A 57,671-nucleotide genomic window follows, 5' to 3' on the forward strand; every position below is an offset into this window, starting at 1 on the left:
CCAACCCCACCCCCTCCCGCCCCCCTCCGCGGCCCGCCGCCGGTCCGCGGGGCCGCCGCGTACGCGACGAAGGAGCAAGCGGCGGTCGCGCAAACGCGAGCCATTAGGGGCCGCGAACACGCCGCGACGAAGTCGCGGTTAAATACACTGCCAGCATGCGTCGCTATGTGGCCGCCATCGACCAGGGCACGACCTCGAGTCGGTGCATCGTCTTCGACCGGCAGGGGCGCGTCGTCGGCGTCGCCCAGCGGGAGCACGAGCAGATCTTCCCGCAGCCGGGTTGGGTCGAGCATGATCCCGAAACCATCTGGCGCAATACCGAATTCGTCCTCGGTGACGTTCTGGAGCGCAACGGCCTCGGCGCGGACGACATCGCCGCGGTCGGCGTCACCAATCAGCGTGAGACGACCGTGGTGTGGGACCGCGCGACCGGTCGTCCGGTGTACAACGCGATCGTCTGGCAGGACACCCGTACCGACCGGCTGTACGCCGAATTGGGCGGCGACGCGGGACCGGGCCGCTACCAGGAGCGCACCGGCCTGCCGCTGTCCACCTATTTCGCCGGGCCGAAGCTGCGCTGGATCCTGGACAACGTGCCTGGCGTGCGGGAGCGCGCGGAGGCGGGCGAGCTGTGCTTCGGCACCGTCGACAGCTGGGTGTTGTGGAAACTCACCGGCGAACACATCACCGACGTGACCAATGCCTCCCGTACCATGCTGCTGGATCTGCGCTCGTTGCAATGGGATTCGGCGATCTGCCGGGAGTTCGGCGTGCCGGAGTCGATGCTGCCGCAGGTGCGCAGTTCCTCGGAGGTCTACGCGCCGATCGGTTCCGGGCCACTGGCCGGGGTGCCGGTCGCGGGCATCCTCGGCGACCAGCAGGCCGCCACCTTCGGCCAGGCGTGCCTGTCACCCGGCGAGGCCAAGAACACCTACGGCACCGGCAATTTCATGTTGCTGAACACCGGAACCACGCCGGTGTTCAGCAAACACGGCCTGCTCACCACGGTGTGTTATCGACTGGGTGACGCGGACGCGGTGTACGCCCTGGAGGGCTCCATCGCGGTCACCGGTTCGCTGGTGCAGTGGTTCCGCGACAATCTCGGCATCATCTCCTCCGCCGACGAGATCGAGCCGCTGGCCCGTAGCGTCGACGACAACGGCGGCGCCTACATCGTGCCCGCCTTTTCCGGGCTGTTCGCCCCCCGCTGGCGTCCGGACGCGCGCGGCGTGATCGCCGGGCTCACGCGTTTCGTCACCAAAGCGCACTTGGCGCGGGCGGTGCTGGAATCCACCGCGTTCCAGACCCGCGAGGTGGTCGACGCGATGCGCGCGGACGCCGAGTCCCAGCGGCTCGGCCTGGAGCTGACCACGCTGAAGGTCGACGGCGGCATGGTCGCCAACGATCTGCTCATGCAGTTCCAGTCCGACGTCCTCGACGTGCCCGTTGTGCGCCCGGTGGTCAACGAGACCACCGCGCTGGGTGCGGCGTACGCGGCCGGGCTCGCCGTCGGCTACTGGTCGGGAACCGACGACATCCGCGACAACTGGACCGCCGACAAAACTTGGCACCCGACCATGCCGGAGGCGGAACGGGACGAGCGCTTCGCCGCGTGGAACAAGGCGGTCGAGCGCACGTACGGCTGGGTGGACTGACGGGCGGACCGGGCACGCTCCTCGACCTCGCGACGCGTCGCGCGGCACGGTCGTCACAGTAGACCTGCCACCGACGAACACCTACCCGGCAGGGGCGAGGCAAGCGACGCCCCGCGCGAGCGAGACGACGACTACGCTCGCACGTCCGCGACATAATCGCGCGAACCATCCGGCGGCAATCGAAAGTGGTTGTCCCCGGATCTATTCACCTATCGCGCGCGCCAAGCGCTCGATCGCCTCACGCAGCGTCGCCACGTCGGAGGTGGTGAAGCACAGACGCATCGAATTCCGATGGCCGCCGGACACCGCGAATGCCTCGCCGGGTACGTAGGCGACGCCGAGATCGATGGCGCGGGGCAACAAGTCCACGGCGTCGGTCCCATCGGTGAAGTCGACCCACACGAACATGCCGCCCGCCGCATCGGTGCTCACCAGACGGTCACCGAAGCGGGTGCGCAGCTCGTCGACCAGGACACGCGCCCGCGCACCGTAGACCCGCCGGATCTCCTCGACCTGCCCGGTCAGCCAGTCCGCATCGGCGAGCAGATCGGCGGCGATCTGTTGGGTCAGGGCCGACCCGCACAGGTCCGCGCCCTGCTTCAGCAGTTCCACACCCCTGCACACCGCGTTCGGCGCGGTCATCCAGCCCACCCGCAAGGTCGGCGCCAGAATCTTCGACACGCTCGACAGCCGGATCACGTTGGGTGAATACGTCGCGATCGGCTCCGGCGACGGCCGGTCGAACCACAGCTCGCCGTAGGGATCGTCCTCGATCACCCAGAATCCGAACCGGTCGGCGAGCTCGGCGAGTTCCTGCCGGCGTCGCGGGCTCATGGTGACACCGCGCGGATTGTGGAAATTGCTCACCGTGTGCACCACCGCGGGCCGCTCGCCACGGCCGAGCAGTTCGGCCAGCGCGTCGACCCGCATCCCTTCGGCGTCGAGCGGGACCGTCACGATGCGCGATCCGGCGGCCCGGAACACCTGCAACGCGCCGACGTATGCCGGATCCTCGACCACGACGAGCGCGCCCGGATCCAGCAAAACCTCGGCGAGCAGCGACAACGCCTGCTGCGAACCGTGCGTGACGAACACCTCCTCGAGCGGCACCGGCCGCCCCAGCCGCCGCGTCTCCCGTGCGGCGAGCACGTCACGCAGCGGCCCCCACCCGGCCGATTCGGTGTACTGCAGTCGCGCGCGGTCCGCCAGCGCCGACTCCGCCGCCTGCGCGATCCGGTCTCGCGGCATCAATTGCTCGTCGGGCAGGCCACCGGCCAGGCTGATGACGTCGTCGCGCGCGGCTACCTTCAGCAGATCACGAATCGCCGAACTCGTCAGGCCCTCGAGACGCCGGGCCAGGGGTGGAGTGATCGCCGTCATGAAACCTCCGGAAAAGGACGCCACGGTACGCGTTGCCCTCACTGTTTCACATCGATTACCAAAATATGAAATTCTATTCTCATTATGTGAGATACGCCGAGGCATGGAACGGGCCGTCGAACGCAACACGACTGGACCGACCGACTCACTTGCCCGACATGCACCCGCCGCAGCCGCCCCGACGCACAGCGACCTCTGGAGTGATCCGCATCACTCGATGGAACGGTATTCGCGCCGCCGCCGTCCAGATCCACGTAAGGATCATCTGACCGAAGGAACGAAAAGCCATGAAACACATCGCATCCGCGCTTGCTATCGGCGCATTGACCACCGGCGTACTGGCCTTTGCAGCGCCGTCGGCGAACGCCGCCCAGCCTGGTCAGAAGTGCACGGTTCCAGGAGCCACGGCGCAGGACTATGTGGACGTGGGCAACGGAGTCCAGCGCAAAGCGGTTCTCGGCTGCGTGCGCTCCGGCGGTGGGTACGTGTGGCAGGTCACGAACTACCTGCAGCCGGGCGTCAACGACGGCTGATCCGTCGTCCGCGGCCGCGGCGTGCGCGGTTTGCGCACACCGGCGGCCGCGGCGCACCCGTTCCACCACGCACCGCGTTCATCGCTGGAGCGAACCCCGGTAGCCCGACCTACTGCGAAGCAGACTCAATCGATCAGATAGATGAGGGTCCGCCCGTCCAGGGTCACCGTCGTGATCACCGGGAAGTACTGGGCCTCGGTGCCATCGGGATGGCGCTCGGTGATCTCGACGTTGAAGCGATCGGGAGTGATCTCCGCGATCCGCAGGCAATAGGCCGTGCCATGCGGAATGTGCTGATCGATGGTTTTCTGCAGGTCCGCGGGTGGCTCGACGTTCGCGCCCGGCGCCACGAACGTGTGCGCGCGGGCGGCGCTGCGCTCGGAATAGTAGGCATGCTCGAAGCCGAGAATCGCCCGGATCCCGCTGCTCGTATCACCCGAACCATTGCCGAAGGTGACTTTGCCCTCGGTGCGGGTCGGGCAGTCCACCGCCGCGGTGCTCGGGCCGCTCGAAGCCGCCGTGCCGTCCTGGTCCTCATCGCTGCCGCTGGTCACCACGATGGTCACGGTCAGCGCGATCAGCGCCACGACCGCCGCGACCGCACCGAGCACGATCCACCGCGTCGAGGAGCCCTTGCGCCGGGCGGGCGCCGGTGTCGTGGGGACGCGCAGCGCCAGCCGCATGGCGATCGGGTCCTCGGCCCAGGACAGACCCGATTCGGACGGCGCGGGAGGCTTCGGCACGCCCCCCTCGGCGGTCGGCTGGTTCCACCAGGATTCCTGCGGCTCGCCGTCCTCGGGCTGCGAGCGCTCGACGCCGGAAGAAGGCTGCTCGGGCGTGGCGGAGGCAGGTCCGGCGTAAACCGTGGAATCCGGCGCGCGGAACTGCGACGGCAGTGCGGGTGTCGTTTCCGGCTCGCCCGCGGGCCGCCAAGTCAGTTCCGGGTGATCGGTCGGCTGCTGCGGCACCTGCCAGCGCGGGCCGGTGTCGGCCCCCATCGGCGGACCGAATTCCGAAACAGGCGGACCGAATTCCGAGACGGGCGGTCCGAACTCGGAAACCGGCGGCCCGAATTCCCCCAACGGCGGACCGAACTCCGAACCGGACTGGTCGGATTCGTTCTCCCTCGCGTCACCCTCGGAGGTCACACCCAATCCTTTCCCGGACACACAAGCGGGGCGGCCGCGAACGACCGCCCCACCCGTCGAAACAGCACGTGTCAGTACTGGAGTGAACCACCCCACTGGGTGGTGACACCACCCACATCGGCGGTCTGCGGAGCGAAATCGCCCGGCTGAAGCGGAAGCTTAACCTGTGCGGCGGCATCCAGGGCGGCCGATCCGCCCGGCTGCTCCCGGATCCAGTCCTCCACCGCGGCCTTGGCCTGGTTCAGCTGGGTGGTGTCGAACACCGTGGTGGTGTTGTTCGCGGCCAGGCCCTCGCCACCGGTGTAGGTGGTCAGCTTGACCGTGTTCTTGTCGACGAACTCCACCGAGACGCCCGCTTCACCCGAGCCGGTCGGCGTGCGGTAGCCGATGGTGCCGACGTAACCGGCCTCGTTGCTGAAGTGGTGGGTGTTGGCCACGTGGCCCGGCAGGACGGTGCCGCCGTCGATGTTGGCGCCGATCTCCGCGTGCGGGCCGGTCATCTCCACGACCGGAGCCGCCGGGGCCGCCTCCATACGCGGGGCCTGCCAGCGCGGCTGCGCCTGCGGCTGCACCAGCGTGGAGCTCTCCGGCTGCCGCGCCTGGGCGTTGTCGTTGTCGCTCTGCGTACCCAGCTGCGGAGTGGCCTGCTGACCGGGCTGCGGCGCGGCCTGCTGCTGGCCCGGCTGCGGCGCGGCCTGATCCGGCACGACCGCGGGCAGCGGCTCGCTCGGCTTCTGCTGACCGGGAACCGGCAGCGGCGCGACGCGCGGCGGGGTCACGCCCGGCTGGGTCGGCTTGGCCAGCTTGGGGTCTTTCTGGTCCGGCGCGGCATGATCCGACTCCGGGGTGGTGACGCCTGGCTGGCTCGGCGTGGGCTTGCTCTCCGGCTTCTGCGGATCCTGCTTGGATTCCGGCTTGCCCGGCTCCGGCGCAGTGGTTTCCGGGGTGCTCGGCGACTCGTTCACGCCCGGCTGCGTCGGAGCAGGCGTCGGCGGAGTGGTCGGATCGTTGGGAGCCGCCCCCGCCGGCGCAGCGAAGAGAGTGGCCACGGCAGCCGCTGTGGCCAGTGGCAACGAGGTGCTCGCCATCGCTCGCTGCGCCCGACTCGGCTTACGATGTTTCACTTTTCGCGTTTCCTTCCCGGGTGCGGCCCGGCAGGCCGCATTCAGTTGTCCCTGGGTGAGACGCCTGACCGTCGAACGACCCGGGCCGTTCGGTCGTGCCGATTTGGAAAGGACCCATCCCCCCACACCGAACTCCGCGACCGTCCTTCGATCGCATCTCTGCCGAGAGTGAACCACATGTGCGCATATTGGGCAACGCAGCGAATAGCCAAGGGTGGCAAGAGCGCCCGCGTCCCGCGCCCGCACCGAGTTCACCGGGCCTGATGTCCGGGATCGGACACGGCACCGGATGCGCCGAACCGAGCTCAGTCCAGGTCGTCGTGTCGCATCAGCAAACGCGCCGCCTCGGTCACCGAACCGGTGAGCGACGGGTACACCGAGAAGGTCTGGGCCAGGTCGTTGACCGTCAGGTTGTTCTGCACCGCAAGGGCGATCGGCAGGATCAGTTCCGAGGCGATCGGCGCGACGACGACACCGCCGATCACCACGCCGGTCGCGGGGCGGCAGAAGATCTTGACGAAACCGCGGCGCAGCCCGGACATCTTGGCGCGCGGATTCGTGTTCAGCGGCAGCATCACCGTGCGCGCGGGCACCTCACCGTTGTCGATCGCGGTCTGGCTGACGCCGACGGTCGCGATCTCCGGCCGAGTGAACACCGCGGAGGCAACGGTCTTCAGACGGACCGGGCTGACGCCTTCCCCGAGCGCGTGGTACATCGCGATGCGTCCCTGCATCGCGGCCACCGAGGCCAGCGGCAGCAGGCCGGTGCAGTCGCCTGCGGCGTAGACGCCCGGCACCGACGTGCGCGACACGCGGTCCACCCGCAGATAGCCGCCGCGGTCGAGTTCGATGCCGACTTTCTCCAGCCCGAGGCCCGTGGTGTTCGGTGTCGAGCCGACGGTCATCAGCGCGTGCGAGCCGGACACGGTGCGCCCGTCGGAAAGCTTGACCACGATGCCGTCGGCGGTGCGCTCGACGGCGTCGGCGCGCGCGTGCTTGACCAGTTCGACGCCGCGCTCGGCGAGCGCGTCCTCCAGCACGAGCGCCGCGTCGGCGTCCTCGCCGGGCAGCACGCGGTCGCGGCTGGAGACCAGCTTCACCCGCACGCCCATCTCGGTGTAGGCCGAGACGAACTCCGCGCCAGTCACACCGGAACCGACGACCACGAGGGTCTCCGGCAGTTCTTCGAGGTCGTAGAGCTGCCGCCAGTTGAGGATCCGCTCGCCGTCCGGTTCCGCGCCCGGCAGCACCCGCGGGCTCGCGCCGGTCGCGATCAGCACGACCTCGGCCTCGATGATCTGCTGCGCGCCGTCGGCCAGCTTGGCCAGCACGCGGTGCGCGGCCAGGCCGCTGCCCGGATCGATCAGCTCGCCGTATCCGGCCAGCACGGTCACCCCGACGGTCTGCAGTTTCGAGCGGATGTCGGAGGACTGCGCCAGCGCCAGCGCCTTGACGCGCGCGTTCACCTCGGACAGCTGCACGTGCGCCTGGGCCGGGTCCAGTGTGATGCCCAGATCGCGAGCGCGGCGCAGGTCGGTGCGCACGCCGGTCGAGGCGATGAAAGTCTTGGAGGGAACGCAGTCCCACAGCACGCACGCTCCGCCGATGCCGTCGGAATCGACCAGCGTCACCGACGCTCCGTGCTGGGCGGCTACCAGGGCCGCCTCATAGCCGGCCGGTCCGCCACCGATGATCGCGATGCGGGTCATTGATACCTCCGCTCGTGCTTCGCGCCGGGATCTCCGGCACGGGGTAAACGTTATCCGGCAACCACCTCGCACTATCGACCGCGTTACCGGTGCGCAACAGTTCCCCGCCGGGCGGCGCGCCGCAGGTGCGGCAATCGAACGCGGTCTGCGAAGGTTATTGGCTACCCTTTGCTGGTGCCGATCTATGCCGCCTATGGGTCCAACATGGACTCGACGCAGATGCTCGAGCGCTGTCCGCACTCCCCCATGTCCGGGACGGGCTGGTTGGAGGGCTGGCGGCTCACCTTTGCCGGTGACGATATCGGCTGGGAAGGGCCTCTCGCGACGGTCGTCGAGGATCCCGGTTCCCGGGTGTTCGTCGTGCTCTACGACGTGTCCCCGGAGGACGAGCAGCGGCTGGACCGCTGGGAGGGCTCGGACTTCGGCATCCACAAGAAGATCCGCCTTCGCGTGACCCGCAACGGCGACGGTGGCGACCCCACGCTGGCCTGGCTGTACGTGCTGGACGCCTACGAGGGCGGCCTGCCCTCCGCCCGCTACCTGGGCGTGATCGCCGATGCCGCCGAAAAGGCCGGTGCGCCAGAGGATTACGTGCACGCTCTACGCACCCGCAACAGCCGCAACGTCGGCCCCGGCAACTTCGGCTGACCGCGCGTCACGCCGCAATGCCCGCGGTGTGGCCGTACCCTCTCGGTCGGGCCGGACCACTGTCACGCTCACGGCCTCGTCTGGTGCGAGGCCATCGAGCACCGTTCGCGGCCCGGCTCGCGTCCGAGGGGGCGAAGCGCATGCGCCGCACGCGCGAGTCTCGCCCGCTCGGACGCGAGCCACAAGGGGCCGCGAGCACCCAGCGCCGAAGGCGCTGGAGGTCAGACAGAGCTCGTGCCGAGCGCGAGGTTGCTCAGCACCCGGACGCCGACCGCGAGCGCCCGCTCGTCGATGTCGAAGGTCGGCTGGTGCAGATCCAGCTGCTCCCCTTCGCCGGACCAGACGCCCAGGCGCGCCATCGCGCCCGGCACCTCCTCCAGATACCAGGAGAAGTCCTCGCCGCCGCCGGACTGCGGAGTGTCGGCCAGCGCGTCGGGGCCGAGTGCGCGAATGGCGTCCTCGAAGATGCGGGTGGAGTGCTCGTCGTTGACCACGGGCGGCACGCCGCGCCGGTAGTTCAGCTGGTAGCGCACGCCGGTCGGGGCGAGCAGGCCGTCGACGATCTCCCGCACCATCGGCTCCAGCAACGACCAGGTCGCGTGGTCTCCGGTGCGGATGGTGCCGGTGAGCATGCCGGTCTGCGGAATGGCGTTCGGCGCCTTCCCCGCGCTCACCGCGCCCCACACCATCACGGTGCTGGTGCGCGGGTCGATACGGCGGCTGAGCAGGCCGGGCAGGCCCGTGATGACCGAGCCGATGGCGTAGACCAGGTCGCTGGTCAGGTGCGGGCGCGAGGTATGGCCGCCGGGCGAGTCGAGCACCAGCTCGATGGTGTCGGCGGCGGAGGTGATCGCGCCGACGCGGATGCCGATCCGGCCGACCTCCAAGCGCGGGTCGCAGTGCAACGCGAAGATGCGCTCCACCCCGGTCATCGCGCCGGCGGCGACCACGTCGATCGCGCCTCCCGGCATGACCTCCTCGGCGGGCTGGAAGACCAGCCGCACGCCGACCGGCAGCTCCGGCACCTCGGCCAGCGCCAGCGCCGTGCCGAGCAGGATGGTGGTGTGCGCGTCGTGGCCGCACGCGTGCGACACGCCGGGGACCGTCGACGCGAAGGGCAGTCCGGTGAACTCCTGCAGCGGCAGCGCGTCCATGTCGGCGCGCAGGCCGACCCGCGGTCCGTCCGGTCCGAGGTCACAGATCAGGCCGGTGCCGCCGGGCAGTACCTGCGGCGTCAATCCCGCCTTGGTCAGCCACGCCGAGACGAACTCGGTGGTGCCGAACTCGGTACGGGACAGTTCCGGGTTGGCGTGGATGTGCCTGCGCCACTGGACGAGGTCGACCGTGTGATCGGCCAGCCACGACTCCACCGCTTCCCGCCCTGATCCCCCGGTTTCCGACACTGCGGAGCTGCCGGGGCCCTCCGTGGCCACACGGATGCCCGCTGCCGGGCCCGTCGCCGGCGCCGCAGAACGGCCGGTTGTGCTCACCGAATGTCCTCCTGTCGTTGAACTAGCCGTTGCAACAACCTGTCTCTATGGATGTCATCGCGGGCGACGGTGATTGCGGTACGCGTGAGCGCGAGCGCACCGTCGAGGACCGCACGATCCGCCGAGGCGTTGACGCTGGCCGCGGCGAAGCCTGGCTGATGTGTCACCGCGCCACCGGCATCAATGCCGATGACCGGGTGAATGCCCGGAATGACATTGGTGACGTTTCCCATATCGGTGCTGCCCAGCGGCCGCTGCGCCTCGAACTCCGGAGCGAGCGGCACGCGTCCCAATCCGGTGAGCTGCTCGCGATAGACGAGCAACAAGTCCGGATCCGGGGTCAGCTCGGTATACGTCGGCGCGAGCGTCCGGATTTCGTGGGTGCAGCCGGTCGCGAGGGCGCCCGCCTCGAAGCAAGCCGACGCTCGTCGCATCAGATCGTCGAGGGATGCGGAGTCGACTGCGCGTAGGTAATACAGCAGTTCCGCACGTCCGGGCACGATGTTGGGAGCTACGCCACCGTCGCCGACTATACCGTGCAGTTGCTGGCCGGGCAGGAGATGTTGCCGCAGCAACCCAAGGGCCACCTGCGCGACGGTAACTGCGTCGCCCGCGTTGCGTCCCTGCTCCGGCGCCGCGCTTGCGTGCGCCTCGCGCCCGTGGAAAACCACCGACACGTCGGCCAGAGCCAGCGAGCGGGCGCCGACGATGTCGAGCGGACCCGGATGCACCATCATCGCCATCGCGACGTCGTCGAACACGCCGCGTTCCAGCATGAGCACCTTGCCGCCGCCGCTCTCCTCGGCCGGTGTGCCGAACACCAGCACGGTGAGATCCAGTTCGTCCGCGACCTCGGCGAGACCGAGCGCCGCGCCCACCGCGGAGGCGGCGATGACGTTGTGCCCGCAGGCGTGGCCGATCTCGGGCAGCGCGTCGTATTCGGCGCAGATGCCGACGGTCAGCGCGCCGCTGCCGTAGCGCGCGCGGAAGGCCGTGGGCAGCTCGGCCACGCCCAGCTCGATCTCGAAACCGCGCTCGGCCAGCGGCGCGATCGTCTTGGCGACGCTGCGGGTCTCCTCGAACGCCAGCTCCGGTTCGTCGTGAATCGCGTGCGAGAGCGCGATCAGCTCGGCGGACGCGGCGCGGATGGCGGCGTCACCGCGAGCGGTGGCGTCGACCTCGCAGACTGCGTTGCCGTCGTGCTGCGCTTCCTGGCGCCCGCTGCGCGATGGTGGCATGCAACACAGTCTCGCACTGTGTTCGATTTGCCGCGCTTTCGCGCGCCGTGTTCGCGGCCCCCTTGTGGCTCGCGTGTGCGCGGACCTGGGCTGTCCGTGCAGGCGGGTCAGTTCGTGGCGAAGGCCAGGTTTTCCGGAGTGGTCGGTACCGCGAGGCCGGCCAGTGCTTTTGCGTGTAGGGCGCGCTTGATCACCGGCAGGTTGGGCCTGCGGTTGCCGGCCAGCGACGCCGCCCGCTGGACGGCGGTCGCGAGCAGCTCGTCGGCTTCGGCCTTGCCGTCCACAATGCCCGCGGCGATCGCCTCGTCGGCCGGGTAGCGGTGGCCGGTGGTCATCGCCTGCACGCAGACCTGGTTGCTCAGTCGCTCGGTGAGCAGGGCGTTCATCCCGATGGTGAACGGCATGCCCAGGTGCACCTCGGGCAGGCAGTAGAAGCCGCGATCGGCGCGCATCACCCGGAAATCGTGTGAGGTGGCCAGCATGGCGCCCGCGCCGAAGGCATGGCCGTTGATCGCGGCGACGGTCGGCAGCGGGAATGCGAGCAGGCGGGTGTAGAGCGAGTGCACACGGTCGAGGTAGCCGTGCATCTTGTCCAGGTTGCCGAACAGCCAATCGGTGTCCAGACCGTTGCTGAAGAACTTCCCGGTCGCCGTCGTCACCAGCGCGGCGGGCCCCACGGAACTCTCGACCTCGTCCAGCAGCCCGTGGAACGCGTCGATCCAATCCGGGTGGAAACGGTTCTCGTTGTCCGTCTCGCCCTCGGACCCGAGGTAGACGACGAACACTTCCCCTTGGCGTTCCAGATACGGCATGCGGTGCAGCGTAACGGGCCCCGCCCGATCCCCTACTCACGGGTAGCAGTCGACCGCCGACCGCGACGATCGACCCCTCGCAGGTATCCACCCGACCGACCTTCGGGAAAGCGAGCAGTCCGTCGGACAACCGTCCCACCCACCGCGTGGCCTCCACTCGCGCAGACCGAGGCAACCCCGAGCAGACGCTCTTCGCGGCCCGGCTCGCGTGTGCGCGGCCGCCGCGTCCGCGACGAAGGGGCAAGCGGCGCAGCCGAGCCGACATCCAGCCCACTACAAACCCGCGCGCACTGAGTAGCGAGCTCCGCCACCGACGCGCCCAGCACACCGCAACCACGTCTTTCGAGCGCAGCGAGACCGAGCATGCGCCGTTCGCGGCCCGGCTCGCGTGTGCGCGGCCGCCGCGTACGCGACGAAGGAGCAAGCGGCGGTCGCGCACACGCGAGCCATAAAGGGCCGCGAACGCCCAGCGCCGCAGGCGCTGGAAATCCACTATCGTGACGATCATGCTTGCCGAACAGGCCGCCGAGGCGATCGCCGAACGTACGGGAGTGTCACGCCACCGGGTCGCGGTGGTACTGGGGTCCGGCTGGCAGGACGCGGCAGCGGAGATCGGGGCGCCGCGGGCGTCGGTGTCGATGCCGGAGCTGCCCGGTTTCGGGAAGCCGACCGCGCAGGGCCATGTCGGCATGATCCATTCCGTCCAGGTGGACGACAACGCGGTGCTGCTGTTGATGGGCCGCCAGCATCTCTACGAGGGGTATCAGCCCGCCGATGTGGTGCACCCGGTGTCGGCGGCCGTGGCCGCCGGCGCGGAGATCATCGTGCTGACCAACGCCGCGGGCGGTATCCGCTCGGGTCTCCGGGTGGGTGAGCCGGTGCTGATCAGCGACCATCTGAACTTGACCGGCCGCACGCCGCTGGCAGGCGCGACCTTCGTCGACCTGGTCGACGCCTGGGATCCGGAGTTGCGGGCGCTGGCCAGGGAGATCGACCCGAGCCTGGCCGAGGGCGTCTACGCGGGGCTCACCGGGCCGCAGTACGAGACGCCCGCCGAGATCAGGATGTTGCGCACCATCGGCGCTGATCTGGTCGGCATGTCCACCGTGCTCGAGGCCATCGCCTGCCGCGCGCTCGGTGCGCGGCTGCTGGGCATCTCGCTGGTCACCAACTTGGCCGCGGGGGTCACGGGCGCGCATCTGTCCCATGCCGAGGTGCTCGCCGAAGGCCACGCCGCCGCGCCCCGCCTCGGCAAACTGCTGCGCGGCGTGCTGGAACGGGTGTAGATGCTGCGCTTCGGCACGGCAGGCCTGCGCGGGCCGCTGCGCGACGGCCCCGACGGCATGAATGTCACCACGGTGAGCCGGGCGACCGCCGGCCTCGTGGCGTGGTTGCGTGATCGCTGCCTCGGGGGCGGCGCGGTGGTCGTCGGCCGCGACGCCAGGCATGGTTCCGCCGAGTTCGCCGCGGCGACCGCGGAGATTTTCGCCGCCGCGGGCTTCCCGGTGACGCTGCTGCCGCGTCCGCTGCCCACGCCGGTGGTCGCGTACGCGGTGCGTGAGTTGGGCGCGGTCGCGGGCGTGCAGATCACCGCCTCGCACAATCCGGCCACCGACAACGGCTACAAGGTCTACCTCGACGGCGGGTCGCAGTTGATCGCCCCGGCCGACGCCGAGATCGAGCGCTGCATCGAGGCGGTCGCCGAGCCGATCGACCGCGTGCCGGTCACTCCCGCCGACGACGACCTCGTGCGGCGTTATCTCCACCGCGTCGCCGGACTGCCCGCCCGGATCGGCGGATCCGGCGCGCGCGCCGGAATCCGGATCGCGCTCACTCCGCTGCACGGCGTCGGCGGCGAACTCGCTGTCGAAGCGCTCCGCGCGGCGGGTTTTCCCGATGTCCATGTGGTCGATGACCAGTTCCGGCCGGACCCCGACTTCCCCACCGTCGCGTTCCCGAACCCGGAGGAACCCGGCGCGACCGATCTGCTGCTCGCGACGGCGGCACGAGTCGGCGCCGACGTGGCGATCGCGCTCGATCCGGATGCCGACCGGTGCGCGGTCGGCGTCCCGCGGCCGGACGGTGGCTGGCGGATGCTGCGCGGCGACGAGACCGGCGTGCTCCTCGGCGACTGCGTGCTGCGCACCGCCCCGGACGATGCGCTGGTGGCGACGACCATCGTGTCCTCGCGGCTGCTGTCGAAGCTGGCGCCCGCGCGCGGCGGCCGCTACGCGGAAACGCTCACGGGATTCAAATGGCTGGCTCGGGCGGGTGACGGCTTGGTGTACGCCTACGAGGAGGCGATCGGCCACTGCGTCGACCCGGCGGCGGTCCGGGACAAGGACGGCATCTCCGCGGCCGTGCTGGCCGCCGACCTGGTGGCCCGGTTGAAGGCCGCGGGCCGCGACCTGAACGACGAACTCGACGACTACGCGGTGGAATTCGGCCTGCACGCGGGCGATCAGGTGTCGTTGCGACTCGCCTCGGCCGCAGCGGCCGCCGCCGCGGTCGAGCGGTTGCGGACGGATCCGCCGCACGAGATCGCGGGCGAGCCGGTGGAGTACACCGATCAGCTCCGCGTACGTGGCCGGATGCGCACCGACGCGCTGATCTTCCAAGGTGTTTCGTCCCGCGTGGTCGTGCGCCCTTCCGGCACCGAGCCGAAGCTCAAGTGTTATCTGGAGGTGGTCGAACCGGTCGGCTCGCGCGCCGATCTTCCGGCCGCGCGAGCCGCCGCACGCGAACGCCTCTCGGCGCTGCGCGACTTCTGCCGGAAATTCTGACCCGCAGAGGTTCAGCGCGGGCCGAATTGCCTGTCGCCCGCGTCGCCGAGACCGGGCACGATATAGGCGTTCTCGTTCAGGCCCGCGTCGACGACGGCGGTGACCAGCCGCACCGGCAGGCCCGAATCCGCCAGGGTCGCAATGCCTTCCGGAGCAGCGACGACGCACACCGCGGTGATGTCGGTGGCGCCGCGTGCCGCGAGCAGCTCCAGGGTGTGCCGCATCGAGCCGCCCGTGGCCAGCATCGGGTCGAGCACGAAGACCGGCAGGCCGGCCAGATCCGCGGGCAGTGATTCCATGTAGGGCACCGGCAGGTGCGTGTCCTCGTCGCGGGCGAGACCGACGAATCCGATTCTGGCGTCCGGGATCAGCTCGGCGGCCGCGTCGACCATGCCGAGTCCGGCGCGCAGCACCGGAACCAGCAGCGGCGGGTGGGCCAGCCGGACGCCTTCGGTGGGAGCGACCGGGGTGACGATCTCGAAGCGCTCCACCTCCGCGTCGCGCAGCGCCTCGTAGATCAGGATTCCGGTCAGATCACGCAGTGCGGCACGGAAAGCCGGATTCGGTGTTCGCTCGTCCCGCATGGTGGTGATCAGGGCGGCGACGAGTGGATGGTCCACGGTGTGGGTGCGCATGAGGGAACGATAAGGTCGGTCGCGGACGCCCCGCCGGACGCCACCGGACTTTTTTTCCGAAGCGGCGGAACCGAAACGGAACAGCGCGCGTCGAACCAAGTGGATGACGTACTCTGCCTGGGAACAACAGATGGGGGAAGCTCTGATGCGAAAGATGTCGGCGGACACCGAAGGCATCGCGGCCTACGGTGCGACCGCGCACGTCATGGCCGGTGAGATGGCGGCGGCGGGGGTGAGCGCGGCGGCGGCCGAGCCCGCGTTGCTCGGCCCGATCATGGGGTTGATCGGCGGTGACTTCATGGCGGCCTACGCCGCGGCGCACGCCGGGCACGTGGCCTCGATCGGGCAGCTGTCGGCGGTGCTGACCAGCATGGGCGGCGCGGCCACCGGGTCCGCGGCCGTCCTCACCGAAACCGACGCCGCCCACGCCGGAGCGCTGCGGAGCGCGGCCACCGAGCTGGAGTGAGCGCGTGATCGATGTCAACGCACTGGCCCAGCCGATCCTGGACCTGCTCGCCAGCTTCGGCAGCGGTGTGCTGCCAGCGGGCGGTCCCACCGACGCGCTGCGCAGCACCTCTACCGTGGTCGACCAGATCCATCAGATGGGCCGCGACAGCATCAACGAGATGAACGCCGCGTGGGACGGCCGCGCCGCCGACGCGGCCACCGCGAAAGCGCTGCGCGTGCAGACCACCGCCGCCACCATCTCCGATCGCGGCAACGACATGGCCACGGTCGTGAACCAGGCCGCGGGCGAGGTCGAGACAGGTCAGAAGGAACTCGCCGACATCGCGCGGTCGTTCGTGAACACCGCGGCGAGCATGGGTCCGGTCCTGGCGACGCCGGAGGGTCTGACGGTGCTCGTCGGTTCGGCGATCGACCACCTCAACCAGGCGCTCAACGTCGTCGGCCGGGTGCAGAACGAATTGCAGACGCACACCGCGTCGATGAACGATCTGACCCCGCCGCCGCCCACCACGTCGCTCGCCGGTGTGCCCGCCGCCGGCGTGCAGCAAGCAGCGTCCGCCGCGTCCGGCGTGCTCAACGGTGCGGGGTCGTTACTGAGCACCGTGATGGCCACACCACTGCAGTCGCTGTCCTCGCGCAGTTCCAGTGGCACGCCCGGCACGTCGTCGGGTACGCCCCGGCCGGACACCGGTTCGTCGGGGGCGCCCGACGACGGCAAGGGCGTGAAGATCACGCTGCCCGACGGCAGCGTCGTGGAGGCCCCCAACGAACAGGCCGCCACAGCGGTCCGGTCGGCGATCGGCGCCGTCGGCACGCCCTACGTCTGGGGCGGCAACAGCCCGGGCGCCGGATTGGACTGCAGCGGGCTCACCAAATACGCCTACGGCGAGGCGGGCGTCGACCTGCCCCGGCTCGCGGCCGACCAGGGCAACGGGGCCACACCGGTGTCGGCCGGTGACCTGATGCCAGGCGACCTCGCGATCTGGGACGGCCACGTGGCCATGGTGATCGGCAACGGGCAGTTCGTCGAGGCGGGTGACCCGGTCCAGATCAGCTCGATTCGAACGGAGAACTCAGGCATGGACTTCCACGGCTTCTACAGGCCGACGGCATGACCCGACCCCAAGTCCCGAATGTCACGGTCGCGGCCAGCAGCAACCGGTCGGGCACCATCTCGGTGCGCGCCACCGACCAGGGCATGCCGGTGGAGATCAAGTTCGAGCGCAGCGAATACCGCTACGGCGCACAGTCGCTCGCGAACGAGATCCTGCGGCTCACCCAGCGTTCCGCCATCGCGGCGCGGGCGCGGCGGCGCGAACTGCTCGCCGAGGCGGGCATGCCCTCGGACATCCTCGACCGGCTCGGCCTGCCCACCCGCCAGCAGGCGGTGGACGAGCTGGACCGGATCGACGACGCGGACACGGGACCGACGAGCTGGATGAGGCCGGTATGAGTGCGGAAATGGACGCCCTGGTCACGTCGGCCACCCAGAAACTGGAGGCGCTGGAAGCCGCGCTGTACGGACTGAAGCAGGTACGAGGGCGGTTCACCTCGGAGGACGGCGCGGTGAGCGTCGAGGTGAACAGCGATGGCGCGCTGGTCGGCCTGACCTTGGCGGAATCGGTCACCTCGCTGCCGCCCGCGGAGGTCGGACAGTTGATCGTCTGGGCGTGCAGACAGGCCGCCGAGGACGCCGGCGCACAGCGGTCCAAGGTCGTTGCGACACTGAACGAGTCGTTCGTCCCCGCGGCGGAGCCGCCCGCGGGGACGAATGGGGGCGGGCCGGATAGTGCCTGACGCGGAAGGTCGATAGGCTTCCGCACATGGCTTCTGGAGACATCGTCCCGATCGAGCTCGGCCTGACCGACGGCGATCTCGTCACCTTGTGGGCACCGCGCTGGCGAGACGGTGACGACGAGTGGGAGGCGTTCCTCGGTCACGAGGACGCCCTCTACGGTTTCGAGTCCGTGGCGGAGCTGGCCGCATTCATCCGCACCAACGCCGACAACGACCTGGTGGACCATCCGGCCTGGAAGGTCATCGCGGGTCTGTCGGCGGTCGAACTGGAGCCGGAGGAGAACTTCTCCTTCGACCTGGTCGCGGTGCCGGAGCTGGCGGCGGGCGAGCCCGACGTCGACACCGTCGCCGAGCTGGAGGACACGCTCGGCATGGTCCGCAACATCGGCGAGGTGTGCGAACTGGAGAGGGTGACCAAGTTCTTCGGCTCGCATCCGGTGCTCGGCGCGCTGCCCGGCGGCGTGAGCGCGTTCGTCGGTCGCGACGGCGAGGAGCTGTGGGACCAGATCGGCGCGGCCATCGCCAAGGGCTGGGACGACGTTCTGGACGCCATCGACTCCGTGGTGCGGACGCCCGAGGTCGACGCCGAGGCGGTCGCGGTCGCCGAGGCCGAACTGCTGGCCGCCGAGGAGAACGTGGTCGACGCCGACGACGCGGCCGACAGCGACGAGGACGAGGAGTTCGAGCCCGTCGACCTCGACGAAGAGGAAGACGACGAGGACGAGGAAGACGACGAGGACGAGTCGTTCTGGCACGAGGTCGGCATCGACCCGGTCAAGATCATCACGTCCGAGGGCAGTGTCTTCACGCTGCGCTGTTACCTCGACGACGAGCCGATCTTCCTCGGCTCCAAGGGCTCGATCACCGTGTTCTCCTCCGAACGGGCGCTGGCCCGCTACCTCGCCGACGACCACGAGCACGATCTGTCCCGCGTGAGCACCTTCGCCGATGTGCAGACCGCGGCGGTGGACGGCTCGCTGGAGGTCGAAGTCACCGACGAGAACGTCTACGTGCTGCCCGGCTTGGCCGAGGACCTGGCCGAAGGCCCGGAGGCGGTCGACATCGAGCAGCTGGACCTGGCGGTCGAACTGTTCACCGACGCCGCCGACTACGCCGACGACGACACGGTGGAACAAGCCCTGGCCCAGTCCACCCCGCTGGGCTGGTATGTCTCCTACCTGCTGAACCCCGACCCCACCCGGCTGGCGCCCAACCCGCCGTTCGCCGCCGAGTCCCAGGCCTGGCGGGAACTGGAACGCAACCTGGAGTCCCGGCTCGACAAGCAGTAATCAGGTCAAGCGGATCCAGACCTGCTCGGCCTGCCCGAGCAGGCGTCCGTCGGAGCTGTAGACCGCGGTCGAGGCGAAGCATTTGCGGCCCTGCTCGCCGTGGAACTCGCCCACCACGACGCAGCGCTCGTCGACGTGCGGGATGCCGTGCACCGTGGCGGTCATCGAGCCGAGCAGCGCGGGACGTTCGAGCATGCCGGGCAGCGACCAGCCGCCAGGGCAGTCCATCGCGGCCCACAGCAGCGGCGGCCCCAGCGGCACGGTGGCGTCGGGCACCCACGGCGCGGCCACTCGGTTCTCATCGAGCCTGCCGGGTTCGATGCGCAGACCGTCCGCCCGGCAGCTGCCACAGACGAAGCAGGAAGCGAACATCTCGATGCTCGTGTAGCTGCGTGTCGCCTCCACCGCGTCGTCGAACGCGACATGGCGCGGTGCGTCGCGTTCGAGTTCGCCGCCCTTCGACTCGGCGATCAGTCTGTCCCCGTCGTAGAGCCGTTCGTCCCGCACGTCGAGCGGCGTCTCCAGGGGCGGCGGACTGCGCAGTACCACGGTGACGGCCTGCTCGGGGCGCCGGTCGGCGAGCAGACCGGCCACGTAGCCACCGTTGCCGGAGTCGGGCGGTCCGTTGAATCGGCGGGGGATGCGCAAAGTCGCCATGATCGCCACGCTAGCGAACCGGTTGCCGACTGTGGAACCTCGCTGCCGCGCGGTGATCCGGCGCCGCCTACCCTCGTGCGCGCCCGCATTCCGTCCTATGAACAGCGCTACCCGATGAGGACCGCGTATCCGGGCTTGATGATGTCGTCGATGATCCGCAACCGCTCGGGGAACGGGATGAACGCCGACTTCATGGCATTGATGGTGAACCGTTCCAGGTCGCTCCAGCCGTAGCCGAACGTCTCGACCAGTTTGAGCATCTCCTGGCTCATGCTGGTGTCGCTCATCAGCCGGTTGTCGGTGTTGACCGTGACGCGGAAACGCAGGCGGGCCAGCAGGTCGAAGGGGTGCTTGTCCAGCGAGGGCACCGCGCCGGTCTGCACGTTCGACGACGGACACAGCTCCAGCGGGATGCGCAGGTCGCGGACATAGTTGGCGACCAGCCCGAGCTGTGCGTCCTCGACCGCGCCGGGCACGGTGATGTCGTCGGTGATCCGCACGCCGTGGCCGAGCCGGTCGCAGCCGCAGAACGCGAGCGCCTCGTGGATGGACGGCAGACCGAAGGCCTCGCCCGCGTGGATGGTGAAGTGCGCGCTGTTGGCGCGCATGTATTCGAACGCGTCCAGGTGCCTGCTCGGCGGGTAACCGGCCTCCGCGCCGGCGATGTCGAAACCGCCCACTCCGCGATCGCGGAAGCGCACCGCCAGCTCCGCGATCTCCCGGGAGCGCGCGGCGTGCCGCATCGCCGTGAGCAGACAGGTCACCACGATCGGGTGTCCGTCCTCGGCGGCGGCCGCCTCGCCTTCGCGGAACCCGGTCAGCGTGTGCTCGACCACCTCGTCCAGCGTGAGACCGCGCTCCAAGTGTTGTTCGGGGGCGAAACGCACCTCCGCGTACACCACGCCGTCGGCGGCGAGGTCCTCGGCGCATTCGCGGGCGACCCGGCGCAGGCCCTCGGGGGTCTGCATCACGGCGACGGTATGCGCGAAGGTCTCCAGGTACCGTTCCAGCGATCCGCTGTCGGCCGCGTCGCGGAACCAGGCCGCCAGCGACGCCTCGTCGTCGGCGGGTAGATCCTCGTAGCCGCACTGGGCGGCGAGGTCGAGCACCGTCGCGGGCCGCAGGCCACCGTCGAGGTGGTCGTGCAGCAGCGCTTTGGGCGCTTGGCGGATCGAGGCGAGGGTCAGAGGCATCGGTCCAGTCATGTATCGACGGTAGCCGCAGCGGGCCGAAACGGCAGCCGACTTCGGCCGTAACAACCATCTCGTTGCCCGCCGGATGCTGCCCGGTCCACAACCGGACACCGATCGGTTCTGCGTCACCCGCGCGTCACGTGTGCGGCCCACGACAGGCCGGAGTACCGCAGCCCCTCGGACTGGCCACCGGCGCAGGGCCCGTAGACCGCAAGCGCGTATGTGCGCTGATTCCGGATCGGGAGCCTGGTGATGCTCACCCGTACAGAGGCCGAACGGTCGAGTACGGCGGAGGCCCGGCCGGGGCGGGACGTGTGGAGCAAGCAAGCAGGTGAGCCGCTGGACCGGTGTGGGCGCCGAGACGAGCATCGACATTTCCGCCGAGTTGTGACCCTAAGCCCACGAGACGGGGAACGACCCCTCGACCGCCCATTGGTCAGGCCCGGGGGGCACCGCGGACAGCTCAGGACATGATGCGATCGAGAACCAGCGGGCCCCGAATGGGCGCGGCATCGGTTCCGATGGTGACGGCGTCGCGCAGAGCTTCCATAGCGCCGGGGAACGCCTCGGGAGTATCGGTGTGCAGAGTGAGCAGCGGCTGTCCCGCTGTCACGGCATCGCCGGGCTTGGCGTGCATTTCGATGCCCGCGCCGAACTGAACAGGATCGCCCTGACGTGCCCGGCCCGCCCCGAGACGCCAGGCGGCGATGCCGACACCCAGCGCATCGAGCCTGGTCAGGACGCCTTCTGCGTCGGCGCGCACCGTCTCGGTGTGTTTCGCGGTGGGCAGCTTCGCGTCCGGGTCGCCGCCCTGGGCGCGAATCATCGCCCGCCAATGATCCATTGCTCTGCCGTCAGCCAGCGCGTCGGCGGGGTCGGCATCGAGCCCGGCCAGCGCGACCATCTCGCGAGCCAAGGCGATGGTCAGCTCGACGACGTCGGCGGGACCGCCGCCCGCGAGCACCTCCACCGATTCGGCGACTTCCATGGCATTGCCCGCGGTGCGGCCGAGCGGGGTGTCCATGGCGGTGAGCAACGCGACCGTCCGCACACCCGCGTCGTCGCCGAGTTCGACCATCGCGGTCGCCAGCTCGCGCGCCCCGTCGAGGGTCTTCAGGAACGCGCCGGAGCCGACCTTGACGTCCAGCAACAGCGCCGCGGTGCCCTCGGCGATCTTCTTGCTCATGATGGAGCTGGCGATCAGCGGGATCGATTCGACCGTGCCGGTGACGTCGCGCAAGGCGTAGAGCCGTCGGTCCGCGGGCGCGAGGTCGGCGCCTGCCGCGCAGATCACCGCGCCGATGGCCGGATCGGTCAGGAGATCTCGCATCCGCGACGCGGGCACGTCCGCCTGCCAGCCGGGGATGGATTCCAGCTTGTCCAGGGTGCCGCCGGTATGACCGAGACCGCGCCCGGACAGCTGCGGCACCGCCGCGCCGCACGCCGCGACCAGCGGCGCCAGCGGCAGCGTGATCTTGTCACCCACGCCGCCGGTCGAGTGCTTGTCCACGGTCGGGCGCGGCAGACCGGTGAGGTCCATGCGCCGCCCGGACGCGATCATCGCGGCGGTCCACCGCGCCGTCTCGCGCCGGGTCATCCCGCGCCAGACGATCGCCATGGCCAGCGCCGACATCTGCTCGTCGGCCACCGCGCCGCGGGTGAAGCCGTCGACCACCCAGTCGATCTGCGCGTCCGACAGCTCACCGCCGTCGCGCTTGGTCGTGATGATCGAAACCGCGTCCAGTGCCGTCACGATCGACAGTGTGGCATGGGCCTGCGCGCAGCCGAGTTCTCGCCGATGGGACGCCACCCGCAGCGCTGCAGGTCTCCGGGCGCGCCGAAGCCGAGATCATCGCGGATCCGCAACGATCTACGAGGGCAGACGCACACGAATCGGTATGACCGGCGGTCGCGAGCCGGGCGACACCGGCAGCGTCGCCGAGGTGCTCGCCTAGACCTGCCCCGCGTCCAAGTCGTCGGGGCCGAACGCGTCCGGCAGCAGCGTGCGCAACGGCACGGGCCCGGCCTTGTGATCAACAAGGAGATCGCCTCCACCGTGCTCGTGGAGCAGTTGGCGGCAGCGCCCGCAGGGCATCAGGATTTCGCCGCGAGAATCGGTGACGGAGATGGCCCGAAGACGCCCCCCACCCCCCGAAATCAAGTTACCGATGAGTACGCATTCGGCACACAGGCCCAAACCGTATGAGACATTTTCCACATTGCAACCGCTCACTGTTCGGCCATCGGCACTGAGAGCCGCGGCGCCGACCGGAAACCGCGAGTACGGTGCATAGGCGTTGTGCATGACTTGAAAAGCGTTGTCGCGCAATAATTTCCAGTCGATTTCCGACACAGAGAACCCCTTCGGGACCGAGCCGATCACGGCCGCGCAAGGACCACGACGGAACCCCGCACCCATCAAGAAAGGTAAGCCTAACCCGATCCGGTGTCGCGCAACGCACGGTACGCCGAATTAGTTCCGGGATTGCTGGAGGATTAGAGTCCAGAACAGATCGGTTCAGGTTCCCTGCGACGGGCCGGAGTACAGCCACCTGGGCATTCGCCCGCCACGCCGTCGGGCGTCGGATCTGAAACCGGGTCCATCAACGACGTTGGAGGCACCGCACTCTATGACCACGATTGAAGCTCCGGCCCAGCCGAAGCGGAAGACGCTGTACCGAGGCGACCCCGGAATGTGGTCGTGGGCGCTGCACCGGATCACCGGCGTCACCATCTTCTTCTTCCTCTTCGTCCACGTGCTGGACACCGCCCTGGTGCGCGTGAGCCCGGACACCTACAACGAAGCGATCGAGACCTACAAGACGCCCATCGTGGCGTTGATGGAGATGGGCCTGGTCGTCGTCGTCCTGTTCCACGCGCTCAACGGCGTCCGCGTGATCCTGGTGGACTTCTGGTCCAAGGGCCCGAAGTACCAGCGCCTGATGCTCTGGATCATTCTCGCGATCTGGTTCCTGCTGGCCGTTCCCGCGATCGGGCGCCAGTTCTTCTACCTGTTCACGGAGCACTGAGGACAATGAGCGCACCTGTCATCGGAAAGTCTTACGACCGTCCGGCCAGCCTGGACCTGCCGCGTTCGCCGCGCGCGCGCTCGAACAACAACTTCGAGAAGTACGCCTGGCTGTTCATGCGTTTCTCCGGCCTGCTGCTGATCGTGCTGGTGCTCGGCCACATGGCGATCATGCTGCTGCTCGACGGCGGCGTGAAGCGACTCAACTTCGCCTTCGTCGCAGGCCGCTGGTCCAGCCCGTTCTGGCAGTTCTGGGACCTGACCATGCTGTGGCTGGCGCAGCTGCACGGCGGCAACGGCCTGCGCACGGTCATCGACGACTACTCCCGCAAGGACTCGACCCGCTTCTGGCTCAAGACCCTGCTGGCCGTCTCGATGATCCTGATCATGGGCGTGGGCACCTACGTCATCTTCACCTTCGACCCCAACATCAGTTAGGAACAGGCCCCCTCGCATGAGTGAATCTCGTCCTGTCCAGGAGCACCGCTACGACGTCGTCATCGTCGGCGCGGGCGGCGCGGGCATGCGCGCCGCGATCGAGGCCGGCCCGCGTGCTCGGACGGCGGTGCTGACCAAGCTGTACCCGACCCGCAGCCACACCGGCGCGGCCCAGGGCGGCATGTGCGCCGCGCTGGCCAACGTCGAAGAGGACAACTGGGAATGGCACACCTTCGACACCGTCAAGGGTGGTGACTACCTGGTCGACCAGGACGCCGCGGAGATCATGGCCAAAGAGGCCATCGACGCGGTGCTCGACCTCGAGAAGATGGGCCTGCCGTTCAACCGGACGCCCGAGGGCAAGATCGACCAGCGGCGCTTCGGCGGGCACACTCGCGATCACGGCAAGGCCCCGGTTCGGCGCGCGTGCTACGCCGCCGACCGCACCGGCCACATGATCCTGCAGACGCTGTACCAGAACTGCGTCAAGCACGACGTGGAGTTCTTCAACGAGTTCTACGTGCTGGACCTGGTGCTCACCGACACCGATCGCGGCCCGGTCGCGACCGGCGTGGTCGCCTACGAGCTGGCCACCGGCGACATCCACGTCTTCCACGCCAAGTCGATCGTGTTCGCCACCGGCGGTTCGGGCCGGATGTACAAGACCACCTCGAACGCGCACACCCTGACCGGCGACGGCATGGCGATCGTGTTCCGCAAGGGCCTGCCGCTGGAGGACATGGAGTTCCACCAGTTCCACCCGACGGGCCTGGCCGGACTCGGCATCCTGATCTCCGAGGCCGTCCGCGGCGAGGGCGGCATCCTGCGCAACGCCGACGGCGAGCGGTTCATGGAGCGCTACGCCCCCACCATCAAGGACCTCGCGCCACGTGACATCGTCGCCCGCTCGATGGTGCTCGAGGTGCTGGAGGGTCGCGGCGCGGGACCGAACAAGGACTACGTCTACATCGACGTGACCCACCTCGGCGAGGACGTGCTCGAGGAGAAGCTGCCCGACATCACCGAGTTCTCCCGTACCTACCTGGGTGTGGACCCGGTGAAGGAACTGGTGCCGGTGTTCCCGACCTGTCACTACGTGATGGGCGGCATCCCGACCCGCATCCGCGGCGAGGTGCTGCGCAACAACAGCGACGTCGTCCCCGGCCTCTACGCCGCCGGCGAGTGCGCGTGCGTCTCGGTGCACGGCGCCAACCGTCTGGGCACCAACTCGCTGCTGGACATCAACGTGTTCGGCCGCCGCGCCGGCATCGCCGCCGCGGAGTACGCGCAGCGCAGCGAGTTCGTCGAGCTGCCGGAGAACCCGGCGCAGATGGTGCAGGACTGGCTGACCCAGCTGCTGAGCGAGCACGGCGACGAGCGGGTCGCCGACATCCGCACCGAGCTGCAGCGGTCGATGGACAACAACGCCTCGGTGTTCCGCACCGAGGACACGCTCAAGCAGGCGCTCACCGACATCCACGCGCTCAAGGAGCGTTACGCGCGGATCACCGTGCAGGACAAGGGCAAGCGCTACAACAGCGACCTGCTCGAGGCCGTCGAACTCGGCTTCCTGCTCGAGCTGGCCGAGGTCACCGTGGTCGGCGCGCTCAACCGGAAGGAATCGCGCGGCGGCCACGCCCGCGAGGACTACCCGGACCGCGACGACGTGAACTTCATGCGCCACACGATGGCCTACAAGGAGGGCTCGGAGCTCCTTTCGGACATCCGCCTGGACTTCAAGCCGGTGGTGCAGACCCGTTACGAGCCGATGGAGCGTAAGTACTGATGACTGCTGTTGCCGAAGCACCCTCTTCGCAGACGCCCGCTCCGGTCCCCGAGGGCTCCGTGATGATCACCGTCAAGGTGGCCCGGTTCAACCCGGAGGACGACAAGGGCGCGCACTGGGAGTCCTTCCAGGTGCCCGCGCTGCCGACCGACCGCTTCCTGAACCTGCTGATCTACATCAAGTCCTACTTGGACGGCACGCTCACCTTCCGCCGGTCCTGCGCGCACGGCGTCTGCGGTTCCGACGCGATGCGGATCAACGGCGTCAACCGGCTGGCCTGCAAGGTGCTGATGAAGGACATGCTGCCCAAGAACGGCAAGTCGATCACCGTCACCGTCGAGCCGATCCGCGGCCTGCCCGTGGAGAAGGACCTCGTGGTGAACATGGAGCCGTTCTTCGACGCGTTCCGCGCGGTGAAGCCCTACCTGATCACCTCGGGTAACGAGCCCACCCGCGAGCGCATCCAGAGCCAGGCCGACCGCGCCCGGTTCGACGACACCACCAAGTGCATCCTGTGCGCCTGCTGCACCACCTCCTGCCCCGTGTACTGGAGCGACGGCAGCTACTTCGGCCCGGCCGCGATCGTGAACGCCCACCGCTTCATCTTCGACAGCCGCGACGAAGCCGCCCGCGAACGCCTCGACATCCTCAACGACGTCGAAGGTGTCTGGCGCTGCCGCACCACCTTCAACTGCACCGACGCCTGCCCTCGCGGCATCGAGGTCACCAAGGCGATCCAGGAAGTCAAGCGAGCGCTTCTGTTCACCCGCTGATTTCACGGACCCAGCCGAAACGGAGGCCGCTTTCACCACCCGGTGAAGGCGGCCTTCGCCGTTGTGAGGCGGACTGCTTCCATCGGCGGTCGCTGGCATCTTCAGCCGAGGTCAGGCCGGGTTCACGAGATGCGCCCCAGGTCCGGGTGTGCGACGGATCGCCGAGGGTGGCAAATGGGTGTGGCCGCCGGCGCATTCGAGGACGATGCGGACCGGCTCCTGGCATTCCTCGCCGCTGTCGGTCTGGTGGCGGACCACTACCGAGGGGCCCTGCGGATCTGCCAGATATTTGTCGCCCCATTCGAGTAAGGCGATCATGGTCGGTCGCAGATCCAAGCCGCGCTGGGTGAGGCGGTACTCGTAGCGCTGGCGAGTCCCTGGTTCCCGATAAGGAATTTTTTCCAGCACGTCGGCTTCGACGAGGCTGTCGAGCCGGGCCGAGAGCAGATTGCTGGCTATGCCCAAGCGGTCGCGGAACTCGCTGAACCGTCGCGCGCCGTCGAGCGCCTCCCGCACGATCAGTAGCGACCAGCGTTCTCCGATCACCGACAGCGCACGTGCCACTGAGCAGTTGACGGGGTCGATGCGCGGTGCGGACGTCACGCGGCCACGATACCCATCTGAGTTGACTTTTTACATCCAGGGTCATACGGTGCCGCCATCTGAGTTTCATAACTAAACCTAGGAGGCGGTCGGCATGCCCATGCTCGATGTCTACATCCCTGCGGGCACCTTCACTCCCGAGCGCGAAGCAGCCCTGCTGAACCGAATCACCGAAATCCTCATCCGGCATGAGGGTTTCGACCCGTCGGACCCGATCACACGCTCCGTGTCGTGGGCCTTTCTGCACCGGCCGGCCGCCGTGTTCGTCGGCGGCGCGCCCGCGGAAGCACCACGATACAAAGTGGTGCCGTCCGTACCGGAGGGACAACTCGACGCGATCCAGCGGGCCGGTGTCGTCCGGGAGATCACCGAGGCCATCCTCGACGCCGAGGACGGCGCGTGGCCTCGTGACCCCGGCCGCATCTGGGTCTTCCCCACCGAGATTCCCGAAGGACACTGGGGCGGTTCCGGCGAAATCAAAACCTTGAAGGACATCCTGGCCCGATTGACCGGCGGCAACCTCGACCAAGCCTCGGCACTGGCCACCGAACGAATCACAGCCAGCCGACTCGAACACGATCGGGCTCCGCGATGACGACGAGTGGCACACCAGCGAGCGCTCTACTCGACGTTTGCCACAGCCATGTGCCGCTCGCGGGGGTCGGTGCGGGGGTCCCGTCGGGTCCGGGTCATCGAGCGCGCTCGTGAGCGCCACCGTCGTCTCGTCGCCGGTAGTTCGGCGAGCGCCAGGACCGCGCACAGCCGGATGTCGACATTGTCGGAGTCCAGGCCGGCCGCCACGCTCGCCACACTGTCACCGCCCGCTCGCGCAAGCGTCCAGCGCAGCAGCGCCCACCGCACACGTTCCCGCCGACGAGAACACCAGCGCACGTCGCATATGCTTCGGCTCGGGTCGACCTAGCGCGTGGCGATTCGCCGATGCGCGACGTCCCGTTGAGCAGCCGAAGACGGCCGGGCCGTCTCGAAATCGACCTAGGGGGTCGCGTGGCCGAATCATTGTCGGTCGACCCGGCCCAGCTGCGCGAATCGGCGCAGGAGCTGCGGCAGGCGGCCGAGGACGCCGAACGAGTGGCGAACGAACTGAAGGCGGCACTCGCCGACGAGGGTGAGTTCTGGGGTGACGACGAAGCCGGCGAGACGTTCGCCCACACCTACAAGCCCGGTGCCGACCGTACGTTGGATGGGTTCGACGACCTCGTCGCGGACATACGGGCTATGAGTTCCGCGATGAAGGATGCGGCCGATGCGTTCGAGAACCGGGACCACGACGGCAGGCGGAACATCCGAAACTCGGCCGACGATGGCATCCCGTACACGAACGCACCGAGCCAGAACCGGTCGGCAGGACCCATTCCGCAGCCGATGTCTAGCGAATCCCTCAGTCCCACAGACAATTTCGCACGGTCGCCGAGCACGTTCGATCGCACGGCGAACGGAGACTCCGCCCGTCCGCAGCCGGACACCCCGAACGACCGCGGCAGCGTCGATACACAGCAACCACCGACATCCGGCCAGCAACCCCCGACACCCGGTCAGCAGCCCGCGAATCCTGGCCGGCAGCCCGCGGAGTCCGGACAGCAACCTCCGGAATCCGGACAGCAGGACGATTCGACGACCAATCCTCCAAAAACCGAACCGCAGGACAAATCCGGTGACCAACCCCCGGCGGCCGAGACCGGATCGCCGACGACGCCCGGTAACGGCGCAGAGCGACAGCGAACGCCGGCGAGTACACCGACGAGGCAGCAGGCGGGTCCGCAGACGATGCCGAGCGGCCGCAACGACGCCGGCAAGTCGCCGGCGGGTACGCCGTGGACGCGGAACGGGTCGGGCACCCCTTGGGCAAAGGCTCCGAGCCCCTCGGCCGCGCCGGCGAACGAAACCCCGCCTCGGATATCTCCTCCGCGCACCCCGGACCGCCCGCCCGCGGGCAAGAAACCGGAGCCGGCTCGTCCCGCGCGGAAGCGGGCCCCGAAACCCGCAGGCGTGCGGGCTCACCGAGCAACCGATGCCGAGGCCATGCGGATCGCTCGGGAGATGGCCGCTCGGCACAACATCGAAATCGTCGGATTCGACGCGGCGGGTATCGCCGCGGCAACGGTCCAGGACATCGCCGATGCTGTCGACACCGTCCTCCCGCGGATGCCGGTCGTGCTGCGCGGAGTCGAGATCCGGGATATGACGGATTCGCTGTCTTCCGTCGAGGATCGCAGCACGGCAAAGCGATCCGGGGAGGTGGCGCCGTGGATCGTACTGGCTCACACTGCTGTGATCGATCCTCGGACGTTGGCAGGCCGTTCCCGGGCGACGACCCGATCCGGTCCTCCACGGCGACCGATGTATGCCGCGATCCTGCGGGAACTCGGCGCCGCGATCGACCTCATCGGCGGGTTCCGGGCGCACAAGGAGGCGCAACGCGCGCTCATCACCGAATACGTGCGGATCAACGACCCCCGAGGCCAGACGCTGAGCCGGGTGGTCGCCGGCTACAAGCAGTGGCGGGCGCAGCTCGGCGACAACTGTTTCGAGCAGGGTCTATTTGTTCCGGGCAGGGCGCTGGCCGAGGGATTCGCCGCGGTCGAATCGAGTGAGGACGAGGCCAACGGCCCGCAGAAGGTGCTGGGTCGGCTGCTGGTGGTGATGTCGCGTGGGGCGTTGCCGGACCGGCGATGAGACCCGTCGCGGCCTGGGCGGACGGCGTCTGGTTCTTCTCCCTTCCCACCAGCGGTGAACCACGCACCTGTCGGTCATCATTGTGGGCACGTTCGGAGGTCCGCGGTCGTCGCTGTCCGCTGAGGAATTCGAGTCGGAAGGTCGTGGCATGGATCGATGGGAGCGCGAAGGCCTGCGCTCGGCCAACAACGGCATGCGCAACCAGTTCGAACATCTCCTCGACTCCTTCGAACGTCAGCAGGGCCGGCTCGCCGATGTGTTCCGAGAACTGGAGAATGCTCGCACGCAGGCGAGTTCTCCCGACCAATCGGTAGAGGTGACGGTGGATGCCGCCGGCGTGCTGACGGACCTGCGCCTCACGGCCGCGGCGATGCGCCAGACACCGGAGCAGTTGAGCAGGGTGATCGTGGAGGTCGCCCTGGCCGCGGCGCACCAGGCGAAGCAGCAGGCCGAGGCGCTCGCCGCACCCCTCGACGACCTGCCCGACCTGCCCGATATCTCCCCGGGCGCCCCCAGCCTCAACGAGATTCGCGCCTTCTTCCGCAGGGACAACGAAGGTTCCCCGAGATAGTACGGGGCCGCGTAGTGCAGATGATGCTGCGTACCTGCCGACGACCGGAGAGGAACCTCCCGTCGGCGGAAGGGCACGGGATTCGGTTGCGACCGTGCGATGGCGGCGGCAGTAGCGTTCCCGGAGCCGCTTGCCGGACACGCATCGATGAACGCGTGCCCACATGACGCTGCGGTTGCCGACCTGGCTCCCCCCGGTCGTAGTGATGTGTGTCGCCGGGCACTTCCCTCTGGGCGACGAGGACGCGGAACGACGCGCCGCCGACGCTTGGTCGGATAAGGCCGAATGGTGTCGTGAGCAGGCTGAATATCACGAAGCCAAGGCAAAGCCGCCCGAGGGCTCACACGGCGAGACCGTCACCGCGATCGCCGACAAGCACCGGCGCACGGCCGAGCGCTTCCGACAGCAGGCCACCAATTGCGACAGCCTCGCCAGACAGCTCTACGAGAGCGCCAACGCCACCGAGCTGCAGAAGATGGTCATCATCAGCATGGCCGTGATCCTGGCCATCCAGCTGGCCCGGTGCGCCCTGATGTTCGCGGCCGGTGGTCCGATCCAGGCCGCCATTGCACAGATGGCGACCCGGACCGCGGCGCAGCGCGCGTGGATGAGGTTCGTGGCGTTCCTTTCCGGACGCGGTGCGGAACTGGCGGCGGAACGCGGCTCGATGGTGCTGCTGCGCAACGGAGTCGTGATGGGAGTAGCGCTCGGCGGCGGCACCCAAGCCGGCGCCCAGGCGATCCAGGTTGCCAAGGGCGACCGCGAACAGATGGATTGGAAATCCGTCGGCGTGGCAACGGCCGCCGGCGGTGTCGGTGGCGCCCTCGGCATGCTGTTCGGACTCTGGGCGGGGCCGAAGGTCGCCACCATCGGCGCAAACGCCAACAGCACCGCAGGGCGGGTGGCCCTGCAACTCGCCGGCACCACCATGGTCGGCGCCGGAGCCGGAGCCGTCGGCGCTCTCGGCGGCACCGCCGTCTCGCTTGTGCTGTCCGACCAGCCGTTCAGCCGCAAGGCCTTCACCGAGGGCCTGATCCCCGGTATGGGTAGCGGATTCATCGGCGCGGCTGCCTTTGCGGCACAGGGGATGCGCAGCCGGGTGCCACTTCCCGACACGACTGCCGACCCCGCTGCCGCACCGGAGGTCACCACGGCCGAGCCGTCGCCTGGCTCGCTCGTCGACGCACTGCGCTCGCATGGCATCGTCACCGCTGACTTCGATCCGAACAACCCCTCCCACACCCATCAGCAACAACAGATCGACAATCTTGTCGCGCTGCTGCGCCAGCCTGGGCCAACCGCGGACGCGCCAGCCCGTCCCACACTCCCATTGAACAATGCCGACTGGCAGCCCGGGAATGTGCCGAATGTGTCGCCCGACAACCTCAACCCGGTCAAGTCTGTCAAGCCCCCCTCCGACGCCGTTGCCACACCCGCTGATCCGGCCCCCGCAGGGACAACGCCGAAAGCTGACGGAGGCAATCAACCGCCCGATGTGTCGCCGCCGAAAGAGTACAAGCCGCGTCCGGAGCAGCCGTTCTCCGTGCCGAACAACAGCATGGACTGGGAAGCACCCGCGGGCATGCCCGGCGCCCTGATAGACAACGTCAATCCCGTCAAGACCGTCACCTTCCCCGCGGCCGCCATCGCGTCCACCGTCAACCCGGTCGGCGTGCCGAGCATCGGGACGGATCCGACATCGGCGGAGGCGCCCGGGTCACGGAACGCTCCCGCCGCACGACCTGATTCCGAAACCGTGGGCGCCGCTGAAGCTCCTGTCGACGGGGAACTGCCTCCAGCACCGCACGACTCGAATGACAGCACCGCCGAGAACGCGGGCACGGCACGCCAGACCACCGAACATGATCACCCTGCAGCCGGGCCCGACCACTCGGTGCGGCCACACCCCACGGATACCGGCGAAGGCAGTGCTCGACCGGCAGATGTCGCGCCCGGGTCGGCTCACGGCAACCGAGTCGGCTCCGAGAAATCGCCGGCGGCACCGCATTCGCCGGAGCACGCCGCGGTGCCGGACAACGCCGCCGCCACGGCCCGACCGCATCCGAGCGGCCGGGACACGGCGGGCGAGGGGCCGGCCGGGCGAGGCCGCGCCGTCGCGGATGCCCGAAGCGACGATCCGGCGGGCGAGAGGCCGGCCGGGCGAGGCCGCGCCGTCACGGATGCCCGAGGCGACGATCCGGCGGCCGGGCCGTCGTCATCGGCACGGCAACGAGGTGTCGCAGCGGACGAGGAAGCCGGTCCGCGCCCCGTCACGGCAGACCCGCACGACGCACCAGCGCAACAGAGCCCGGGCGTGCCCGCGACCGAGGGCCACGGGGCACCCCGGGTTGCCGACGGGGCCACCGACCCCGAACCGGCCGTGCCCGAGCTGGTACCGGCGGCGGCGCACAAGGAATCGGCCGACGGCCTGTCTTCGGACCACGACGTGTCCCCGAGTATGACGATCACCATCGACCAGTCGCCGGCTCCACAACGCGGTGATTCCGGTCCGCGTTCCCCCGGCGGGGACAGGTTCGTGGACGCGGGCGGGCAGCAGCGGCAGACCGCGCAACCGTTGAGCGGCCCGTCGCGACCGGCCGCAGGCGCCCAGCCCGGCACACCCGCTGCCGGTTCGCCCGCTGCTGCCGGAGGCAATCGGCCGCCACGTGTGTCCGCCCCGAAGGTTGCTACCGCGGAGCGCCCTCCCGCCGTCGAACCGGTCCAAGGAGCGCACGGGCAGGCCGAGGACGGCCATGCCCCGTCCGGTTCGGCGACCGCCCACGCCCCCGACAATGACAGCCGGAACACACCGCCCGCGGCCGCCGAACCGGAGTCGGAGCACGGTCGCACGGCCGACGGCACCACAGGCGATGAGACCGCGCGAGCCACGCATACGAATGAGTCGAACGCACCGGAGCACGCACGCGCGGCCGACGACAGCGCAAACGGGCGACAGGCCAAGAGTCATCCCGATGCAGACGAGGCGGGACCATCGCAACCGAGGCCCGGTGAGTCCGACACCGGTGGAGATGATGTTCCGGGCGGTCGTGCGGGCGACGATGGTGCGAGTGAGCAGCAAGCGAAGACGAAATCCGATACCCCCGACGACGTGGACGCGCCACCTGCCGATTCCGAACCCGCTCGCGCACAGAGTGATTCGGATGCGCCGCGCACCGCTCTCGATGAAGACACCGCCGCAGACGGGCGTGCGAGGGCGAGAGCCGAGGTAGAGCAGCGTATCGCGGCGGAGCGGCAGCAGAACGAGCTCGTGCGCGAACACCACCGGCAGCGTGTCGAAGCGGCGGCCGAGCGCGAGCAGGCCGCACATGCCTCGCTGAAGCGGCAGGAGAAGGCCGTACAGGTGGCGGAGGAGCATGAGCGGGCCACCCGCCTCGGCCTCGGCGACAAGATGCGCGATCTCTTCGGGCGAGGCTCGGCGGAGGATCGAGTGGCCGTCGAAGCCGCGCGGGCGGCTCAGGAACAGCTCCGGCAAGCTCGGACGAAGTTGGCCGAGTGCCGCGATGCGTACGACGCGGCGGTGACCGGGCATGACGCCGCCGCGCGAGCGAGAGCCCGCGACCTGGTGGAGATCGCGGACAAAGCGGGCGTTTCACTGATGAACGACTACGAGGCTGGGGTGCTCACCGATCGCGACGCTGTGTTCGACGTCGTTGCGCGGGAGCGAGTTCGCGCGGCCTTGGATGCCGGTCGCGCCGGCGGGGCGTTGCGAGAGCCGGGCAGCACGGCCGACGGTACGAGCCCGATGGCGAACGCCGCACCGGAGTCGTTGATCGACGCGATGGTACGTGGATCCATCGAGGAGCGCATCGCGGCGATGACCGAGTGGATTCGCCGGGGCGACGACCGGCATCGGCTGGTGCGAGAGACACAGGTTGCAGCGTTTCTGTTGCTGAAGCACGGTCCGGTCGATATGAAGACAGGCGAGGGCAAGACCATCGTGATGACGATGAAGAAGCTGGCCGATGCCATCGATCACGGCACCGCACATGCATGGACCAGCAGTGACCTGCTCGCCGGTGAGCTGGCCGCTGAGTTCGAGGCGTTCGTGGCGCGGCCGGAGGCGGATATCGGGATCGATGTGGTCCGGATGGATCAGGACGGTCCGTTGCCGGATCCGGTGCCCGGCCGTAGCCGGATCATCGTGGGCACGAAGGAGGACTACCTGTTCCGGGCGTTGAAGGTCGCGGATTCGATGATGAACGAGCTCGCGGCCAGTGGCATGTCGCCCCAAGAGGTGACGGCACTGCGGGACTTCCTCAACACGAAACCGTCGATCGATCTGATCAAGGAGAGGCTGGATACCGCGGCATCCGACCACGGCCTGGACCTCCGGTACGACCCGTTCCCGGCGGGCAAGCTCACCATCGACGAATTCGACACCATCTTCGACGGCAATTCCGAATGCGTACTTTCCCCCGGGGCGGCGGAGGAGGCCCCACCCGAGGTGGTCGCCGAACTGCAGGGGATCTGGGATCGCCTGACGACAGCAGAGCGCGAACACGGCTTGACGGCAGCGGATTTCAAGAGGCCGGAGAACACCCGGGGAATGTGGGCCGCGGAAACGACCCCGGCCGCGGTCGCCAAGCTGGAGAGGGTGGCGGGTGGACCGGTCACCGCCTCGGAGCTGAAGCTGTACGCCGATGCCGCCAACGCCCGCTGGGGGCTGGAGAAGGGCACGCACTACATCACCCGGGCGGACGAAGGCGAGGGCGCGAAGATCGGCATCCTCGCTCACGAAACCAACGACAAGGCGATGTGGGACAGGACGAAGTCGACCGAGGTGCGCTGGCAGGACGTCGGTCAGTTCGTCGACCTCAAGGAAGGGCTGCCGGTCCGGGCGAATCAGGAACATTCGCTGCGCATGTCGGATCAGCAGTTGATCGGCAGCAAATTGCTGTTCGAGCCGTCTGGTTTGTCCGGGACCATGAAGGGCGTCGAGGGCATCACCTACGACCTGTACGGCGTGGGGCCGGTGCCGGAGCTTCCGACATTCTATACATCGCAACGGGTCGTGGAACCGCCGAAGTTCTACGAAAACACGCATTCGAAACTTACTCAGCTGGCCCGCGACATCGTCAGGGACGCACATGTTGTCGACGGGGAGCAAACGGGCCGTGCGCAGTGGGTCGTGTGCATGGACAACGGCGAAATCCGGGGCGACCCGGATGCCGGGCGGATCGGACTGATCGACCTGCTCCGCACGGCGGCGAAGGAAGAACACGGCGCGGAATTCGAGCTGAAATTCGAGGTGGTCGATGCGGAATTCTACGCCGAGCACGGCGGTAGCAATGCCGACGCCGAGGCCCTGGTCAGGCAGAAGATCGAGGAATTCGGGGACAAGGGCACCATCTATATCACCAACAAGGACGGAGGCCGCGGCGCCGACCCGACACCGTCGCAGGAGGTGATCGATCTCGGCGGTGTCGACGTCAAGGTCAGCGGCGGGCCGTCGTACTCCGAACGGGTGAACGACCAGGTCGATGGTCGTGGCGCCCGTGGCGGATCCGGCGACGACCGGGAGCACGGCGGCACACCGGGTTCGGCGGTGCATTACGTCTCCCCCGAGGACTTTCTCGGCAGGGTCACCGACCACGGCGTCACGCAGCAGATCGTCCAGTACACGGAAGCCGTCAAGGCCCACCGGGCCGCCCAGGAACAGCATGAAGCCCTCAACACCGAGGCGACGCGCATCGAACTGAACAGGACCGAAACGGCGCTGCGAAACGCCGAGTCCGACCTGTGGAAGCATGCCGTCCCGGCGATGAAGGACGCCGTCGAGCAGAATCAGCTCGCCTCCAAGTACGCGAGCGCCAACCAAGCCAACGCTCCACCCGCGGACGCACACGGCACCGCGACCCAGCAACCCCAGCAACCCCCTCCCCGATCCGCGGGGACCGCGGCTCCGCATGCGACCGGTCCACATGCGACCCCGGACACACCGCACGGCCCTGTCGTCACCCACGACGGCACCTTCGTCCCGACCGCCGCCGGTCTCGCCGCCGGGGCGGCATCCAATCTCGCTTCCGGGAACCCACCGGTCGCACCCAACCTGCGTGACGAGCACGGCGACAGCACCCTCCGCCACCTCCTGCGGCTGCTGGACGCACCCGGCGGACAGGCAGCCGCACCGTTGCTGCCGGTGGCGCAGGCCGTCCGCGACGCGGCATTCGATCAGGTCGAGTCGCAAGGTATCCCGATCGGGACCGACGTCGCCGACCACTTACGCGAGACCGCACGTAATGTGCTGGATGCCGGCCTCGATCAGCTCGATCCGGCGCAGCGCCAACTCGTCACCGACGCTGGGACGGCGTTGCAGCAAGGACGCCGGCTCGAAGACGCGCACACCGCAGCCGTCGCCCAGTTGGTTGCGCAAGTGCCGACCGCCCAGCCCATCCTCGCGGCCGCTGCGGGCACCACCGTCCCGTTCGACCGGCTGCCCGCCGACGACCGCACCGAGACACTGCAACGGGCGCAGCAGGGAGACCAGTCCGCCGCGCAGACATTGAACCGCCATTTCGGCCCAGCCACCGCCCAGGCCATGTGTGCCGTACTCGGCGTGGATGCGGAGCACGGCACCCCATCCACGCGGATCCAACTACTGGCGCACGCCGTCGCCCGGGCCACGCTCGGCGCCGCCGAAGCCGGTGGCTGGCAAGTCCCCCCGGGCACCGATATCGGCGACTGGCTGCTCAGCCGAGCGCGAGACACCTGGCTCGACAGCCTCAATCACCTGAATCCCGCCGTACGCCGACTCGTCAACGAAGCGCTCGATCCCAGGTCCCGCGGCGACGACCTCACCGACGCTCAGGTCGCCCTGTTCGGGTGGGTCGCGCAGGAGATCGCAGTACAGGCGACCGACCCGACGGCCCGGCAACGGCAACCCTGGGCCGAGAACCTCGACCGTGCGAACTCCGCGAGGAAGGCCGAGGCCGATCGAAGAATCAAGCAGGCCATTGCCCGGCAGTTGTTCGAGACGTTCGACATCGAGGTGCTCGGACTGGACAAGCCGGGGATCTCCGTGGACACGGCTCTGTCGATCAGGAACGCGATAGTCGACGGTTTCGCGGCTGGACAGGAGATCGAGCTCGACGTCGTACTGGTCGCACCCATGGTCGGCAATACCGGGGCCTGTATCTGGACTCCCCAAGGTATCGAAAAGGACGCCCCGACCTTCATGGTCCTGAACGAGAACCTCTTCGGTGACCCGGAGAGATTCCGGAACACCATGCGGAAGGCGGTGCAGGCAGGCCGCCTGATGGCCCCGACCGGCGATCCAGCATACGACGCCGTCAGTCACGAGATGGGCCATCTGCAGGATCGAGCCGCACGGAAGGGGCTCTACGACAAAAAGCCGATTGCCCACCTACGAGACGGAGCGGTCCAGGGGAAGGACTACGAAGACTCCAAAGAGGCCCGAGCATTCGGATTCCTGTACACGCATTTCGCCGAGTTCAAGAAGGCCGGCATGCTGCCACAGGACCTCGATTTCGACGATTGGCTGGGGCAGCTCGATTCGTACAGCACCAGCAGGAAGAAGCTGAAGGAGGCAGAGGAAAACAACCGGAAACTTGCGGGCGAAGAGTCGCAGGGGACGGAAATGGGCACTTACGAGCCCAAAATGGGTGACCTCGAGGTATTCAATCCGGCAGAAGCACTGGCCGAGGCGAACAATGCGTTCGGCAGGACCGCACCGGCCGATCGCACACATCCCGCCTACGTCCTGCAAGCCCTGCTCCGAGACATTCCGTATTTCCAGGTGTTGCGGGAAGCCGAACAGCGCAATGCCCTGGTGCAGGCGGACTATCGAGGTCCGGTCCCGGCTGCGTCCGAGTTCGGCGCGAGCATCGCCTCCAACGGCCGGTCCGCATCCCTGGCCGCGAGCTGGCGCGCCATGTCCCCCACCGCTCGCGCCGAGTACGCGGAACAGCAAATCGCGTACTTGAACCCCGACACCGGTTTCGTGCTCGACGAGTTGGCCCGGCTTCAGGCGGAGCACCGCGCCGCGGTCGCATCGACCCCGGATCACACCGCGCAGACGCCCGAAACGTCAGCGCCCCAAAATGATTCATTGCAGTCGGAGCACGGACGACCTGACGGCGGGTCGGCACTCCCGCCCGAGTTCTGGCAGCAGCACAGTCAGTCCCACTCGCGGGCAGCTGTCCCGGCCCCGATCCACCTCAGCGACCCCGACGATGCGCAGCCGGACCCGACGCAACCCGTCCCGGACATGCCTCGCTCGGTCCAGGCGTCGAGGCGTGCCGCTTTCGACAGTTTCCGGCGGCAGATCTTGGCGATCTACGGCGCCGGCCCGTCGATCGAACGGAGCGATGCGGTAGCCCGCGCCCTGGCCGACGCCGACACCGAGGATCTGCGGCGCGCTCTCCGCGAGGCCGGGCTCGACCCGAACCAGCAGCGGGTACTCCGCCAGTTCTGGCCGGGCCAGTCGGACCGGACGGCCGCGGCGGTGCTACCGGCGCCCGGCGAGGACATGGACCCTCTGCTGTGGGCTCCGATTCGCAAATTCGCCTCGGCAGTCGCTCGCGTCCGGGCATCCGGAGAATCTCCCGCACAGGTGGTTGCGGAACCAGATCGGACCGAATCCGACGCTCCGATCCCCGACAGAGGCGGGCTGACCCACCGGGAGCTCGAGGTGTTGCGCCTGAGTGCGCGCGGCCTGTCGTACCCCGAAATCGGTCCGCTGATGGGGATCTCGCACAAAACCGTCCAAAGTTATGCCCGGCATGCGTGTGCCAAACTCCGCTGCCCGAGTGTGATTCCCGCGGTCCTCGCGGCAGATCGGGAGGGATGGCTGGACGAACCATCCGGCCCGCACATCGACGTCGAATTCTCTCCGGACGAGGTCGCCATCCTCCAGCTGGCGGCGAACGGCCTGGACAATCGCGAAATCGCTACCGAGCTGACGACGACGCGGTATCGAGTGCGGACGTTCATGGCCGCGCTCCCCGGCCGGTTGGGTGTCGAGGGCAGGCTGCCCGGTCTGCTGGCGGCACAGCGGCAGGGGGCGTTCCAGCCTGGCGATCCCCATTCTGCGGCAACGCGGAAGCACGTCGACCTGTCTCCCCGCGAACGCGAGGTTCTCGACCTGGTCGCGGCCGGTCTCACGGATCAGGCGATCGGTGACCAGCTGGGAGTCACGGCAGCTACGGCACGGGGCTATCGGGGCCAAATCCAGGCCAAGCTGGGCACCTCGGATCACGAGCAACTCGCAGCCCGGGCGCGTAGCCTCCAGTCGCCCGACGCAGCGGCGGGGACCGTCGAACTGAGCGAAGTCGAGGCGCTTCTGCTCCACCTGGTCACCAAAGGAGCGCCACCCGATGCCCTCGCAACCGCACTCGGCATGCAGCGGAGCCGGTTGTCTCCCTTGCTGGTGCAACTGGCCGACAAAATCGGTACGCGCGGCAGGATCCGGGTGTCTGCGCAGCGACGAGAACCGTCGCCGCAGCGCGAGAGGCTCGAGGCGCTGGCCGAGTCGCTGCCGGGCACGAGCCGTGATCCGGCAGCGGTGTCCTGGGCCACGGTGCGCGCCTTCCGATCGCGGATCGCCACCCACCCGGCCGAACTGACCGGGCGTGAACCCGAGGTGCTGCGGCTCGCCGCACAAGGCTTGTCACTCAACGCGATCGCTCGCACGTTGGGCGGATCGCACGCCACCGTGATCGACGAACTCGACAGCATCGCGGTGAAGCTCGGAACCCCGGATCGGGCCGTGCTGCTGATGGCGGCGCAGCGGGCATGGTCGGTCGACCACCCGGAACCGATACCCGAACCAACGGCCGACGTCAGTCTGACATCGCAGGAGACCAGTGTCCTGCGCCTGGTGGCCCGGCGGTTCACGAACCCGGCTATCTCGGCGGAGCTCGGCCTCTCGGAGCCGTTGGTGAAGTACATCCGGCGCGGCCTACGCGCCAAACTCGGTATCGGTGACACCGCCGGGCTGGTCGCCTGGGCACTGCACAGCGGTATCGCCGTCGACGATCCCGCGGACGCCCCGGACCCCGCATTGCAGGCGCGCGTCACGCACGAACTGCGGCGGGCGACGGCGACCGATGCCGACAACAACCGAGACGAGTCGACACCCGACCCCCACGAGGCCTCGCCCATCCCCGCACACATCGACGGATCCGGCGCGGCACAATCGGCCCAGCCCGCCGAAGCGGCCTCGGACCCGGCCCGGACCGCGCTGGCCGAGCACCTCGGGCTGCCGCCCGGTGCGGTGACGCAGGGAGCCGTACGCCTGGCCCTCAGCCTCGTCGCGGAACAGTCACAGGCCATGCCCACCGCCGTGACCGGCATCGACGGTCAGGCGCTGAGTCGATGGATCCGCTCCCAGCTCGAACTGCATGCGGACCAGGAAGCGGCCACTCACGAGGGCGCGCTGGCCGAGCTGGAGCGGCGCGACGGCGAAGAATCCGGTCTCCTGGATGCGGCCGCCCCTGAGGCTGATCCCTTGGACCAGAACGGTTTCGACAACCGGCGCCGGGCCCTCGACAATGACTTGCGGGCACTGCTGGGGTTGCAAGACCTGAGCCCGCCCCGGCCGATGACCACGGGCGAGGTGCTGGCCGAGCTGTACTGGATCACGAGCCTGACGGACTCGCCGGAGCTGGAACACCTTGTCGCCGCGAGTGAGACCTTCCTGTGTGCCACTGTCGAACCGCTGGCGGCAGTCCCGCTGGACACGGTCCAGGTCCACACGCTGCGCAGCCAGCTGGCGCAGCAGGTGGGCGTCGCCTACGACGGACTGACCCGCACGCACGCCGAAGAGCTGGCCGCAGACGAGACCGTCGCGCCACAGACGCGCCGTCTGGCGGAGCGCTACCTCACCCTGCGCCCGAGCCGAACCGAGCAGAAACCGACCCGAGCCGATATCGCCAGGCTCGCGGGTGTGGGCGAGTCGTATGTCAGCAGCGTGTTCAACGGACGATTCGGCGTCAAGCAGCCGTGGCACGGCGAGACTACGCAACGCGTCCTGGCTGCGGCTCACCGGTTGGGTGTACCGCCGGACCGCGCGGACATCGCGGCCCTCACCGATCCGAACTTCGTGACGCGTCGCGTTCGTCCGGCGCGCTGGATCGGCGACGAGTTCGTCCCCGCGCGGATCAAGCCGCAGCCGCCTCGCGAGACGTTGGCCGAAGCAGCGGGCGCGGCCAAGGCCACGGTCCGTGATGTGGTGAAAGGCTCGGGCACGAGCGAGAACATGCGGTTGGTACGGGAGGCGGCCGACGAGGTCGGGTTCTGGTATCACCCGGACGGGCCGATGGGAACGGTCGACGCGAACACACTGTCGCCCAGCGACCGTGAGACGACCTCCGGCACCCGCATCGATCCTGTCGCGATCGACCTCGGCGAGTCCGACGAGCCGGACACCGTTCTGCAGCGCGCCCGGCAGGGGGATGCGACGGCGTTCGACGAGCTGCGCGAGCGATACGGCCGGGCCGCACTCCGGGAAGTGCTTGCCCGGCTCGGGCTTCCGGCATCGCCGGTCGGCCGCGACTTGCGGCCGCTCCTGCGGGTGGCACAGGAGATCAACCGCATGGCATTTCGGATCGCGGAGGCGCACCGATGGCGTGCCGATGCGGGCACGAACCCAAGCGAATGGCTGCACAGCATCGTGGAAGGCCTGGTAGACGGCTGGTTCGGGCTGAATGCCACGCAGCGCAAACACGTCACCGAGGCGGTGGACGCGATGCGGCGTGGTGCAGCGATCAGCTTGGTGCAAAGAGGTGCGCTCAACAGATTGGTCGACGCCGGCGAGCAGGTGATAACAGACGCCGAAACGCACGCGACCGACTCGTCACAGCAGACGGATAGTGGGTTCACCAACCGTCAGTTCACGGTGCTCGAGTTGATGGCCGCGGATATGACGAGCCCTGAGATCGCAGAGGAGTTGCGGTTGTCCCCGGGGACCGTGAGCATCTACGCGACCCAGGTTCGCCAGAAACTCGGTGCCCGTACCCGGGCGGAAGCGGTGTACATCGCACTGAGCACAGGCATCCTCCCTGGCAGTCCCCGCGCCGACGGAGAGACACCCGGTCGCGAAGATCTCCGACTGACCAGTCACGAAATCCACGTACTCGGGCGGATCGCGAACGGAGACACCAGCGACGACATCGCTCAGGACCTCGAGATCTCTCCGAGAAGCGTGGACCAGTTGGTGGGTCGAGCCGGCCGGAAACTGGGCGCACGCAACCGTCCTGGAATCGTGGCCGCCGCCGTAAGTATCGGCGATCTCCCGCTCGCCGACCCTACCGACGCCGTCCCGGGCACCGGCCGAATATGGCTGGCCGATTACGAAACCAACGTGGTCATTCGGATCGCGAACGGTGAGACCAGCAAAGACATCGCGCAGGCGCTGGGCCTGTCCTCGCTCACCGTGGACGACTGCCTGATGCGTGTCTGCCGAAAACTCCGCGTGCACAACCGGGCGGCGATGATAGCCGTCGCCATCCGCACCGGGCTCTTTCCTCGCACGGACAGGGCTGTGGATGCGCCCGAGTTGACCATCGCCGAAATCGACTTGCTCACCCGCATCGCACACGGCGATACGAACGCCGATATCGCGAAGGACCTCGACATGTCCTCGAGCGCTGTGGACAAGGCTCTCGCCCGTATCCGCGAGAAACTCGGCACCCGCAACCGGCCGCAGACGGTAGCCGTCGCCATCCATGCCGGTATTTTGCCCGGCACCGACAAGGTCGGAGAAGCTCCCGCAGCCGGTCCTACCGAGTCAGCCTCGTCGCCGTCGGTGTCGAACGCGGAGCTGCAGCCGACACCCCCCATACCCGACACTGCCCCGCCCGCAACCTCGGCAGATCTGCGAGCTCAGCACGGGCTCGACACCTTCCGGTATGTGCTGTCTCTGCTCGGAGTACCGACGGTGGCAGGCGGTACACGAAGCCCACGGCAGGCGCGCGCCGTGCAGTTGGCTTTGGAGATCAATGACGACGTATTCCGATTCTCGGAGATGAACCGGGACGGCGATATCGCCGACCGATTGCTGGAGGCCGCGCGAAAACTAGTGGAACGCAGGTGGTTCCACCCACTCCGCGCCGAGATCCTTGCAGTAATGCGCACCGATGGCATCGCCGAATCGGATCCTCGGTACCGTCGGATTGCCGGCCTGAGCGTCACCGAGCTGCGGCGGAACCTCGACCAGGCCGAACACAACCGACGTTCGAAGTTTCTGGAGGCAGCGGACAGCATCCGCCACGGCGGAGGCATCCAATCGCTGTCGCGCCTGGAGAAGAACGTTCTGCTGCGAGTCGCGGACGCGCCGCACGGAGCCGACGACTCGACGCTCCCGGATGCCCCGGCAGCCGCCGTCACCGGACCATCGCGTACCGATACGACACCCCATGCACCTTCGACGGACGTCAACCAATCATATTCCGACGCAGAATACCTCGAACTGTCCGATCGCGAAATCGCCGTACTCACCCTCGTGGCGAAGGGCCATCCCCATCGCGAGATCACAACGTTGCTGTCACTGTCGCGCCGCGAGATCGAGACCGCCATGCGTTCGATCGCGGCGAAACTGGGCACCAATCAATGGGCGGAAATGTTGGAGGTGGCGCGACGCAGAGGGATTGATCTGAATGTCGGCAGCCCGGCGAACTCCCAGCGCAACCAGTACGGGAACGATGCCGCTGCCCGATTCGGCACCGACGCACCCGACGTGCCGGAGATCCACCTCGGCAACATCACCGATCAACCACCGAACCCTCCCGCAGACACCGACAGCCAGCACCCACCCACGCCCGGCAACCCAATCGACCCTGTCGCGATCGACCTCGACGAAACTGACACGACGAACCCCGCAACACCGGAACCACCCCCCAACGCACCGACCGCCCGCCAGCAGCAGATACTCGCACTGGTCGACGCCGGCCTGACGAACCACGAAATCGCCACCGCCCTCGACATATCGAAGCGGACCGTGGAAAGGCATCTCGACAACGTCCGCAAGTTGTACGGGTCCGGTTCCCGCGCCCGACTTGCCGCCGTCGCCGAGAAGGAAGGCGCCCTTCCCCGCGCCGGGGATTTCGCAGAGCAGCACAACTGGACCGCACAGGACCCCGACGAAAAGCATTCGGAGGGACCGAGAGCGAAGCCGCCCGCACCGACAGCCCGCCAACTGGACATACTGGCGCTGGTAGCCGCCGGCCGAACGACTCGGGAGATCGCGGCGATCCTCGGCATCACGGGGCAGACCGTGAAAGCCCACCTGGCTAATGCCCGCGACGTGTATGGCCGTGGTTCACGCGCCCAGCTCGCCGCAATTGCCGCAAAGAATGGCGATCTTCCGTGGGTCGCTCTCTATAGCAGCGAACAAGAGTTCCTGGAGTGGTATCGAGCACGGCGTGCCGACAGGTCTGGTCGACCGACCCAAAATCTCACCGATTACGCCGAGATGAATTTCCTCGAGCCGGCGCAGCTGCAGCGCTGGCTCGAATATGCCGGAATCGACCCGGAAAGCAATGACACGGCGCCGGTGGGAACTGTTCCGCAACCCGATGGGGCCACCACGACCTGGCACATCGAGTTGCGCCGGTTCCTCGCAACGACACCGGCCTGGATGGACGAGTTGGTGGGCGCCGCCCCCGGCACCTGGGAGGCGGTGGAACGAGGAGAACGCAATCTCGACGTCCGGCATGTTCGAGCAGCCCTACGCCGGATTCCCGGCGCTCGCGCACTGTACCTCGATGCCGCCCGGCTCTATCCGGCTCTGCTTACCACGGATGGCGCGCCCGCGTATCCTGAGGGGTATTCCCGCATCGGCGACTATGTGAAATTCCGTCGAACATCCCACAATCTGAAGCGGTCACAGCTTGCCGACCGGCTGAAGAAGGGCAAAAATACGGTCTCCCGCTGGGAATCCGGAGAGAACAGCCCCGCAAAGGATGACATAGCTGCCCTACTCGAGGCCACAGCGACCGAAGAAGATGTCCTATATGACGAGATGTCGGAGTGCTACTCGCATCTAGCCAGAAGTACAATTCTTTATCCTAGCCCATTCGACTCGGAATCCCTCGGCGCGTATTTGCGACATTTCCGGCTCGTGAACAGGTTGTCCTGGTCGGAAGTCGGGAACATATTCGGCATCTCCGCTGTTGCGGTCCAGAGCCTGGAGACGGGAGTGCGAGATCCACTCGACCTCACCGTGGTGCGAATCTACCGTCACGCCTTGCATCGTGCAGGCAGGTGGAGTGATGTCGCCACCGCATGGGGATTGCATCACCTCCCGGACCTCGACAGCGGGTCGATTCCCCATCCCACCAACTTCGATTCCATACACGATTGGATTCGGATGGTCCGAATCTTCCGAGGAATCCCACCGCTCGAACTGGCCAGGAGAATTGGAAGATCTGACGCCTGGGTTGAATTAATCGAATATAACCGCAAGCCTGGCGTCGAAGATCTCCGGAGAATTCGGGATGCACTCGAAATACCCAATGACACGCTCGTATCAGCACTGCTGACCCACTACTCGCGCACGGACGTCGAGGACCGCGATCCCGAGGAAGAGCGGCTCTTCTGGGAGCTGATTGCAACACGACCGGGTTCCGCCGAGGAAAAGCATATCCGGACCAAGATATTCGAACGATACGCACGGCTCGCGGACGAGGTCGCTGCCCGCCGGTCCATCCCGGCCGAACACCGCGACGAGTATGCCCAACAGGCGGCCGTAGCAATTCTGCTCGCCACCCGGAACTTCGTCCCACCTGGCAGTTTCTTTCCAGCCGCCTTGATGGCCGCTCATTACTCTGTTGCCAGAACACGCTTGGAGCTGCGCTATCCCGGCATGAAGCCGCAAGCGCAAAGCGTCCTCGCGAAGGTGGATAGATACATACGCGCGAATCGCGTCGGCACCAGCGATTCCGACATTACCGAGATCAGCCGGGCACTGAATCTCACCCGCGAGGAGGTGATCACTGCCCTTCCGTTCCTCCGGCAGGTATCGAAGGATGCTCCGGTCGAGGGCAGGTCCGGAGCGGGCGATATAAAACAGACGGACGATCCTCAGTTCACCGATGTGGAATTCGCGGACAAGTTCGACCGAGCATTGTCGGGTCTCGAGGATCCCGGACTGGCCAAACGCATTGTATTCATGGTCCGCTCGGCCGATTTGTCGAGCGAGCAGGCTGCCGCCAAGTTGGGGATCACGACCCAGCTCGTCGATAAATACCTCGCCGAGGCCGAGGAAAGGATCCGAGCAGCATTCGCCGATGAATTCGACATGGCCGACGAGCCGGACGACCCGAGCAGTCCCGAGCCACCGTTGACAGTGGCCACGGCAGCCACAAGGGCACCGTCGGCGGCGGGAAACAATCCCTTGGGCCGGGCAACGGTATGGAAATCCGGTCCCGCCACAGCGTGGAAAGATTATTCCGCCGCCGCACTGCCCGAATCTCCGGCAATGAGCACCGCTTCGGATGCGGAACGCGACGTCAAACAGGCGATTGCGGGAGGTCTCTACTCGACCTACGGCATCGAGGTGCTGGGCCTGGAAAAACTCTCCGTCGATATGGCGATGTCGGTTCGGAAAGCGATATTCGACGAGTTGGAGGAAGCCGACGCCATCTGCCCCGATGCGGTCGTGGTCCTACCCCTGGCGAGTGATACGTTCGCTGCCGCTGGGCGGCTTTTCGGTGACGAACCAGAGAACTATGTATTGCTCAACGAAACCTATTTCGGAAACCCGGAATATATTCGAGAGCTGTTCGAACGAGGTTACAAGTCCGGCCGGCTCAACGCGCCGACCGGAGATCCTGTCTACGATATTGTCCGGCACGAGCTCGCGCACTTACGGGCGCCGAAAGACAGCCCGCGGGAGGACGGCAACCTCCGGTACGAGCACCTCGCGGAGCGGCGGCAAGCAGGCGCCTTGCCCGAGCATTCCCGCTTCGACCGGAGGCATGACTACACCGACTGGTTGGACGCGAAGGCATTCGGGTTTCTGTATCAGCATTTCATCGAGTTCCGGAGGGCCGGCGCGCTACCGCCGCTGACCCGATTCGACGATTGGTTGGGACAGCTCGATGGCTACAGCCGCGTCGAGCAGACGCGGCGCGATGGAGACCGCCTGTTCGCAGCATTCGACATCTGGTTGAACGAATTCGAGAGTCGAGCGGCTTTCGATGAATGGCTACGACAGTCCGGACTCTCCCGGAGAGACGATGGCGGGGCTGCCAGCGCGCGGCGGACCCACCAGGGTCCATGGGATGCGGAAACCGACGACACGGGCTGGGTCGACCTGAAGTCCGTATACGACGCCTGGCTCGACCAACTCGACAGCGATACCCGTAGCCGGATCGTTGCGGGCGAGGAATACGGACAAGAACGCAGCCAGCTGAACCTGGGCACGGTAGACCTCGGCCTGGGCGGGAACGCGGTTCTCAACCCGACGGAAGCCCTGGCCGAGGCCAACAATGCCTTCGGCAAGAGCGCGCCGAAGGACTTCACACATCCGGTCTACGTACTGCAGGCACTCCTGCGGGGCATCCCGCTGGCACAAGTATGGCGGGACGTGCAGATTCGCACCGACCGCGCGAACGACCGCGAGCCGGTGCCCCCGGCATCCGGCTTCCACCCGAGCACGTCACCGGACGGCGTGTTGGCGCGGTCGGCGCGGAAATGGCGCGATATGCGCCCCGATGAGCAAAGGGACCTCGAAGCCGCGGACACGCTCCTGGTGGTCACCGGACGCGACGGCCGGAAGATATGCGCATTCGATGAGCTGGCCCGGCTCGTGGAACGTCAACAGGCCGAAAGGTACGGTGCCACCCCTCGCAGCCACGAAACGGCCGCTGTCGAACCACTGCCAGGATTCGCGGAGTGGGAGCAACCGCCCACTGGCGAGCTGGGGCAATGGACTCACCACATTTCCTTCCTGGCCGGACAGCGGGCCGACCTCCTGAACGACGTGAGACGGCTGCTGGTGCAGACCGACGGCCTGGCCGAGCTCCTCGGCCTCGGTGCCTGGGCCGCAGCCGGAGCCGGCCAGGCCTATCTGGACGTGGCCGACTTGTTCACCCGGATCCAAGATGCGCAGTCCCGTCCGGGGATCGACAGCGAGAGGGCGGTCCAGCTTCAGACATTGCTCGACCATCTCGAGGCGGTCGAGCAACGGTGCGAGAGTCTCGACACCGATTTGATCCTCGCACGCGCACAAGCGGAGCAGCTGGCGGTCAGCGAGGTCGCGGCCGCCCGGGGCGGTCTGCAGTTCGGTCCGCGTGGGCGGATCATCGATGGAGTCCGGCTCGAGGTGTTCGAAGCCCCCTACCAACCCGTCTCCCTGACCGAGGAATTGGGAGATGAACTGCGGCAGCGCGGAATTCCGATGATCACCCGGCAGGTGCGGGTGGACCCGACCGGCAGGATCCTGGTCGAGGAGCTCCCGGAAGCGGTCCTTGCGGCGACCACGCGGCGCCAGGATCGGCTGTGGCAACTGAGCACCGCCGAACCGGCCGTGGCGCCGCCTGCGGTGCAGCCCGCCTGGGGTGCGCGGATCACCGCCGTGCAGGACAAGCTCGCGCGCACGGCCGCAGTCCGGGCGCGAGTGTTTCCCACGCCGGTCGACCCGAACCGGATGACGCCGGCCGACGAGTCCAGGCAGCGAAAGCTGCTCGCGCGCTTGGAGATGCTCACCGAGGAGCTGCGAACCCTACGAGGGCAGGCCACGGCCGACGCGGTCGAGCCCCGCGGAGCCATCGGCGCGCCGGGCCATCGAATCCCATTGCTGGAGTTGCTGGATCAGCGCGATGCCGTGGTGGCCGCGCGCGAACGTGCGCGAGCCGCGGGAGACCGATGGCGCGACGAACGCGACCGACTGGCCGCTCTGATCGACTCCGCCACCGACGAGTCGAAATCGGAAATCCACGCGGCGCACGTTTCCGCCACGGACAACACCGCGCGATTCACGCGGGAGTTCCACCGGCTAGGCGAGGAATCGGCACGGTTCACCCGGCTCGTCTTCGCTGCCGCCGATGCGGCTTCACCCACACAGCATCGCCGGGAGTCGGCCCAGGGCATGCTGCGCGCCGATGCGAAAGCACAGAGTCTGGTAGACGCCGCGCAGACGCCCGACCTGCTGCGGATACTTCGTGAACTGCTCCTGGACCGTCTACGGGAGAAAGCAGGGCAACTGCGGTCAGCCCTGACACCCGCTCCGGAGCTACGCGAGACAACCACCGAGTTGGTGGAGGCGTTGGAGGACCTCAACGCCCACCGAGACGCGCTGTCGCCTGATACGGATGCGACACCTGTCGACTCCTCCGGTTTCGGGGCGGTTCAGCCCGGTCCGCGCAACGGTGCCGCACCATCCGCCGCCTCGAGCAGGATGCACAGAAGCGCTGCGCGTCCGTCCGACGCACCGAGCGAACCACCGAACAACCCGCAGGCATCTTCGACCGACCGCACAGATGAATCCGTCTCCGGGGCACAGATGCCGGACGCTGATGAAAGCGCGGCGGCCGCAACGCATACCCCCGCGGATGTCGCCGTGGCCCTGCAGAACAGTCTGCCCGGCGCGGTCAAGCAGGTACTCGACCAGATCGATGTCGAACTGCGATCGATGACCGCCACCGAGCGCCGCGACGCCGCCGACCGAGCCGACCTCACCCGACTCCCCGGCTGGGTGGTCGACCGTCTCGCCCATGAAGCCAAGGCTCAGGAGCTCGCCCGCGAAACCACCACCCCCGAGCAGCGCGCCGAATGGCAGCGCCGGGCAGAACAATTCGACCACGAACTCGCTCACATCCTCGGCCTGCCCCAGCCAGGAACCGGATGGACCGACCGCATCAGCAGCGACCCGCTGCACCACCTCCGCGCACTCACGCGCCGCCCGGACGCGCCCGCCGGACTCCGTCACCTGGTCGACACCGCCACCCGATGCCTGAATCTGCAGGACATCGCCGCAGCCGTCGAACCGCTGCACCGGGCGCTGGCCGACTGGCCCATCGCCGAACACGCCGACCGGGCCGCCACCATTGCCTGGGAGCTCGCGCTGCAAGCCCGCGCCGACGGCGGCGGGACGCCCGAAATCTCCGCTGCCATCCACGGACAACCAGGTCAACGCTGGATCGAGATCCACGTCGGCGACGACAGCCGAACCCTGCCTGCGCGCGAGAGCGGCGACCGTCCCGGGTGGCGCGCCGTCGACCTCCTCGACACACACACCGAATCCTGGGGATGGGTGCTCCCCCGCAACAGCGGAAAGAGAGTCTGGCTCAAGTTTTTCGAAACCGCCGACACCAGCGACCCCTCGCAACCACCCCATGAACCCGTGCTCGACCTGACCATACCGCAGGACTCCTTGCAACAGGGCCCGGGCATCGCGCGGCGAGCAGTACGACAGTGCTTGCGGCAGGCCGGCCACCCTGATCCCTACGACCTGACCGTCCTCGTATCCGACCTCGTCCAAAACGTCTACCGCTACGCCGACGAAGGCGACGCGCGGGTACGAATTCGGCTCGACCGAAACATGATTCGCGTCGGGATCACCGATGCCAGCCGTGGCCTACCCGCACGACAAGAGGCAACCACCCAGGGCACCGTCAGCGCCGCCGCCTTCACCGATGACCAAGCCGCCGAATGGGCTGAAACCGGGATCGTCGCCGACACCCACGGTTTCTTCCTCGGCATGCTCGAAGCAATGGCCTCGGCCTGGGGCGTGATCCTGGAACGCGTCGGCGGCAAAACCATCTGGTTCGAAGTTCCGATGCCGCCACCTACGGCACCCGGCACCACCACGGATCGACCACCGAACACACCCGCATCCGATCCGGGCACTCCCGAATCGGTCGGCATCGACCTCAACGCCATCGACCTGACCGGACTCGGCCTGAACCCTTCGACCACCAGCTCGGACCTCGATCCCGCCGACGCGAACGAGGAGACGCAGAACCGGTCCCCCTCACCCACGGACACCGACAGTCGGCATCAGCCCACGCCCGGCACCCGAATCGACACGGTCGCCCTCGCCCTCGACCCCGACGAACCCAACGCGCCGGACCCCGCCACACCGGAACCGCCCGAACAGCCGGCTTCCACCCAACGAGCGTCGACGAACCCGAACGAACACGATCCGGCCGCACTGCCCACAACCCAGGAACTGGTCGCGGATCCGGAAAAACTGAAGACGTTGCGGCAGGAAGTCGACGCACTGCGGCGGCAACTCATCGAGCTCAGCAACGGGCGCGCGGATCTGTCGAGCGCGGCAGCGGTGGACAGGTTGCTGGGGGCGCTGCTGCAACTCGGGCGAGAAGGCAAGCTGAACCCCCGCCAGGCCCGCGCACTCCCGCTGGTCGAGGAGTATCGCGAGAAGTCCGGTCTCCTCGACGACGCCGAACGAGTCCGCGGCCAATACCGGGAATACAAGGCGAATGCCGCTCACCAGACGGATCAGCCGGAAGGCATTCGGCCGACGGAATCGCGTGGACCGGATCCCGTCGCCGTCGATCTCGACCCCGACGAACCAGAGACATCGAGCACGCCTCCACCCGGCGCTCCACGGATCCGCCCCCACCAGCCGGTGAATTCGAGCGAGCACGCAGCCACCGGTCCCGATGAAAGCCCTCCCGCAGGCCGTCAGCCCGACAACGCGGAATCCCGTGAAACCGCGCAATTGCGGGCACTCCGTGATGCGGTCGCCGCGAGACTCTCCGGCGCAGTCGAGGTTTTTTCGAACGATTCCGTGCTGAATCGAGCACCCGCTCTGATCGATGAACTGGTGGCCTTGCGGCGCCAGCCGGATGCGCAGGTCCCGGCGGAACGGCTGCGGTTGCTGGAGCAGTTCGCGCATCAGATGTCGGCATGGCTGGCCTGCGCGGACGAAGCCGCCGCGGCAAACGCCGCCTACGAGCAGGGGCTGCGGGAAGGTACACCTGCCGTCCTGCGGGCTCGGCAGAACGCCGCGGAGATCCGGCTCGGATCGGCTCTCGCCGCCGTCGCGGAGGTGTGGGCACAGACCGACCCCCGAACAGACACGCCGATCGTGACCCGGCCCGCAGACCACCTCCGGCCAAAAGAGACAAAACGGCTGCGCGAGGTGGCCGAAACGATCTTCGGGGAGATGGTGGCCGCGGGGGCAGCGCTCGATGCGGCGATCACCACCGACAGCGAACAGCTCGCCGAGGCCACGCAGCGCTATGACGCACTGCGAGATATGTCGCAGTGGCTGGAGGAACTGCTGACCTTCGCGGAGCAAGGGGATACGACACGGATAGGCCGGGAGCGCCTCTCGCTCCTGCTCGACCACTTCCGCGCGATCTCGGAGCTATTGGCAGCGACCCAGATGCGCGACAATGCGGCCGCCGCCCTGGCCGCTGCGACCGATCGACAACGACGAGCCGCGCAAGCCGCCGAGAACTATGGCATGGCCGACCGCGGGGTCCGCGCTATCGCGGAGATGCTGGGCGAACCGCATCATCGCGCGACGACCTCTCCCCCGGCGGCGCAACCCGGCGCACCCGTCGTCTGGCCCGGCGCGGACGGACAACCGGACTTCATCGCGCAGACGCAGCCCCGGCAACACGATCTCACCGAGCCAGGTCCCGGCGAGTCGGCGTCGCCTGATCGAACCCCCGACGACCGCGCAGCGCAGCCCGGATCGGAACACCCACGGGGAGACCATGTCGAGGAACCCCGCGGCTCCGAGGAAACCGCACCGCGGCGCTACGTCGAGCAGAACCTGACGGTGGAGGATCTGGGTGCGGTCGCGGCAGCGAGCGATCAGGGCAGCCACGCGCACAACGAGGACGCCTTTGCCCTGATCCGCGTGAATGTCGGTGGCGAAGAGGCCACCGCACTGATCGTGAACGACGGTCTCTCCCGGCCGAAGGGCGGTCACCGCGCGTCCGCAGCCGCCAAGGCCGCCGCCCACGATTTCGTGGTGGCGGCGCTGCTGCGGGCCGACCGCGACGGCCGGATCGATCCGGTGGCCGTAGTCGAGGGTGCCGTGGCCGCCGCCCAGGAGGCGGTACTCGCCTTGCTCCCGGAGTCTCCCATAGACGGGCCGCCCGCCACCACGATCGTGGTCGCGTTGATGGAGTCGGGACGGCTCACCGTCGACTGGGTGGGTGACAGCCGCGCGTACTGGATTCCGCTGGACGGCGGCCCGCCGATTCAGCTGACCAGGGACGACTCGAAGGTCCAGGATGTGCTGGACGTCTTCGACGACACCACTCGTGAAGAAGCCGAACACTCGGCGATCGGCGGCCCGGGTCTCACCCACAACCTGGGCCGCTCCCTGGACGGGCTGAAACCGCGCGAGAAGGCCCGAGACATACGCGGCGACGGTGTCGTCCTGGCGCTGACAGACGGCGTGTGGGAACCGATCAGCCCCGACGACCCCGAACCCGTCGCGGCCATCGTCCGGCGGTCGCTCGCCGAGTCCCCGGGCGATCTCGGCGCCGTCACGCGCGCACTGGTACGGGCAGGCATCGAAGCGGGCACAACCGACGATGTCACCGCCGCGGCGGGATTCCTGTCGGCCGCGAACATCGACACCTCCGCGAATACGGCGACGGACAACGACGGGCCAGCGACCCCGGCCGATCGCGGCGCTGACCCCGTCGCGATCGACCTCGATCCGGACGAAGCCGATCCCACGCCGGTCGGGTCACGACAACCCGAAACCGCCTCGCCGCCCCGCAGATCGGACACCGTCGCTATCGATCTCGGCGACCCCGACGAACCTGCGGCCGTCACAGCCCAACCGTCGCGCGCCGCTGGACCGGCGGAGCAATCAGCGCAGGGCACCGCGACGCCCGGCGCCACCCCGTGGGCTCGACCCGCACGGAGCGAGACACCACCGGGAACCGCAGCACTCGATGTGAGCGTTTCACGGCCCGGTTCTCTACTGCGTCGAGTGCAGGAGGCGGAGCTGGCCCGGTACCTCTACGGTCGGCCGGAGGTCAAGGCTGCGGCGGTCGCGGTGTTGGACCGGCTGGAGACAGTGATCAAGGGCCTGTTCCAGGACGTGCTCGAGGATCTGTCCGCGACGGAGCGGGACGAGCGGATCCGAGCGGTTTTCGACGCGTCCGCGCGGCCGCGGTGGGGCGGCATGGTGTTGCCGTCGGTGCCGATGGACGAGCTGAAGCGCGAAGGAAACCTGCGCGAACTGATGTCGGCCATGCTCAACGCCATGATTCGCAACGCCGAGCTGGGAGTAGCAGGCGTGGGTCTGACGTTGGACCAGGGCATCGCCCGGTACATGAATCAGACGCAGGAGTGGCGACGGAGCAAAGCGGACGAACTGGGGCTGGACTTCGACGCGCTGGAGGCGGTTCGCGCGGCTGTTTTCGAGGACAAGCAGCCCGGAGAACCGGTCACCTGGAAAGACCTCAATCCGGTCAAGTACGTGCGGAGACACGACGAGGCGGCCGATCGGGCCTACGCGGAGTACGAGCGGCGACAGGCGGCATTCCCCGAACGGAAGTCGGAAGTGCCACATCTCATTCCCACTTCCCGGGATGCCGCCGCGCTGGGCATGCCGCTGTCGGTGCGCGAATTCGCCGCACTGCCAGAGCGGAGAGTGCTGCGGATCAGCAAACTCGACCTCGAGGGCAGCGCCGCAATCCCCCGTCTCGACGACGGGCGCGTCGATACCTCCCGGTTGGAAGCCCAGCTGCGAGAACACGACGACTCTGTCGCCTACGTCGCGCCCACCTACTTGCTCGACCCGCGCGGACATCGAATCCTCGATGAAGAGGGATGCCGCCTCGCATCGATCAGCGTCTACCACGATGAGGGCACTGTCGGTGCCGAGGAAGCCTTCGCCCTCGACCACTCCGAACGGGTCATTCAGCTCCCGTGGCGACCGGGTTACGTCTACGTCGACCCCGACGAGAGCAACGACGACATCCGCAGGCTGGCCGAGCAGGAAATCCCCTCGAACGCCGGCATTTCCGGCACCGCCACCCGGATGCTCGCCCGTTTCGACTGGCTGCGCCCGCCGGGCGTCTCCCGGCACGATTTCATCGCTGCGTTGATCGCCTTCATGCTTCCCCACCAGCACACGGTGTACGAGTTCGTGCGGGGCTTGGAGATGGCGGGCGTGCGGATGGGCGACGACTCGGAGTCGATGTACCGCACGATCATCGAACAGTTCGGCCCCGGGCAGCTGCCCGACCGGCCACAGCATGTCGAGCCGCGTGATACAAAACGGCGGCCCGCACGGACACCGTGGCAGCAATCCGGAGTTCCATCCGCTGCTCGGCCCGATCCCGCCGCTTCGGAGCCTCGAGCAGACGGCCGGACACCCTGGACCCGCGCCCGCCGCCAACTCCCCGAGTCCCCCCACCGCGAATTTCCGGACCGATTCCGGGGGCGACCCGACGACCGAACTGCGGCCGGAAGCACAGACTCGAGCAGACCTGCCCGACAATCCAGCCCAGATACGGACACGTCAGCCCGCGCAGCCGCGGCCCCCAGGGCCGGTCGCGGCCGGGATCTGCTTCATCGGTTGGACTATCGGATGGCAAAGTCCGAGATCGTCGATCCGCCGAGGAGCGAGGACGATCCGATTGAAGATCCGGCCATGGTGCACATCGTGCGAGCGCAGGGATTCGACTCTCTGCCGATGCATGCCACGCCCGAGGAAATCGATGCCCTTGTTGCTGCCGGTGATCACGAGTTGTTCCGCGGCGTCCGCGACCCACGTTATGCCGAAGAGCTCAGGTCGGGTCGATATTTAACGGGTGTCCCCGGAAGTTCGTCCTTCGGCATCGGAATCTATGCGAGCACCGACAGCGAAGTCGCGCTCGGCTATTCCGACGACCGATCCGACGGTGTCATCCGGATGGCGCTGCCGCGGAGTGCACGAACGATCGACTTCTCCCGGCTGCAAGAGGAGATGGATGCGGAAATTGCTGCCCTCGACGACGAAGAGCAGACGCTGGCCGCCCGCGAACAGAATTCCGCAGTGCGCGCCCGGCGCAGAGATCTCGCCGTCAAGCGTGAAATCCTCTCGGATGCAGGCCGGTACGCGGCCGTCCGCGGCTACGACGCCTATTACGTGCGCGAGGAAGGCGCCGCCGACGTCTGGGTCATTCTGAACCGGTCGGCAGTGGTCGTCGCAGCAGAGCCGACAGCGCAGTCCGATACCCCCGCTGTGAAGCCGGCCCCGTCCGGTACCCGCATCGACCCCGTCGCCCTCGACCTCGGCGATGGCACCGAGTCCGAGCATCCCGCACCCGCGCAGCCGAACACGCACGAACCCCGTGAGCTTTCGCCCAATGCACGCCGAGCATTGGAGCGGGCAGAGGACGAAGCCGCCGAAGTGGTTGCCGAGATGTTGCGGCAGGCAGATCGGCTCGGGGTCGATACCGCTGACCTGCACCGGAAGAACGCAGACCAGATCGCCGAGGGAATAGCGCGGCTGAAAGACATCCAGGCCCGACGACTGAATGCTGTGCTACGCCGGCGCGTCCTCGATCACCTGGCGGTCAAGGTACTCCTCGACGACGAGGCCCTCCCCGCGATCAACGATAGATTCCAGCAGTTCAGGCCCCAGATCGAAGCCTGGCACGAGTACCTGGGCGAGGTGCGTGAGGCGTTGGCGGTGCTCGCGGCCGAAGATTTCTTGGCGGCAGCGGGTGCGCGCAGCCTCGGCAGAGGTGTAGGGCTCGTCCATGGCGAGGGCGGAACCATGCGGATCGTGGTTGCCTCACCATTGCGCGGGCAGCAGCACCTGCTCGATCTGGCGGATCCCATCCTCCGGGAGATGGCAGCCCGAGACCAGATTCCCATCGATCACTGGCGCGTGCAGGTCGGCACGGATGGCCGGGTTACCGTCGGGACGGTGTCCGGAGTCCATGAGGAACCGGAATCAGCGCTGAAGTTCTACGACGATCCCGACGCAATCGCGTGGATGAAAGACCTCGTCGACAAGCGGTCCTTCGCTGACAAAGTGGCTGAGGCAGAAGCCTCCGGTGTGCGCGGACGCAAGACCCTCAAGGGCGACTCGGGCGATACGACAATGTCGGAGCGGGTGGTGCTGATCACCTACCGCAACGGTTTCCGCGCAATCGAGAAGACGGTCCGCGACCTCGATCAGGCGGATGCCGAGGAGCTGGGCAGCCTGATATCCAGAATTATCGGGGTGCCTGCCCCGCCGATGCTGCGGCGTGACAAACGCGGTCTCGTCCTGCTGATGGAATATGCGTCGGAAGTTGT

General features: G+C 68.0%; 32 protein-coding genes (1 of these 32 cut by a window edge). 18 read left to right on the top strand and 14 right to left on the bottom strand.

Annotated elements, in window-relative coordinates:
* The first annotated feature begins 155 nt into the window (after nucleotides 1–155).
* Nucleotides 156–1,655 (top strand): glycerol kinase GlpK, encoded by a 1,500-nt coding sequence (gene glpK, locus ACIA5H_RS03520; protein WP_397073674.1) that lies wholly within the window; start codon nucleotides 156–158, stop codon nucleotides 1,653–1,655.
* Between the two features lie 201 nt (nucleotides 1,656–1,856).
* Here the strand turns inward: glpK and ACIA5H_RS03525 are convergent, their stop codons facing one another.
* Entirely contained in the window at nucleotides 1,857–3,035 is a 1,179-nt protein-coding gene (locus ACIA5H_RS03525) for a PLP-dependent aminotransferase family protein (protein WP_379252090.1), read from the bottom strand.
* A 287-nt stretch (nucleotides 3,036–3,322) separates the two neighbouring features.
* Here ACIA5H_RS03525 and ACIA5H_RS03530 point away from each other — a divergent pair, with 287 nt between their 5' ends.
* Nucleotides 3,323–3,568 (top strand): hypothetical protein, encoded by a 246-nt coding sequence (locus ACIA5H_RS03530; protein ID WP_397073677.1) that lies wholly within the window; start codon nucleotides 3,323–3,325, stop codon nucleotides 3,566–3,568.
* Between the two features lie 125 nt (nucleotides 3,569–3,693).
* Here the strand turns inward: ACIA5H_RS03530 and ACIA5H_RS03535 are convergent, their stop codons facing one another.
* The 3 genes from ACIA5H_RS03535 to ACIA5H_RS03545 all read right to left on the bottom strand — a co-directional run bounded on the left by ACIA5H_RS03535 (nucleotide 3,694) and on the right by ACIA5H_RS03545 (nucleotide 7,549).
* The gene (locus ACIA5H_RS03535) at nucleotides 3,694–4,716 is read right to left on the bottom strand and encodes a hypothetical protein (RefSeq protein ID WP_379252089.1); all 1,023 of its coding nucleotides are present in this window, start codon (nucleotides 4,714–4,716) and stop codon (nucleotides 3,694–3,696) included.
* Between the two features lie 71 nt (nucleotides 4,717–4,787).
* Nucleotides 4,788–5,681 carry a hypothetical protein gene (locus tag ACIA5H_RS03540; protein WP_355081360.1) on the bottom strand — a complete coding sequence of 298 codons (894 nt, stop codon included), beginning with the start codon at nucleotides 5,679–5,681 and terminating at the stop codon, nucleotides 4,788–4,790.
* 464 nt (nucleotides 5,682–6,145) lie between these two features.
* On the bottom strand, nucleotides 6,146–7,549 hold the full coding sequence (locus ACIA5H_RS03545) for an NAD(P)H-quinone dehydrogenase (protein WP_379252088.1): 1,404 nt from the start codon (nucleotides 7,547–7,549) through the stop codon (nucleotides 6,146–6,148).
* 174 nt (nucleotides 7,550–7,723) lie between these two features.
* Between ACIA5H_RS03545 and ACIA5H_RS03550 the strand changes: the two genes are divergently transcribed.
* Nucleotides 7,724–8,197, top strand: coding sequence for a gamma-glutamylcyclotransferase (locus ACIA5H_RS03550; RefSeq protein ID WP_195088143.1), 474 nt, complete (start codon nucleotides 7,724–7,726; stop codon nucleotides 8,195–8,197).
* Between the two features lie 221 nt (nucleotides 8,198–8,418).
* On the opposite strand, the gene ACIA5H_RS03555 is transcribed toward ACIA5H_RS03550, so the two are convergent.
* The 3 genes from ACIA5H_RS03555 to ACIA5H_RS03565 form a co-directional block, all read right to left on the bottom strand.
* On the bottom strand, nucleotides 8,419–9,567 hold the full coding sequence (locus tag ACIA5H_RS03555) for a M20 family metallopeptidase (RefSeq protein ID WP_397073986.1): 1,149 nt from the start codon (nucleotides 9,565–9,567) through the stop codon (nucleotides 8,419–8,421).
* A 116-nt stretch (nucleotides 9,568–9,683) separates the two neighbouring features.
* The gene (locus tag ACIA5H_RS03560; RefSeq protein ID WP_356964648.1) at nucleotides 9,684–10,925 is read right to left on the bottom strand and encodes a M20 family metallopeptidase; all 1,242 of its coding nucleotides are present in this window, start codon (nucleotides 10,923–10,925) and stop codon (nucleotides 9,684–9,686) included.
* Nucleotides 10,926–11,032: 107 nt separating this feature from the next.
* Nucleotides 11,033–11,737 (bottom strand): enoyl-CoA hydratase-related protein, encoded by a 705-nt coding sequence (locus tag ACIA5H_RS03565; RefSeq protein WP_355081354.1) that lies wholly within the window; start codon nucleotides 11,735–11,737, stop codon nucleotides 11,033–11,035.
* 506 nt (nucleotides 11,738–12,243) lie between these two features.
* Here ACIA5H_RS03565 and ACIA5H_RS03570 point away from each other — a divergent pair.
* Nucleotides 12,244–13,023 (top strand): purine-nucleoside phosphorylase, encoded by a 780-nt coding sequence (locus tag ACIA5H_RS03570; RefSeq protein ID WP_355079110.1) that lies wholly within the window; start codon nucleotides 12,244–12,246, stop codon nucleotides 13,021–13,023.
* Nucleotides 13,024–14,520 (top strand): phospho-sugar mutase, encoded by a 1,497-nt coding sequence (locus ACIA5H_RS03575; protein ID WP_356964651.1) that lies wholly within the window; start codon nucleotides 13,024–13,026, stop codon nucleotides 14,518–14,520.
* 11 nt (nucleotides 14,521–14,531) lie between these two features.
* On the opposite strand, the gene upp is transcribed toward ACIA5H_RS03575, so the two are convergent.
* Nucleotides 14,532–15,155 (bottom strand): uracil phosphoribosyltransferase, encoded by a 624-nt coding sequence (gene upp, locus ACIA5H_RS03580; RefSeq protein WP_355079106.1) that lies wholly within the window; start codon nucleotides 15,153–15,155, stop codon nucleotides 14,532–14,534.
* A gap of 145 nt (nucleotides 15,156–15,300) precedes the next feature.
* On the opposite strand from upp, the gene ACIA5H_RS03585 reads away from it, so the two are divergent.
* Genes ACIA5H_RS03585 through ACIA5H_RS03605 form a run of 5 tightly spaced genes read left to right on the top strand, consistent with a single transcriptional unit; the run spans nucleotide 15,301 to nucleotide 18,709 of the window.
* The gene (locus tag ACIA5H_RS03585) at nucleotides 15,301–15,621 is read left to right on the top strand and encodes a hypothetical protein (RefSeq protein ID WP_355079104.1); all 321 of its coding nucleotides are present in this window, start codon (nucleotides 15,301–15,303) and stop codon (nucleotides 15,619–15,621) included.
* Between the two features lie 4 nt (nucleotides 15,622–15,625).
* Complete coding sequence (locus tag ACIA5H_RS03590) at nucleotides 15,626–16,738, top strand: C40 family peptidase (RefSeq protein ID WP_397073682.1); 1,113 nt, start codon at nucleotides 15,626–15,628, stop codon at nucleotides 16,736–16,738.
* A complete protein-coding gene (locus ACIA5H_RS03595) occupies nucleotides 16,735–17,076 on the top strand; it encodes a hypothetical protein (RefSeq protein WP_067803443.1) in 342 nt (113 codons plus the stop codon). The genes ACIA5H_RS03590 and ACIA5H_RS03595 overlap by 4 nt, the downstream gene beginning before the upstream one ends.
* Nucleotides 17,073–17,420 carry a YbaB/EbfC family nucleoid-associated protein gene (locus ACIA5H_RS03600; RefSeq protein ID WP_355079100.1) on the top strand — a complete coding sequence of 116 codons (348 nt, stop codon included), beginning with the start codon at nucleotides 17,073–17,075 and terminating at the stop codon, nucleotides 17,418–17,420. Before ACIA5H_RS03595 ends, ACIA5H_RS03600 begins: the two co-directional genes overlap by 4 nt.
* 26 nt (nucleotides 17,421–17,446) lie before the next feature.
* Nucleotides 17,447–18,709 (top strand): primosomal protein, encoded by a 1,263-nt coding sequence (locus ACIA5H_RS03605; protein ID WP_397073685.1) that lies wholly within the window; start codon nucleotides 17,447–17,449, stop codon nucleotides 18,707–18,709.
* On the opposite strand, the gene ACIA5H_RS03610 is transcribed toward ACIA5H_RS03605, so the two are convergent.
* The 4 genes from ACIA5H_RS03610 to ACIA5H_RS03625 form a co-directional block, all read right to left on the bottom strand.
* On the bottom strand, nucleotides 18,710–19,366 hold the full coding sequence (locus tag ACIA5H_RS03610) for a hypothetical protein (RefSeq protein ID WP_397073687.1): 657 nt from the start codon (nucleotides 19,364–19,366) through the stop codon (nucleotides 18,710–18,712). It abuts the gene before it with no gap.
* A gap of 107 nt (nucleotides 19,367–19,473) precedes the next feature.
* A complete protein-coding gene (locus ACIA5H_RS03615) occupies nucleotides 19,474–20,571 on the bottom strand; it encodes an adenosine deaminase (RefSeq protein ID WP_355079094.1) in 1,098 nt (365 codons plus the stop codon).
* Between the two features lie 451 nt (nucleotides 20,572–21,022).
* Complete coding sequence (locus tag ACIA5H_RS03620) at nucleotides 21,023–22,312, bottom strand: thymidine phosphorylase (protein WP_397073689.1); 1,290 nt, start codon at nucleotides 22,310–22,312, stop codon at nucleotides 21,023–21,025.
* Nucleotides 22,313–22,510: 198 nt separating this feature from the next.
* A complete protein-coding gene (locus ACIA5H_RS03625) occupies nucleotides 22,511–22,912 on the bottom strand; it encodes a cytidine deaminase (RefSeq protein ID WP_379252080.1) in 402 nt (133 codons plus the stop codon).
* A gap of 277 nt (nucleotides 22,913–23,189) precedes the next feature.
* On the opposite strand from ACIA5H_RS03625, the gene sdhC reads away from it, so the two are divergent.
* Genes sdhC through ACIA5H_RS03645 form a run of 4 tightly spaced genes read left to right on the top strand, consistent with a single transcriptional unit; the run spans nucleotide 23,190 to nucleotide 26,584 of the window.
* Nucleotides 23,190–23,588, top strand: coding sequence for a succinate dehydrogenase, cytochrome b556 subunit (gene sdhC / locus ACIA5H_RS03630; RefSeq protein ID WP_083863252.1), 399 nt, complete (start codon nucleotides 23,190–23,192; stop codon nucleotides 23,586–23,588).
* 5 nt (nucleotides 23,589–23,593) lie between these two features.
* Nucleotides 23,594–24,025 (top strand): succinate dehydrogenase hydrophobic membrane anchor subunit, encoded by a 432-nt coding sequence (locus ACIA5H_RS03635; protein ID WP_039796191.1) that lies wholly within the window; start codon nucleotides 23,594–23,596, stop codon nucleotides 24,023–24,025.
* A gap of 16 nt (nucleotides 24,026–24,041) precedes the next feature.
* Nucleotides 24,042–25,811 (top strand): succinate dehydrogenase flavoprotein subunit, encoded by a 1,770-nt coding sequence (gene sdhA / locus ACIA5H_RS03640; protein WP_379252079.1) that lies wholly within the window; start codon nucleotides 24,042–24,044, stop codon nucleotides 25,809–25,811.
* Nucleotides 25,811–26,584 (top strand): succinate dehydrogenase iron-sulfur subunit, encoded by a 774-nt coding sequence (locus tag ACIA5H_RS03645; protein WP_355079083.1) that lies wholly within the window; start codon nucleotides 25,811–25,813, stop codon nucleotides 26,582–26,584. The genes sdhA and ACIA5H_RS03645 overlap by 1 nt, the downstream gene beginning before the upstream one ends.
* Before the next feature lie 111 nt (nucleotides 26,585–26,695).
* Here ACIA5H_RS03645 and ACIA5H_RS03650 read toward each other — a convergent pair whose 3' ends face one another.
* Complete coding sequence (locus ACIA5H_RS03650; RefSeq protein WP_379252078.1) at nucleotides 26,696–27,187, bottom strand: winged helix-turn-helix transcriptional regulator; 492 nt, start codon at nucleotides 27,185–27,187, stop codon at nucleotides 26,696–26,698.
* 94 nt (nucleotides 27,188–27,281) lie between these two features.
* Here ACIA5H_RS03650 and ACIA5H_RS03655 point away from each other — a divergent pair, with 94 nt between their 5' ends.
* Nucleotides 27,282–27,782, top strand: coding sequence for a hypothetical protein (locus ACIA5H_RS03655; protein ID WP_397073693.1), 501 nt, complete (start codon nucleotides 27,282–27,284; stop codon nucleotides 27,780–27,782).
* Nucleotides 27,783–28,201: 419 nt separating this feature from the next.
* On the opposite strand, the gene ACIA5H_RS03660 is transcribed toward ACIA5H_RS03655, so the two are convergent.
* Entirely contained in the window at nucleotides 28,202–28,474 is a 273-nt protein-coding gene (locus tag ACIA5H_RS03660) for a hypothetical protein (protein ID WP_397073695.1), read from the bottom strand.
* A 753-nt stretch (nucleotides 28,475–29,227) separates the two neighbouring features.
* On the opposite strand from ACIA5H_RS03660, the gene ACIA5H_RS03665 reads away from it, so the two are divergent.
* The 3 genes from ACIA5H_RS03665 to ACIA5H_RS03675 all read left to right on the top strand — a co-directional run.
* Entirely contained in the window at nucleotides 29,228–29,881 is a 654-nt protein-coding gene (locus ACIA5H_RS03665) for a hypothetical protein (protein ID WP_397073697.1), read from the top strand.
* 148 nt (nucleotides 29,882–30,029) lie between these two features.
* The gene (locus ACIA5H_RS03670; protein WP_397073699.1) at nucleotides 30,030–30,452 is read left to right on the top strand and encodes a YbaB/EbfC family nucleoid-associated protein; all 423 of its coding nucleotides are present in this window, start codon (nucleotides 30,030–30,032) and stop codon (nucleotides 30,450–30,452) included.
* A gap of 163 nt (nucleotides 30,453–30,615) precedes the next feature.
* Nucleotides 30,616–57,671, top strand: partial view of a LuxR C-terminal-related transcriptional regulator gene (locus ACIA5H_RS03675; protein WP_397073701.1) — the 5' portion only. Its footprint extends 17,488 nt past the window's final position; 27,056 of the gene's 44,544 nt are visible here — the first part of the coding sequence; the start codon lies at nucleotides 30,616–30,618; the stop codon falls past the right edge of the window.

The organism is Nocardia sp. NPDC051900 (genome assembly GCF_044452545.1).
Lineage (GTDB): Bacteria > Actinomycetota > Actinomycetes > Mycobacteriales > Mycobacteriaceae > Nocardia > Nocardia sichangensis.

Bases quoted from the DNA above. Each gene is read 5' to 3' on its own strand.
- sdhC (WP_083863252.1), top strand. From the start codon at position 23,190: ATGACCACGATTGAAGCTCCGGCCCAGCCGAAGCGGAAGACGCTGTAC.
- ACIA5H_RS03525 (WP_379252090.1), bottom strand. From the start codon at position 3,035: ATGACGGCGATCACTCCACCCCTGGCCCGGCGTCTCGAGGGCCTGACG.
- ACIA5H_RS03670 (WP_397073699.1), top strand. From the start codon at position 30,030: ATGGATCGATGGGAGCGCGAAGGCCTGCGCTCGGCCAACAACGGCATG.
- ACIA5H_RS03665 (WP_397073697.1), top strand. From the start codon at position 29,228: ATGCGGATCGCTCGGGAGATGGCCGCTCGGCACAACATCGAAATCGTC.
- ACIA5H_RS03560 (WP_356964648.1), bottom strand. From the start codon at position 10,925: ATGCCACCATCGCGCAGCGGGCGCCAGGAAGCGCAGCACGACGGCAAC.
- ACIA5H_RS03655 (WP_397073693.1), top strand. From the start codon at position 27,282: ATGCCCATGCTCGATGTCTACATCCCTGCGGGCACCTTCACTCCCGAG.
- ACIA5H_RS03530 (WP_397073677.1), top strand. From the start codon at position 3,323: ATGAAACACATCGCATCCGCGCTTGCTATCGGCGCATTGACCACCGGC.
- upp (WP_355079106.1), bottom strand. From the start codon at position 15,155: ATGCGCACCCACACCGTGGACCATCCACTCGTCGCCGCCCTGATCACC.
- ACIA5H_RS03595 (WP_067803443.1), top strand. From the start codon at position 16,735: ATGACCCGACCCCAAGTCCCGAATGTCACGGTCGCGGCCAGCAGCAAC.
- ACIA5H_RS03605 (WP_397073685.1), top strand. From the start codon at position 17,447: ATGGCTTCTGGAGACATCGTCCCGATCGAGCTCGGCCTGACCGACGGC.
- ACIA5H_RS03585 (WP_355079104.1), top strand. From the start codon at position 15,301: ATGCGAAAGATGTCGGCGGACACCGAAGGCATCGCGGCCTACGGTGCG.
- sdhA (WP_379252079.1), top strand. From the start codon at position 24,042: ATGAGTGAATCTCGTCCTGTCCAGGAGCACCGCTACGACGTCGTCATC.
- ACIA5H_RS03645 (WP_355079083.1), top strand. From the start codon at position 25,811: ATGACTGCTGTTGCCGAAGCACCCTCTTCGCAGACGCCCGCTCCGGTC.
- ACIA5H_RS03600 (WP_355079100.1), top strand. From the start codon at position 17,073: ATGAGTGCGGAAATGGACGCCCTGGTCACGTCGGCCACCCAGAAACTG.
- ACIA5H_RS03615 (WP_355079094.1), bottom strand. From the start codon at position 20,571: ATGACTGGACCGATGCCTCTGACCCTCGCCTCGATCCGCCAAGCGCCC.
- ACIA5H_RS03635 (WP_039796191.1), top strand. From the start codon at position 23,594: ATGAGCGCACCTGTCATCGGAAAGTCTTACGACCGTCCGGCCAGCCTG.
- ACIA5H_RS03545 (WP_379252088.1), bottom strand. From the start codon at position 7,549: ATGACCCGCATCGCGATCATCGGTGGCGGACCGGCCGGCTATGAGGCG.
- ACIA5H_RS03570 (WP_355079110.1), top strand. From the start codon at position 12,244: ATGCTTGCCGAACAGGCCGCCGAGGCGATCGCCGAACGTACGGGAGTG.
- glpK (WP_397073674.1), top strand. From the start codon at position 156: ATGCGTCGCTATGTGGCCGCCATCGACCAGGGCACGACCTCGAGTCGG.
- ACIA5H_RS03575 (WP_356964651.1), top strand. From the start codon at position 13,024: ATGCTGCGCTTCGGCACGGCAGGCCTGCGCGGGCCGCTGCGCGACGGC.
- ACIA5H_RS03610 (WP_397073687.1), bottom strand. From the start codon at position 19,366: ATGGCGACTTTGCGCATCCCCCGCCGATTCAACGGACCGCCCGACTCC.
- ACIA5H_RS03565 (WP_355081354.1), bottom strand. From the start codon at position 11,737: ATGCCGTATCTGGAACGCCAAGGGGAAGTGTTCGTCGTCTACCTCGGG.